Here is a 57226-nt window from a genome sequence, read left to right as displayed (position 1 = left end):
CGGCGGGACGATGGGCGGTGGCGCGCCGGGGGGCGGGCTGATGCAGCGTCTGGGAATCACCGGCGCGACCACACCCAAGCTTCTGGGCCTGCAATATGCGGCGCTGGCGCGCACGGCGTTCCTGCGCTTTGCGGTTTTCGTGGCCGCGGCGGTCCCCGCGATCACATTCTGGATCGACAGTTCGGGCCTGTTGCTGGCGGGCGGCTGGTTCCTGCTGGTCGTGCTGATCGCGGCGGCCATGCTGCGGATGGAGCGTGGCTTTATCGACGCCGAACGCCGCCAGCTGGCCGCAGAGGAACAGCGTACCCATCTGGCGGTGGTCAGCATTGCGGGCCTGTTGTGGGCGGGCCCCATGCTGGCATTTCCCGATGCGATGGCCAGCGGCAATGCCCCGCAATATGCGGTGATGGCGCTGTTGATCGGCGTCTTCGTGCTGGCGCTGTCCGCCGTGCCGACCGCGGCGATGGTCTTTATCGCGATTTTCGGCGTGGCCGGTGCGATTTCGATGGTGCTGGCGGGCGATTTTGCCGGCACGGTCGCGCAGATCGCCTTTGGCGTCGTCGTCGCGGCTGGGGCCATGGCCCTGTCGCGCCTCTACCTGCGGCTGCGCCTGACAGAGGCGAATCTGGCCGAAAAGCAGGAAACCGTGTCGCTGCTGCTGCACGAGTTCGAGGAAAACTCGGCCGACTGGCTGTGGCAGGTCGATGCATCGCGCCGCGTGCGCGGGGTATCGCCGCGTTTTGCCCATGCGCTGGGACTGGAACCGCGCGAGGCCGATGGCGAACCGCTGCTGCGCCTGATCGCGGGCGAGGGCTGGGATTCGGGCGCGCTGCCGTCATCGCTGCGCGATCTGGCCGAACGGCTGAAGCGGCGCGAGAGTTTTTCCAATATGATGGTGCGCGTGTCGATGAACGGCCGCACCCGCTGGTGGGAATTGTCGGGCACGCCCAAGCATGACGAACATGGCCAGTTCGCCGGTTTCCGCGGCGTGGGTTCCGATGTAACCGAACAGCGCGAAAGCGCCGAGAAAATCGCGCAGCTGGCCCGTTACGACCAGCTGACCGGCCTGCCCAACCGCATGATGCTGACCGAGGCACTGGGGACCGCGCTGCAACGGGCGGAACAATGGCGCACGCGCTGTGCGTTTCTGATGATCGACCTCGACCGGTTCAAGGCGGTCAACGATACTTTGGGCCACCAGATCGGCGACAAGCTGCTGGCACAGGTGTCGCGCCGCCTGCGGGTGCTGATGGGCCAGCATGACACTTGCGGCCGTCTGGGCGGCGACGAATTTGCCGTGGTGATGGCCGATGTGAACGACCGCGAGGCGGTGGACCGCATGTCGCACGCGATCATCGATGTGCTGTCCAAACCCTATGACGTCGATCACCACACGCTTTACGTCGGGGCGTCGGTGGGGTCCGCCGTGGGTCCGCGCGATGCGCGCACGGTGGAAACGCTGATGCGCAACGCCGATCTGGCGCTTTACCGGTCGAAGGACGAGGGCGGCGGCAGCCATTTCGCCTATGAACCGCAGATGCACGCCCATGCGGAAGAACGCCGCAAGCTGGAATTCGCGCTGCGCCACGCGCTGGAGCGGGACGAGCTTGAGCTGAATTTCCAGCCCGTGGTCGATGCGGTGACCGAGGAGATCCTGAGCTTCGAGGCGCTGATGCGCTGGAACAGCGTGGAATTCGGCCGCGTGTCGCCTGCCAAGTTCATCCCCATTGCCGAGGATACGCGCCTGATCGTGCCGATCGGCGAATGGGCCCTGCGCCGCGCCTGTGACGAGGCGGCGCATTGGCCCGGCCATGTGAAGGTGGCGGTAAACGTTTCGGCCGAACAGATGCTGGACGCCAATTTCGCCAGCACGGTCGTTTCGGCTCTTGCCGCAAGCGGGCTGGCGCCCGAACGGCTGGAACTGGAAGTGACCGAATCGATCTTCCTGCGTGACGGCGGCGCGGCGCAATCGACGCTGAACCAGATCCAGTCGCTGGGCTGCAAGGTGGCGCTCGACGATTTCGGCACCGGCTATTCGTCGCTGGGCTATCTGCGCAACAACCGGTTCAGCACGATCAAGATCGACCGCAGCTTCGTGCAGGGCGCGGCCAAGGACAGCCCCGAATCGCTGGCCATCATCCGCGCCGTGGTCGCCATGTGCGATGCACTGGGCATGGAAACGACGGCAGAAGGCGTCGAGAGCGAGCGCGAGCTGGAGCGTATCCGCCAGCTTGGCTGTTCGAAAATTCAGGGCTTTCTGTTCGGCCGCCCCATGGGCGCATTGGAAGCCAATGCGCTGCTGGATCAACGCGCCGAACGCCGCATCGCCTAAGGCACGCACGGGTTCAGCCCATGGCGGGCTGCAAATAGCGGCGGTCTCCGCTTCCGGTGCTCACGTACTGATAGTACGCTGCGCGCCGGTTCTCGAATGCCACCATTTTCGCTCCACCCTGAACTGAACCCGTACGCGCCTTGCAGTTTCTAGGTTTCAGGCAACACATCCGCGCCGAAACCGGCGGGGAGGAGTTGCGAGATCGTCATCTCCAGCACCTCTTCGCCTGTGGCACTGGCCGAGATGACGACGATATCGCGACCCGACAGCGACGCCGCCTCGGCAATGGCCTGACGGCAGCCGCCGCAGGGGGTGATAATGTCCTCCCCCGCTATGGTGCCATTCGAATTTGGTCCGCCGGCCACAGCGACATGGGTAATCCGGCCAAGCCCGAACGCGTGCTGCGCGGCAGTCAGCGCCGATTGTTCGGCGCACAGGCCCAGCCGGTAACAGGCGTTTTCCATGTTCGCGCCGGTCACGACCGAGCCGTCCTCGGCCATGACCGCGCAGCCAACGTGAAAGCGCGAATAGGGGGCGTGCGCCTTTGCCGCTGCCTCGCGCGCCAGTGCGATCAGCCGGTCGCGGGTTTTGTCGTCCATCGGGTCCTACTCTGCAGGTTTGGCAATCGGGACCGCTTCCTTGAACGTGTGGGTGACATAGGGGAAGGGGATTTCGATGCCCGCCGCATCCAGCGCCTTCTTGATCGAGCGGACGACATCGCTCTTCGTCTCGCGCCTGTCGCGCGGGCGCGCGTCGGACCACCACTGGACCAGAAAATCGACCGAGCTTGCGCCATAGGACCATGCAAAGACGCTGACCGGCTTGTCGGTGTCGATCGCCTCGATCCCGTCCATCGCGCCGCGGATCACGTCCATCGCATGGTCGAGATCGGTGTCATAGGAAACGCCGACGGTCAGCTCGTCCCGGCGGATATGCGCGTCGGTCAGGATCTGCACGGGGTTCTTGAACAGCGCCGCATTGGGCATGATCGTCAGCTCGTTCGAAAGCTGGCGGATGTGGGTTTCGCGCAGGCTGATATGCTCGACCTTGCCCAGCACGCCCTCAACCTCGATCACGTCGCCGATATTCATATTCTCGCGCAGCATGATCAGAACGCCGGCAAGGAAGTTTTCGAAAATATCCTGAAACGCAAAGCCGATGGCGACGGTGCCAAGGCCAAGGCCCGCGATCACGCCGCCGGGTTCAAGGCCGGGCAATACGACGGTGGCGGCGATCATCAGCCCCACGATCCACACGCCGACGCGGGTCACGGTGGCGATCAGATTGCGCAGGCTTTCGCGCAGGTTCGCGCGCTGCGACAGCTTGTTGGTGATGCGAACGGCGACCTTGGCGACAAGCCATGTCACCAGTATCAGCACCAGCCCGATGGCAAGGCTGGGCAGCGATGCCACCAGCCCCTGGGCCATCGACATCAGTTCTTTTTCGATCGTCGCTACATAATCCATGGGAATCCTGAAATTTGCCTGGCGGGAGAGATTGCTTGCCGAATGGGAGCGGCGGAGGGGCGGATCGGTTCCCGAAACGGGCCGGAATCCATCGTCCTGTCGCATAACAAGCGCATGGCGGGGGATGCAATGGTGGGTGTCCGTGGTCCGATCTCAGGGCAGACCCTTGCCTTCGGGCGCGGGTCGGGTCAGGGGCAGATCATTGCATCGAACCGGTTCACGCCTTCCGCACAGGAGCATTCACAGCATGATCGACCGCCGCACATTCCGCCGCAGCCTGTGCGCCATCGCCGCCATGGCGGGCGCGCTATGCGCCAGCCAGCCCGCGCTGGCATGGGGCGCGAACGGGCATCGCATCGTGGGCGATATCGCGCAGCGCTATCTCTCACCGCAGGCCCATGCCGCCATGCTGGAAATTCTGGGAACGGAAACCTTGGCAGAGGCAGGGCCCTGGCCCGATTTCATGCGGTCGGACCCCAGCGAATACTGGCAGAAGACGGCCAGCCCGTGGCATTATGTCACCGTTCCCGACGGCGAACATTACCACGAAGCGCCGCCGCAGGGCGATTCGGTCACCGCGCTGGCGGGCTTTGCCGAAACCCTGCGCGATCCCGATGCCAGCCTTGCCGACAAGCAGGCCGCGCTGCGCTTTATCGTGCATATCGTGGGCGATCTGCAGCAGCCGCTTCACGCGGGCAATGGCAACGATCGCGGCGGCAATGACGTGCAGGTGACATGGTTCGGCAAAGCGATGAACCTGCATGCCTTGTGGGATTATGCCCTGCTCGACAGTCAGGAATTGTCATACAGCGAATATGCCGAATGGCTGAACGGCAATCTGACGCCGCAGGAAATGCGCGACTGGGCCAGCCCCGATCCGCAGGTGTGGATCGCCGACAGCGCGGCGGTGCGGCCCGGCCTGTATCCCGCCGATCCCAAGCTGGGGTATGAATATAACTACAAGTTCAAAGGCTTGATGGAAGAGCGCCTGCAAAAGGGCGGCTTGCGACTGGCGGCCTATCTGAACAAGGTTTTCGCGCCGGAATGAAACTTGCCCCGGAGCAGCGCCTAACCGCGCTGCTCCATCCATTTCGCGAAGCGCACCAGCGCAGAGATAAGAAAAGGCACCAGTACAATAGATAGCACTACCTTCGAGAGCGCCTGGCCCACGATAAGATCGAACAGCGGACGCTGGCCAAAAAATCCGACAGTAATAAAAATCACCGTGTCGATCACTTGCGAAATGATCGAGGCGATGGCCCCGCGCACTGTCAGCGGGATCAACGTGAAACGTGCAAGACGAGAGAAGATGAGCACATTCAATGTCATGGAGATGCCATAGGCAAGTATACCGGCCAGCCAAAGTTGCCATGTCTGACCAAGTACGATCGGAAAGGCTTCTTTTGCCGGTTCCCACATATCTTCGTCGGTAGGAAGCGTCAGCACTACGGCCGTCAGTGCCATTGCACCAATCAGCGGCACGAAGCCGAAGCGCACCATCTGCGTCGCGGTCTTTTGCCCGTAAAGCTGTGCCACGCTGCTGGAGATCGAAACGAGCAGCAGGAAGGGGAAAATCCCCGCCTCTACCGCCAGCGGCCCCAGTGCCACCTGTTTTGCGCCCAACACGCCCGCGATGCAGGTCATCCCGCCATAGAACAGGGCGTAGAGGAACAGGGGTTTGGGATATTGGGGCGAAAGGTCGATTTCGCGGGTCGCGGTCTCTATCATGGCGGGACACTAGCGGAAAATGCGCCCGGGGGAAGCGGGCGGCAGTCGATAGCCCACAATCAACCGGTTCGCCCTATCATGGTTCTGGCAATCATGGTTCTGGCGGCGCGATCTGCTTGAGCATCGGCGCAGCTTGTAGCAATAGGGTCGGATAAACGCCTTTTTCCCGCTGCTGCCGGTATCTCTCCTTCATGCAAACACCTTTCGTGAGCCTTTTGGGCATCGCCCTTATCCTGCTGATCGCCTTTGGCCTGTCGAACAACCGGCGCGGAATCAGGTTGCGCATCGTCGGCGCGGCATTTGCATTGCAGACGGTGATGGCGTTGCTGGTGCTGCGCACGCCATGGGGCGCTGCCGTGATCGCGGCGATGGCGCGCGGCGTATCGAACCTGCTGGGCTATGCGGCAGAGGGGACGAATTTCATCTTCGGTCCGCTGGCCAGCCCCGAGATCGGCGGCAACAGCTTTGCCATTGCGGCGCTGACGGTGATCATCTTTTTCGCCAGCCTTGTTTCGGTCCTGTATTATCTGGGCGTGATGCAGCTGATCATCCGCTGGGTCGGCGGCGCGATCGGCTGGGTCACGGGGATCAGCCGGGTCGAATCGCTGGCGGCGGCGGCCAATATCTTCGTCGGCCAGTCGGAAAGCCCGCTGGTGGTGCGCCCCTATCTGGCGGGGCTGGCGCCGTCGCGACTGTTCACGCTGATGGCAGTGGGCATGGCGGGCGTGGCAGGGACGATCCTTGCCGCCTATGCCAGCCTGCTGGGCGAACAATATCTGCCCTATCTGCTGGCTGCCGCCTTTATGAGCGCGCCGGGCGGTATTCTGATGGCCAAGATCATCATGCCCGATCCCAAGGAGCCTTCGGCCTCCGCAGAGGGCGAGGTGGATTTGCCCGAAAGCCGCCGCAGCGGCGAGGGGCCGGCAGCGCTGTTGCCCGAAGGCGGGCGCGATTCGGCGGAAACCGCCGACGATATTCCCGACGCCCATGATGACGAGGAAAAGCCTGCCAATGTGATCATGGCTGCCGCGCAAGGCGCGCAGACAGGCGTGAAGCTGGCCGTGGCGGTGGGCGCGATGGTGCTATCCTTCGTGGCGCTGGTGGCATTGGCCAACGGGCTGTTGTCAGGCGCGGGCGAGCTGGTGGGCGTCGAAGGGCTGACCTTCCAGTCGGTGCTGGGCTGGATATTCTCGCCCGTCATGTTCCTGCTGGGCATCCCCTGGAACGAGGCGCAGGTGGCGGGCGGATTGTTCGGCACCAAGATCGTGCTGAACGAATTCGTCGCCTTTATCGAACTGGGCGGATACGGACCCGACGTGCTCAGCCCGCGCAGCCGCGCCATCGTCACCTTTTCGCTTTGCGGTTTCGCCAATGTGGCATCGATCGCCATCCAGATCGCGGTGATCGGCGGTCTTGCGCCCAACCAGCGGCCCGTGGTCGCGCGGCTGGGGCCCAAGGCGCTGGCAGCCGGTTCGCTGTCGAACCTGATGAGCGCGGCACTGGCGGGACTCATGTTGCCGATGTAAGGGCGCACCCATGACCGACACTATCGCACATGTTTCGCTGACCCAGCCGGTGGACACGCTGGCCGAAGAACTGGGCCGCAGCTTTTCCGAATTCGGCTTCGCCGTCATATCGGACCACGGCATCGATCAGGACCTGATCGCCCGGGCCGAACGGTTGAGCCGCGAATTCTTTGCCCTGTCCGAAGATACCAAGCGCGCCTATTTCATCGAAGGCGGCGGCGGCGCGCGGGGTTATACGCCCTATCGCACCGAAAAGGCGGTGGGTTACGATACCACCGATCTGAAAGAGTTCTGGCATGTCGGGCGCACTCTGCCCGATGGCGATCCGCTGGCCGAATTCATGCCCGCCAACGTCTGGCCCGCCGAGCTTCCCGAATTCCGCGAGGTGTACGAGGCGCTCTATGCCGAGTTCGACAAGGCGGGGCTGAAAATCCTGTCGGCCATCGCGATTCACCTGGGTCTGGCGCCCGACTGGTTCGATGCCACGGTGGATCAGGGCAATTCGGTGCTGCGCCTGTTGCATTATCCGCCGGTAGAAAACGCCGAAGGCGCGGTGCGCGCGGCTCCGCATGGCGATATCAATACGATCACCCTGCTGTTGGGCGCGGAAGAGGCGGGTCTGGAACTGCTGTCGCAGCAGGGCGAATGGATTCCCGTATCGCCCCCGCCGGGCGCGCTGGCAGTGAATATCGGCGATATGCTGTCGCGCCTGACGAACGACAGGCTCCGCTCGACCATCCACCGCGTCGTCAATCCCAAGGGTGAGGCATCGCGGCGCAGCCGGTTTTCGATGCCGTTCTTCCTGCATTTCCGGCCCGATTTCGTCATCGAGACGCTGCCGCAATGCGTCGATGCGGAACATCCGGACCAGTATGAACCCCTGTCGAGCCACGATTTCCTGATGCAGCGGCTGCGCGAGATCAATCTGACGAAATAGAGCCTGACCAAATAGAGCGCATCACTCCGTCAGGAATCGCGCCTTGGACAGGCATTCGCGCCATTCGTCCGCTCCGTCGCTGTCGGCCACTATGCCCGACCCGACTCCGAATGTCGCGCGCCCGTCCACGGTCAGCCGCAGGGTGCGGATCGCCACGTTGAAACAGGCGCCTTCGGCGTCCATCTGCCCGATCGCCCCGCAATAGGGGCCGCGCTGCCAGCCTCCGTCAGTCCCGCCTTCGACCGCATCGATAAGCTCCATCGCGCGCAGTTTGGGCGCGCCGGTGATCGATCCGCAAGGGAACATCGCCCCGAACAGAGCCGCCGCATCGAAACTGGCCGCCAGCGTGGCACGCACCGTGCTCGTCATCTGGAACACGGTGGGATAGGCCTCGATACGGAACGGCTGCTCGACGCGCACCGATCCCGGTACGGCAAGACGCGACAGATCGTTGCGCATCAGATCGGTGATCATCAGGTTTTCGGCGCGGTCCTTGCGGCTGGCGGCAAGATCACTGGCAAATGCGCGGTCTTGTTCCGCATCGGCGCTTCGCGGGCGAGTGCCCTTCATCGGGCGGGTTTCGATCTCTGTGCCGTGCGCGCGAAAGAACAATTCGGGCGAGAAGCTGAGCAGCCATTGCAGCCCGTCGAAAACCAGCGCGCCGAACCGCGCCGCGGCGCGCGGACGGATCGCGCGATAGATCGCCAGAGGATCGCCCTGCCATGTGCCCGCGAGCGCAATGGTCAGGTTCGCCTGATAGATGTCGCCCGCGCGGATCGCCTCGATGATGTTGTCGAACCGCGCGAGATAGGCGTCGCGGCCTATCACCGGCTGCATCGCGCCCAATGCGCCCCCGCCATCGCCGTGCCGTGCCAGCCAGCCATCGACATCGCTGACCGGCATGGCGGTCACGCGGTCGAACGCGCCCATCCACATCAGCGGCCCGGCGGACGGACGGCGCAGCGGTGCGAGCCGCGGGTCTAGCGCAAAGCCCGCGTCATAGCCGATCCAGCCCGCGATCCGCTCTCCCGCCTGACGCATGGATTCCAGCCTTTGCAACGCGGCCGGAATATCGCCGTGGTCGCAAGGGGCCAGCATGTCGCGCGCGCCTTCGAACAGGCGGGCGGTGCCGGTTTCCAGATCCTCTATCAGTGCAAAGGGAGAGGGCATGGCCGCGTTTAACCGAGCCGCCCGTTACGGGCAAAGGGGAAGATCATGCACCACCGGACCGTGCCCCTTGCGATGCCGATTGACGGTCCGGCGAAAATCTGCCAACCGCCTGCTCCGCTTTGAAGCTTGGCTTCGCGGGTGTAGCTCAATGGTAGAGCAGCAGCTTCCCAAGCTGACGACGAGGGTTCGATTCCCTTCACCCGCTCCAGCGCCGGCCCTTTGGCCCGCGCATGGCACGCGGGCCTTTCGCCGATCAGCGGATCGGGCAATCCGGGCTGAGCCGGAAATTCAGGTAATTATCGACCGAACGCATCAGATCGTCGAATTCATGTTCGAAGAAATGGTTGGCGCGCGGAATCTCGTCATGGTGGATCGTGATGTGTTTTTGCGTGCGCAGCTTGTCGACCAGCTTTTGCACCGCGTTCGGCGTCACCACCGTATCGGCCGCGCCCTGAATGATGATGCCGCTGGCAGGACAAGGCGCCAGGAACGAGAAATCATACATATTCGCGGGCGGCGCGATAGAGATGAAGCCGCGGATTTCCGGCCTGCGCATCAGCAATTGCATGCCGATCAGCGCACCGAACGATACGCCCGCCACCCAGGTGACCTGCGCTTCGGGGTGGATCGTCTGCACCCAGTCCAGCGCGGCGGCGGCGTCGGACAACTCGCCGATGCCATTGTCGAAACTGCCCTGGCTGCGCCCTACGCCGCGAAAATTGAAGCGTAGAACGGCAAAGCCGCGCGCGGCGAAATCCTTGTACAGCGCCTGCGTGATCCGCTCGTTCATCGTGCCGCCGCCTTGCGGGTGCGGGTGCAGAATCAGCGCCAGCGGAGCGCGCGGACGCGGCGCGGGGTGGTAGCGGCCTTCGAGGCGGCCTTCGGGTCCGGGAAAAATAACGGAAGGCATCGGTGGAATTGGCACCTGTTGCTGCCCTGTATCGGGCCGAACGGCCCACAGGGGTGTGATCTGAAATTTCAGCCTATATAGATAGGGATTGCAAGAGCGCAATCTTGCGCTTGCATGGCGTGCCGATCCGCTACGCCCTTTCTGATGACGAGGTTCCCGCTGAATTCCACCTATCTCGATCATGCCGCCAGCGCCCCGCTTTTGCCGCAAGCGCGCGAGGCGATGCTGGAAGGTCTGGCGCTGGACGCCAATCCGTCGAGCCCGCATCGCGCCGGCCGCGCGGCCAGGGCGGCGCTGGAAGATGCGCGGGCGCGGGTGAAAACGGCCCTGGGGTGGAGCGGCGAGGTGATCTTTACCAGCGGCGCGAGCGAGGCGCTGGAAATCGCGCTGACCCGCAGCCACGCGGCGCGGCGGATGATTTCGGCGGTGGAGCACGAAGCTGTTTCGCGCCATGTGCCGGGGGCGGCAATATTGCCGGTGGGGCCGGACGGTCTGGTTGATCCTGCGGCTATCGGTGATTGCACCGATACTCTGGTCGCGGTGCAGCAGGTGAACAACGAAACCGGCGTCATCCAGCCCATCGCCGCGATCTACGATGCGGTGCACGCGTCGGGCGGGTTGTTGCTGGCCGATTGTGCGCAAGGGGCAGGCAAGATCGCGCTGCCGCCCGCGGGACTGGCATGCGACATGGCGGTGATCAGCGCGCACAAGTTCGGCGGACCGATGGGCATCGGCGCGCTGTTGCTGCGCGATCTCGGCCTGATTGCGCCGACCGGCGGGCAGGAACGCGGCTATCGCGGCGGCACGGAAAATGTCGCGGGCGCGATGGCGATGGCGGCCGCGCTGGAAGCGGGCGATGACTGGATGGCAGGGGCCGCGCGGCTGCGCGCACGGCTTGAAGATGCGATGATCGATGCGGGCGGTGAAGTGATCGCCGCTGCCTCGCCCCGGATCGCGACAATCGGCTCCTATCGCCTGCCGGGGCTGGCAAGCATGGTGCAACTGATCCGGCTGGACGGTGCGGGCATTGCGGTTTCGGCAGGCAGCGCCTGTTCGTCGGGATCGCTGAAGCCCAGCCGCGTGCTGATGGCACTGGGCCTTGACGAAAAGGCGGCGGGCGAAGTGATCCGCGTGTCGATCGGGCGCGAGACGGGTGAAGCGGACATCGATGCTTTTCTGGCCGTCTGGCGCGATCTGGCGGCACAGGCCGGTTCGGGCACATGATCTACCTCGATTATCAGGCGACGACTCCGCTTGCGCCCGAAGCGCGCGAGGCGATGCTGCGCTGGCTGGACGGGCCGGGCGGCACGGGTTTCGGCAATCCGCACAGCCCGCACCGTTATGGCAGGCAGGCCGAAGCGGCGGTCGAGCTGGCGCGCGAGCGCGTGGCCGCGCTGTTTCCGGCGGGCGGGCGCGTGATCTTTACCGGCACCGCGACCGAGGCGCTGAACATGGCGCTGCTGGGCAATGCACAGGCGCGCGCGGGCAAGGCTGCTGCCGTCAGCGCGATCGAGCATAGCGCGGTGTACGAAACAGCCGAAAGGCTGGCGGGGGGCATGCATGTGCTGCAGGTCGGGCAGGACGGATTGCTGACCCGCATCAACGCGCTGCCCGAGGGGACGGGCGTCGTTGCCGTGATGCAGGTGAATAATGAAATCGGCACGATCCAGCCTATGACCGAGGTGGCAGAGCTGGCCAGACGGGCAAATGCCTTTCTGGTCTGCGATGCGGTGCAGGCGGCGGGCAGGCTCCCCATTGCCATGGCCGATGCCATCGCGATCAGCGCGCACAAGCTGCACGGTCCCAAGGGCATCGGCGCGCTGTGGCTGGGTGAAGGGGTGGAGATCGATCCGCTGGTCACCGGCGGCGGGCAGGAATATGGTCTGCGTTCGGGCACGCTCAGCCCCGCGCTGATCGCGGGGTTTGGCGCGGCTGCGAAACTGGCGATGGAGCGGATGGAGGAAGACGCCGCCCATGTCGAAGCCCTGTGGCACCGCGCGCGCGATTTGTTTGACGGCTGGACGCTGAACGGCCGCGCCGATGCGCGCTGGCGCGGCAATCTGAGCCTGCGGAAGGACGGTCTGGATGTCGCCCGATTGATGAGCGAGGCACGCAATGTGGCTTTTTCGGCGGGGTCGGCCTGCGCATCGGGGTCGGGTAAGCCCAGCCGGGTCTTGCAGGCGATCGGTTTGCCTGCCAATCTGGCAAAAAACACGATACGGCTGGGATTTGGCCGATATTCTACCGGAGAGGAGCTGGAGGAAGCCGCGGCTGCAATCAATGCGGCTGCGCAAGCGCAAGGTGCTTGATTCAGATGGTCCGCGTCACATTCGTCAGCCCCAAGGGTGAAAAGATCGAAGCCGAGGGTGCGGCGGGATCGACCCTGCTGGAAATCGGGCAGGCGGCGGGCATGCCGCTTGAGGGCACTTGCGAAGGCCAGATGGCCTGTTCCACCTGCCATGTGATCGTGGCCAGCGAATGGTTCGGCAAGCTGCCCGTCGCCAGCGACGATGAAGAGGATATGCTGGACCTTGCCGCCAATGCCGGGCCGACCAGCCGCCTGTCGTGCCAGATCATCGTGAATCAGGATCTGGACGGAGTCGTCGTGCGCGTGCCCGACACCGCGCATGACATGATGCGCCGTTAACGAAGGGCAGGATTTAACCCTTTTGCGCAATGCTGTCCGGGCGCGGCGTTAAGCTTTCCGCCCAAGATGAAACCTGCGCGTTTCTCGCCGGTTTTCTGCCATTTCCGATGCCATCATGGCGTTGGATGGTGTCGATGCAGGGCCAATCTCCCAACGGTTCGTCGCATTCCGTTAAGTAAAGTTCCAAAGGCTTTCTTGAAGCCTTGCGGGTCATGGTCTGGCCCATGGTCAGACCCACGCCTTTGCGCTTGTGCCGCCGGATCGCGCCTGCCTTGGGGGCCGCCATTGCTGCGGCCGTGATGCCGGTGTCCGCCGCGCAGGCCGCGCCGTGGAACACCGCGGCCTTTACCGCATGGCAGTTTGCCGATGCCGCCAAAGAATATGCAGGCAAGAATTGCGGGCCTGCCGTCGCACGGGCAGAGCGCGAGCAGCAGCCCGTGTCGGCGCTGGACCGTATTCGCATGCAGCAGGCGGGCCTTGCCGATGGCAATGTGGCGGTGTCGCATCGCCGTCCGGCCTATATGCCTGCCGTCGCCATGCGTGCGCCGCCTGTGACGATGGAGCCGGCGGCCGCGGGTATCGGCTGCGCGCCACTGGCACCCGCTGCGCGCTGGATGGCGCCGGTTGCGCCCAAGCGCACAGCAGGAAGGCAGTTGCAGGACTTTGGGGGTCAGGACTTTCTGGCCAGCACCATCGTTCCGATCCGCCGCACTGCCTTTGATGCGCAATGGGCCCGCGTCAGCGCGCGGGGGGCGGGGCAGGCCAATGTGCGCGCCGCGATGATGAGCGCGGGCGAGGGTGCAAGCCGCCGCGAGCAGGTCGCCGCTGTCAATCGCTGGGTCAATGGCCGCGTTCGCTTTACCGAGGATACGGTCAATTACGGCCAGCGCGATTACTGGGCCGATGCCGCCGAGACTTTGCGCCGCGGCGCGGGCGATTGCGAGGATTACGCCATTGCCAAAATGCAGATCCTAGCCGCCATCGGCATCGCGCGCGAGGATATGTTCCTGACTCTGGCGCGTGACAATATCCGCCGCGCCGATCATGCGGTGCTGGTGGTAAAGCTGGACGGGCAGCCGCTGGTGCTCGACAATGGCAGCGATGCGCTGCTCGATGGATCGGTCGCGAATGATTTCCGCCCGGTCTACAGCTTCAGCGGCGACCGCCGCTACCTGCACGGTTTCTGACCGGAACCTATTGCTCGGTCAGCGCGGTCGATAGCCCGCGGGTGAACGGCGTCAGCAGATAGCCCAGCACGCTTTTGCGCCCCGTGATGATTTCGACATCGCAGATCATCCCCGGCATGATCGCCAGTCTTTGCCCGCCACGCTCCATGAACGCGCGGCTCGTCTCTACCTGGACAAGGTAATAGCTCTCGCGCTCGTTCTCGTCATAGACGCTGTCGGCGCTGATCTGGCGGACCGTGCCTGCCAGCCCGCCATAGATCGAGAAATCATAGGCAGTGACCTTCACATTGGCGCGGTCGCCCACCTTGATGAAGGCAATGTCGGACGGGCGGATGCGCGCCTCTACCAACAGGCGTTCGCCGGTGGGGACGATCTGCATGATCGTTTCGCCCGGCGAGACAAAGCCGCCGACCGTGGTGATTTGCAGATCGTTGACGATGCCGTCGACCGGCGCGCGCAATTCGTTGCGTTCGACGCGGGCTTCGGCGCCGCGGATTGATTGTTGGTTCACGGCGATACGGGTGGCGAGTTCGCTGCGTTCGTTCAGGGCCTGCTGCTGGAAGTCCAGCCGAGCGCTCGACAATTCCGCCTGCGCCTCGCGCACCGCGGCGCTGGCGCGTTGCACGCCCTGCCGCGCGCCGCTCAGCCGCCCGCGCAAATCGGCCAGATCGCGCTGCGCGGTCAGCAGTTCGGTTTGCGGCATGATATTCTTGGCAGCCAGCGGTGCCAGCATGTTCACCTGTTCCTGCGCCAGCCGCGTGCTTTCCTCCAACGACGTGACCGTCGCCTCCCCCTCGCGCAGGTCGCGGCGGCGTTGTTCGACGGCGGCTGCCAAAGCGGCTTCGCGGCTGCGGTTGGCAGCGGCGCGCACGTTTTGCAGGCGCGCTTCCTCGGCACAGACGCTGCCCGGTTCGCAACCGGCGCTCGTCCCGCTGGCTTCGCGGTTCAGGCGGTCGGCACGGGCGGACAGGCGCTCGGTCTCGGTCTCCAGCTGGCCCAGCTGGCTGGCGCTTTCGCTGTCGTTCAGGCGCACCAGCAATTCGCCGCGCTTCACTTGCTGCCCGTTCTGGATCAGGATTTCCTCGACCGTCGCGGGGTCGGCGGCCTGCACCACTTGCACCTTGCTTGACGGGATGACGCGGCCCTGACCCCGCGTGATATCGTCCAGCGGCGCAAAGCTGGCCCAGACTAGCAGCAGCAACACGCCAACGGCCGACACCACGATCAGGCGGCGCGCGGAATCGAGCCGTTCCCAGCCCTTTTGCATTCTGGCCATCATCGAAGCGATCATTGCGCGGATGCCCCGGCCAGTTGCACCTCGGCGGGCTGGTCGTTCAATTGTCCCGCGACCAGCTGGCGGTAGTGGCCTTGCGAGGGGGCGGGCAGTTCCAGCTTCCACGCCTTCGTCGTGTCCAGCCGTCCGCCAATATCGGCAGGCGCATGCCGGTCCGCGCTGCTGGGGGCGACGGTCAGCCCGTTTTCGAAACGGCCGGTTACCGGATCGGCACCGCCCGCCAGTTGTATTTCGGGCTGGCGACGGATTTCGGGGATGCGTTCGGCGCCTGCGTAAAGCTGGGTAAAGGCGCGCGCGCGCCCCGCACTGCCGTTGAAGCGATAGAAAATATGCGTACCGATCTGCCGCACCTTGCCTAGAGTATAGGCCCAGCGGGGCACGACATAGTCGGCATGGTAATGGGTTGCCGAACCGACGCTTTTTTCGACATGGCCTGCCAGTGCGTCACGCGCCACATCCTGCGCTTCGGCCCATGCGCGGGCCGAGGGGCGGCGCGACAGCGAACCGTCGCAGGTAAAGCTGAACTGGCACACGGGATCGTTCACGCCCTGATAGACGACGCCGCAGACCGAATTGGGATAGGCGGGATGGCGCACGCGGTTGAGCACGACCTGCGCCACCGCGCGCCTGCCGCTTTCGGGTTCGTAGCCGGCTTCGTAATAGATCGCCTGTGCAAGACAGCGCTGCGCGGTCGCATCGCGCGCGGTAAAGGCGCGCATCGTTTCGGCCGGGGCATGGCTGGCGGCGATACCGGCATTGCGGGCCTTTGCACTGTCGCCCTCTGCCAGTAATTCGGCGCGATCGCCCCCGGTCAGGGCGATAATGGCGCGTTGCTGCTGCGCCGACATTTGAACGGGAGCGGGGATAGGCTGGCGCGGAGCGGGCAGGGGCACAGGCGCCGACAGCGCGAAACCCGCACCCAGCGCGGCGACTGCCCCAATGGCGCGGGTGACGAAACTAGCCATCGGACCGCATTCCCACGCTTCTGATCACCTCTTCCTTCGGACCGTCGGCAGCGATACGCCCGCCGTCGATCACGATAACCCTCTCGCAAAGCTGGAATAATGCAGGACGGTGGGTAGAGACAATCAGCGTCTGGTCCGCTGTCAGATTCTGTGACAGGCACTGGATGAACAGTTTTTCGGTCTGCGCGTCCATCGCGCCGGTCGGCTCGTCAAGGAACAGAAGTTTCGACGGTGCGACAAAGGCGCGCGCAAGGGCGAGGAAATTGCGCTGCCCGCCCGACAATTGCCGCCCGCCTTCGCCGACGGAGCGGTCGAACCCGCCCGCATCGCGCGACAGATAGCGGTCCGCGCCCACTTTGCGCAGTGCGTCGATCAGCTCTTCCTCGCTCGCGCGGGAGGATGCGAGCGAGAGATTATCCTTGATCGTGCCCGAAAACAGGTTCGAATCCTGCGCGACAAAGCGGAATTCGCGGCGCAAATCATGCGGCCGGTATTGCAGGCTGTCGATCCCGTCGACCAGCATCGCACCTTCGCTGGGTGCGAACAGCCCGGCGATAATGCGGCCCAGCGTGGATTTGCCCGCGGCGACCCGGCCGACGATCGCGATACGCTCGCCCGGCCGGATTTTCAGATTGATGCCCGACAATGACGCGGTGTTCGCACCCGGATAGGCAAAGCTGACATTGCGCAATTCCACGCTGGCGCTGCGCACTTGCGGAGGCAGCGAGGTGGAGCCCATGCGCCGCTCGTCCGGCTGGTCCCACAGGCGCTCGATCGAATCCATCGTCTCTTTCGTCTGCCGCCAGCGTGTCAGCAGATAGGCAAGCTGCCCTGCGGGAGAGAGCGCGCGGCTGGACAGCATCACGATGGCAATGATCGCGCCCATGGTGATGAAGCCCGCGTCGAACAGGTAATATCCGCCGATCACTAGTGCGATCGTGCTGAACTGCTGGAACGTCGCCGCCGCGCCGATGGCGGTCGAATTCACCTCGCGCAGGCGCTTTTGCGAGCGGCTGGCCATGTCGGACAGGCGGCGCCAGCGGCCCAGCATCTCGCCCTCTCCCGCGATGCTCTTCAGCGTTTCGAGGCCCGCGATGCTTTCCACCAGCTGCGTCTGTTGCAGACCGTAATCGGCCTGCGCATCGCGTGCGGCATCGGTCACCTTGCGCTGTAGATAGAGGCCGAGCAGCGCCATGCCGGTAATCGCAAGGATCGGCACCAGGGCCAGCGGACCCGCGATAATCGCGATAAAGGCCACGAAAATGACCAGAAAAGCGACATCGACGACCAGAACCACCGTGGTGGAAGCAAAGAAGTCGCGCAGCACGGCATATTCGCTGACCCGTGCGACCAGATTGCCGGTATGGCCCGATTTCTCGGCCAAAGGCGTTGCCATCACGCGCGCATAGATCTTTTGCGACAGCGATATGTCCAGATCGCGGCTGATCCCATCGAGCACATCGGTGCGCGCACGGCGCAATGCAAATTCCAGCGCAAAGGCGATCAGCACGCCGACCGCCAGTACCCACAGGCTGGCATCGGCGCGGTTGGGGATCACGCGGTCATAGACATTCATGGTGAAGATCGGCAGCGACACCGCCAGCAGGTTGATCACTACCGAACCCAGCAACACCGGCCAGAACTGGCGGCGGCGCTTGGTAATTTCGGACCAGAACCAGTGCTGGCGTGCCTTTTTATGCCACGGCTGGCCCGCGTGGCGCATGGTGGTGGGATCACCCTCCACCGACAGCAGGGTCAGTCCGTCTTTGGCGGCATAGCCATCGGCAGGCTCCCAACGCTCTTCGCCAGAGGCAGGGTGCCATGCCAGCACGTCGCTGTCGTTCCGGTCGAGCAGCAATGCCAGCACGCCATCGGGCCTGCGCACGATCATCGGGAACAGCGAAGCATCGAGCGGCAGTTTCTTCGCCGCCCGCTCTTCATGGTTCAGGCCCAGCAGTTCCAGCGCAGGGCCGGTCTGGTGCCATGGCAATTGTCCGTCGGCACCCATCGCCAGCGCGCTGTGCAGCATGGCGGGCGCGAAGGGCGTGTCGAAATGGCGCGCAACCCGCGCAAGGCAGGCGATCAGCGGATCGCTTGCACTGGCATCGGCGGCGGCGCTGCGGGCCATATCCATGGGCATATGCCTGTCGTTCATCCGTCCGGCCTAGCCGGTACCGTGCTTACTTGGGGTAAACGCGACCCTGGCGTTCCGCCGCAACCGGCGGGCCATAATCGAAACGCTCGCGCTCGGCCTCGCCCGCACCGTAATGCGGTTCTACCGACAGTGCCGTCAAAAAGCGGTTGGTCGCCGCCAGCACCTGATATTGCGCAAAAATCTCGGAAAAACGGGCGCTTTCGAGGCGGACCTGCACATTATAGCGCGTGTTCTGCGCATCCAGCACGTCGAGCAGCGAGCGGCGGCCGATGTTGAACTGTTCCTGATAGCTGTTGATCAGCCCGTCGGTCACCGTGCTTTGCGTCGCCAGTTCCTGCACCACGCGCTTTTGCGTTTGCAGCCCGTTCCATGCGGTGCGCACGTCTTCCTCGGCATCGCGCTGCTGCGCGTGCATGGCGAAACGCGCCTCGCTCGAACGGCGGACCATTTCCTGATATTTCGCCTTGTTGATGCCGCTGTCGAACAATTCCCAGCGGATATAGGCGCGGGCCAGCACATCGGTGGTTTCGCCCTGGAAACCGTCGATATCGTCGCCGGCGCGGGCATAGGCCTCGACCCCGACGGTCGGATAAAGGTCGCCCTTGGCGCTTTTTGCCAGTGCATTGGCGGCATCCACATCGGCCTGCGCTTCGCGCACCAGCGGGTTATGTGTGCGGGCAAGGCCGATGGCTTCGGCCTCGCTGACCGGCAGCGAAGCGGCCAGATCGGGCGGCAGCATCACGGTCTGGATCGGCAGGCCCGTCAGGCTTTGCAGGCGGATACGCGCGTTTTGCAGCGTTTCGCTTGCTTCGGCCTCGCGCACCAGCGCGGCCTGAAGCCGTTCTTCGGCCTGCTGGCGGTCAGCGATAGAGATCGAGCCCTGTTCCACGCCTTCGGTCAGATTGCCGACCAGCGTGCGGTGGAACGCGGTATTATCCATGCTGGCGGCGACGACGCGTTCCTGCAGCAGTACATCAAGATACTGGCGCGCGATCTGCAGGCCGATGAATTCGCTGCGTTCCAGAACGCGCAGCGACGCGCCATCGACGCGGGCGGCCTGACGCAGCAATTCGCCGCGACGGCGGCCGAAATCGAACACGGTCCAGTCGGCGCGAACCTGCGCGTCCAACGGGTTCAGCCAGTCGTCCGAAATGCCCAGCGAGCTGCGCGTCGGATTATCCAGCCGCCGCGCGCCGACACCGGCCTCGACCTCCACGCGCGGACCATACAGGCCCTGCGCCTGCTTGCGCTCGAACTGGATGGCTTCCTTGTTCATCTGCGCCTGGCTGATCTGCGGGTGCGAATCCACGCCGATGGCCACGGCCTCTGCCATGGAAATCGCGCCCGACTGTTCCTGGGCGGTGGCCATCCGGCTGATCGCCACGGTCGAAACGCTGGCGACCAGAACGCTGGCGATGACGGTGATCTTGCGAAGGTTCTTCATTGTTCCTGCCCTTTAGCGAACCGTGATGACCACGCGGCGGTTCTGGGGATTGCGTTCCCCGTCCACCGTCTGCACCGCCAGATCGTGTTCGCCCCGTCCGGTGACGGTAATCATCTCCTGCGGGATACCCTGTGCGACCATCACATCGGCAACGGCCTGCGCGCGCGAGATCGAGAGCGCATCGTTATAGGCATCGCTGCCCGAACGGTCGGTATGGCCGACCACGTCGAAACCCGTCCAGCCGCAGGTCTGCGTGTTCGAACGCAGGAATTGCGCCGTGGTCGCCGCGGTTTCGGGCGCCATGCGGGAATCGAAATCGAAGAAGACCGTGCTGACCGATTGGTCGCAGATCGGCGGGCGCACCGGCGCGGGCGGCGGCGGCGGCAGCGGCAGTGCCGGCGGCGGCGCCATAAAGCGGCCATAGGCGGCATCGCATTTGCGGATCGAATCCTCGTCACGCAGGTCGTTCTTGGTAAAGCCGACCGCGATGGCGCATTGCACCTTCGCCTCTGACGCCCAGTGATAGCGCGCGTCGGTCGCGTTTACGATCGCGGGGTCCTGGGTCGCGGCCAGCGATGCATCGTACCGCATTTCCAGCGCGTCCCTGAGATCGCGGTCGGACAGGCCCATCAGATCCTCACCCGACTGCGCGAATGCCGGCGCTGCCAGCAGCGAGGCGGTGAGCGATCCTGCCGCGAACGTGCGGAGAGTGCGAAAAACCATCTTCAATTGCCCCCGTGTTCCGGTTGGGGCCCTTTCGCGAGGGCCCCTCTTATCATTATCCATCCGATGCCGCGTTTAATGCGCGGCCGCGGCCAGCATGGCCGCATCGTCGCCGTGGTCCATCGGCGCGGTTGCACCGTGGCCTGCGCCCGCGACCTGCCCGTTCAGCAAGGCCGCCAGATCGCCGGCACCCCAATCATGCACAGCCTGTCCCCCCGGATTCGACGGCGCCTGATCATGGGTCAAAGCGCCCTGTGCGTCGGCGGCCGCAGAGTCAATGATTTGGTTCACCAGATGGGAAACCGCATCATTTCCGGTCACTTCCGACAAGGCCTCGCGCACTGCGCCCAGCGAAGAACCATCCTGCTGACCGTGGCCTTGCGTTCCCTCGGCCACCGGCTGCGCCGACAACTGGAGCAGCGCCATCATCTGCGCAGAACCGGCATCATTGGCGGGCGCGCCATGGTCGGCCGCGAAATCGACAGCCGCCTGCGTCGATGCGCCCAGACCGGCAATCTCATGCGCGGCGGGGGCAGGCTGAACCGCAAGACCTGCGTCACTGCCAAGGTCGTTCGCCGCCATTGCATGCGCTTGCGGCGCGCCTGCGACACTTGCTGCGACGGGCGTACCCAGAGAGACCTGTGCGAAGCCCTGAACGTCGGTTTCGGGCTGGAAGCGGCCATTATCCTGCGCGAACAGATGGTCGCGGCCCGTTTCCTCGAAATTAACCATCCGGTTGGCAAGAAAATACGGCTCTGCCTGTGCGGCGCTCGACGCCATCAGCGCGGCGGCGCTGGCAGCGATGGTCGCCATTTCCTGCGAACGCTGATCCCCGGAACTTGCGGCGGGCGTCTTGCTGCCAAGCTGATAGCGGAAGGCCGCATCGACCAGCGAGCCTGTGCCGCCGTTAAAGCTGCCCGTGCCCACGATGCGCACTTCGCCATCGATCGCCGTGCCGGCATTGCCGTCGCTGACCAGCGAGATATCGGTAATCCCCGCCTCGGCCAAAGTCATGAATTCGCCCGACTGGAAGATGCCGTCGCCATTGTCCATCCAGATGCCGAACTGGCCGAAATCGGCATCACTGGCATCCAGCACATCGCCATACAGTGCGTGCAGCGTCTGAAGATCGGTCAGCCCGTCCTCGTGGAAGATGAATTCGCTGGCGTCGTCGACGATGCCGTTCCCGTTCGCATCGCGCACCAGGATCGCATCGCCCGCTGCGATCCACGCGGTCTGGTCCAGCACGCCGTCGCCGTTGATGTCATACATCACGCCATTGTCGAGCGACTGGAAGTGGAACCCGTCGCCGTTCATGTCGAGCACGATCGGGTCGCCGAACGGGTTGATGAAGATATTGGTGAAATCCTGATCGCCGTCAGCATCGGTGACAGTGACCTTCAGATCGAGCGACACGGCCTGTTCGTCGATGACAGAGCGGATCAGGCCGATATCGCTGATCTTCACCACGTCATTGTCGTCCGTGTCGCTGCCGAATGCGGTGGTGCCGGTGCTGGCACCCGCATCGCCGGTAGCGCGGTTCAGGTCGATGCCGCTGCCCGAAAGCCCGCTGGACGATGACATCAGCTGCGCGCCGACGATCACATAGGCCTCGCCGCCCTGCAGATAGTCGTTCGCCTCGATAATGACGAAGCCGTCGTTGTTATCGAGCACCGGCGCGTCGAACCCGTCGGGGATCGTGTCGCTGTTGCGGTAAATATCGTCCGCCCCGACGATTACGGCGCGGGTTTCCAGAATCGTGCCCGGATCGTTCGGATCGGCCAGTTTCAGAATGACGATGAAATCCTCGCCCCCGTTCACTCCGTCAAGCGTGAAGGTCAGGCCCGAGACGAAGGAGGTGGCGGGGAAATCATATTGATACGGGTCGAGCGAGTGGAACTTCATATCCAGCACTTCGCCCTTCTGGATCGTGTCGCCCGCCACGCCGAAAGCGGCATTGCTGGTCGAGATCCAGGTTTGCGTGCCGGTCACGGATTCGCCCGACGACAGCACATTGTCGCCGCCCGCGTTCAGCCCGCCCGCAAAGCCGGTGAATTGCACGAAGATCGGATCGTCGGTGCCGTTGTCCAGCTCGTTGACAAGGATCTCGCTCTGCCCGTTCGACACGCCGTCGACTTCGTAGGTGGTGCTGTTGACCGCCCCCGCGACCGATACGACCGAGGTGAATTCGAAGCTGTCGGCAAGGGTCAGCTGGAAGTTCGATCCGTCATAGCTGATCTCGCCGCTGTTGCTGCCGGTCTGGCCGTTGCTGTCGATATAGTCGAACGAGAATTTCCACACACCGTCGACCGCATCGTAAACCGGCTGGTCGATGTGGGTCAGCGTAACGCCATCGACGCTGCTGCTGTTCAGAATTTCGAACACGACCGATGTGCCGAGCGAGCCGCCCAGCATGCCGTCGGTGCCGAATTTGAAGTTCAGATTGCCATGCGCGATCAGCGCATAATCATCGGTGCCCGACAATTCGAAGGCGGTATATTTGGTCGACGGATCGACGCTGGGGCCATCGTCCTCGATCGTGAAAACCTTGTTGCCCAGATCGATCGAGGCGCTGTCGCTGTCGCCATCGGAATCGGTGATCGTCGCCGTCAGCTTCAGCACATCGGCAGGCAGTTCGATCGAGGCGCCGTCGTCCTTCAACTCGAACAATCCGGCCTGCGGGTGCCAGATATTTTCCGATCGGGTGAAGGTCACCTCGCCCGTCGCTTCGTCCAGCGAGATACGGAAATATTCGACGCCATTGGCCATGCCGACCACATCGCCGCCGTCCATCGACAGCAGGATGGGATCGCCCTGACCGATGCCGTCGCCATCGCCCGCCGTAACGTCGCTGCCATCCAGCGCGAAAAGGCCGCTTGCGGTGCCGTCTGCGGCCAGTTCGAGCGCATAGCTGGCAGCGTTGGGTGCATCCGCGCTGTTCGTGAAGGTGAATTGCGACGAAAAATCCGTCGTGACCGACCAGATGCCATCTCCGGCAGGGGCGACCAGCGATTCGTCGAGGAGGACCGTGGGCACATCGCCATCGGCAATGACCGTGGGGGCATCGTCGCCGAATGCCAGATTTCCGCCCAGATCGACGCTGGCCTGATCGGTGATGCTGTCACCGTCGCCGTCAGTGATGGTCACGGTGTAACCCGCGCCGATCAGCCCGTCGGCCAGTGTTGCCACATCGCTGCCGGGCGCATGGTCGATCGTCTGCATCTGGCTGAGCGTAACCGTTCCATCCGCGCCAAGCGTCACGGTGAAGACGATATTGCCGTCATCGACCGCGCCTTCGCTGCCGGCGGTGGAGCCGGTAACCGTCAGGCCATCGTCGCTGATGAACAGGTTGATGGCTGTGCCGCCACTGGTCAGCCCGCTGGCGCTGCCTTCGGCCACCAGCAGGGTGAGGGCGAAGCTTTCGGAAATGCTGCCCGCGCCATCCGCGCCGTAATCCGCGCCGGTATAGCCGAACAGTGCCCCAAGGTTCAGGCTGCCCGCATCGCTGCCGGGAAGTGCCGCATCGCTGGTTTGTACGGCCGTGCCATCGTCATTCGCGGTTGCGGTAATCGCGGGGCCGTCGTCTTCGAACAGCAGCGTCTGGCCGATATTCAGCGTGGCGCTGGCGCTGTCTCCATCGCCGTCGGTGATCGACGCGGTCAGCGTGACCAGACCTGCGGACGCCAAACTCTCGGCCGCGTCGGGTGCAGCCTCCACCGGATCGGACGGATCGCCGTGGGCAATCGCGCGCTGTTGGTCCAGCGTGACGGTGCCATTGGCATCGACACTGACGGTAAAGGCGATATCGCCCGCCTCTCCGCCGACGCGGCCCACGACCACACCGCCCTCGAGATAGAGCAGGATCGCATCGCCGGTCGCCGTATCGGTCAGCCCGCTATCGGCGCCGGTCGCCGCAATACCCAGCGTGTAAGTGACATCGGCCGCGCCATCGGCACCCGCGACCAGATCGAACGCGCCCGAGAAATCGGCGCTGGCGTCCGTTCCAAGCGTACTGTCGTCCACCACCAGAACCGGCGCGGCGCTCCCCGATGCTGCGGCCGAGGGTACATCGTCGGTGATCGTCGCGCTAAAGCTGCCCGAAGCCTGCGTGCCGTCGCTGTCGGTGACGGTAAATCCGATGCCGGGGATCGTGACGGCATCCTCGCTGCCGCCGACAGGATGGTCGACCGGCTGCAACAGCGTGACGCTATAGCCATAGGTGACCGAGCCATCGACCGGTGCGGATACGTCGGTCAGCGCGATGGTGATGACGGTCGTTGCCCCGCCGTCGATGGTGCCGACGATATTGCCCGACGCATCGAGCGCGAAATCCACCGGCTGTCCGCCCGAGCTGATCGATCCGTCAAGCGCGTCGACATTGGTAAAGGCAAAGGCGGCGTGCGGATCGGCGGGGACGTCGCTGTCGTAATCGACCACGATGGTGCCCGTCGTCACGGCCTGACCGGTCGAGGACGTTTCCGACGGGTCGGTCTGGCCGCTGTCGGCATTGGCGGCGGGAAGGCCGTCTTCGTCCACTGTCGCATCATCGGCGCTGGTGATGACCGGCGCGGTGTCGATGTCGATGGTCAGCGTGACCGTCGCGGTCGATGTGTCGCCATCGGCATCGGTGATCGTATAGGTAAAGCTGTCCGCACCCGATGCGCCCGGATTGGCGGTATAGGTGAAGGTGCCGTCGCCATTATAGGTTACGCTGCCCTTAGCGGGGCCGGTCGTCAGTTCGACGCCGGTGGCAAGGTCCACGCCGTCGGTGCCCGCGCTGTCGTTTGCGAACACATCGATATCAAGCGAGGGGGTGGTGACGGTAAAGCCGGTGTCGTCCGCCGCGACCGGACCATCGTCCTGAATGACGAAGATGCCGTTGCCCAGATCGACGAGAGCCGTAACCGTATCGCCATCGCCATCGGTCGCGCTGGCGACCAGAGCGAAAATGCCGTCGGCCAGTTGCAGCACCGCGCCATCGTCGGCATCGCTGCCGTCGGGGTGACGGATATTTGCGTAATCGGCCGTGAAGGCAAAGGTGACGCGGCCGCTCACGGGATCGAGCGTGATGGTGAAATAGTCGGTGCCGCCTGCCGAACCGGTGACGACATTGCCCACAAGGTTGAGCACGATCTCCGTGCCGTCGAGCGCGTAGAGCCCCGAGCCCACATCGCTGCCATTGAGCGACAGGGTAAAGCTGGCCGAATCCAGCCCGTCGTTCCCCGCGCTGACCGCGAACTTGCTGCCGAAATCGACCGTCACGCTGGCGATACCATCCGCGGCAAGCGGCGATTCGTCGAGCACGGCGCGAACCGCATCCTGCCCGACCACGATCACCGGTGCGTCGTCGGCAAAGGCGATATTGCCGCCAAGGTCGATGGTGGCGGTGCTGCTGGCGCTGTCGCCATCGGCATCGGTGATGGTGGCGCCATAGGTCGCCTGCACCAGCCCGTTCGCCAGCACGGCCAGATCGCTGCCCATGGCATGATCGATGGCCGCCGACTGGGTAAGGGTGAGGAGGCCCGTTTCGGGATCGACCGCGATGGTGAACACCGCGCCATCGGCAGTCGCGCCGGTCACCACATTGCCGTCGATCGACAGGGTAATCGGCAGACCGCCGCTGGTCAGCCCGCTGTCGGTTCCGGTCAGGGCCAGCCCATAGCTCTCGATCACGGTGCCAGCACCGTCGGTGCCATGATCCGCGCTGTTCGAGAAGATGGCCGACAGGTCGATCGTATCGCTGTCGGTGATCGCCGCATCGCTGGTCAATGCGATGGCGTCAGCCTCGCCATTGGCGGATGCCGTGATGGTCGGGCCATCGTCGCCGATCACGAAAATGCCGGTGCCAAGATCGATCGACGCGCTGGCGGTATCGCCATCGGCATCGCTGGCCGTAACGGTCAGCGTGATCGCGCCTGCATCGGCAATCAGCGCGACCAGATCGTCACTATTGCCGGTGTCGCCATGGGTGACATTGGCGTAGTCGGCGGTGAAGGCGAAGGTCACCTCTCCCGCGGCATTGACGCTGATCGTGAAATAATCGGTTCCGTCGGCCGATCCGGTGATCACGCCATCGGCGATGTTCAGAACGATTTCGGTGCCGTCCAGCGTGAACAGGCCCGAACCCACGTCGCTGCCCGACAGGTTCAGCGCATAGGAAACGCTACCCATGCCGTCGGCGCCAAAGCCGATGTCAAAGCTGCCCGCAAAGGCGATGGTCGCGCTATGGATGCCATCCGCCGAAAGCGGAGATTCGTCCAGCAGGGCAACGCCCGCTTCCACGCCGGTCAGCGCGATCGCGGGGCTGTCGTCATTGATGGTCAGCGCGATATTGCCGGTAACGCTGTCGCCGTCGCCATCGGTCACGGTGACCTGAACCGACAGCACGGCATCGTCCTCACCCGCGCCGGTTTGGGCGACGGGGGCAAGCAGGATGAATTCATACGCGCCGGTCGCGACATCGGTAATGGTCAGGGTAAAGATCGCCTCGCCCGTGACCGCGTCCTGACCCGTCAACGTATGGGTGGCTGCGTCCCACACGGTTTCCACCGGATTGCCTGCCAGCGTAACAAGACCCGTATCGGCCGAGGGGGCAAGCGCGATATCGCCCATGCCGTCGGGACCGAAATCCAGACCTGCCAGAGTGCCTGTGGCCGTGGTGGCATTGCCGTCGCTGTCGCCTTCGCCGCCCGCGATGCCGCCGGGCAGCCCGTCTTCGTCCACCGCGATGCTGGCCGCGCCGACCGCCAGAGAAGGGCCACCCTCGGTCAGGGTAACGGTGAATTCCGCCGTGTTGGAAACGCTGCCGTCGCCATCGGTAATCGTATAGGTGAAGCGTTCCACCACCGTCTCGCCCGGCGCGACATCGACTGCGGGTGTATAGACCAGATTGCCGTCGACGATGGTGATGGTTCCGCCGTGATCGCCCGTGCCGATGGTGATGGCCGGATTGCCCACGCCATCCGCGCCATAGTCGTCGTTCGAAACCAGACCGTCGACCGTGCCCACGACCACGCCCGACGCCTCGTCAGGCAGAGTGGCGAGATTGCCATCGTCAACCGCGATCGGAACATCGTCGATGATGGTGATGACGACATTGCCGGTATCGCTGTCGCCCTGCGGGTCGACGACCGTGACGTCGAAATCGACCGTATTGCCGTCGCCGCTGGTATTGTCGGTCAGCGTATATTCGTACGTGATGGTCCCGTTGTTCAGGTCCACGCCCACGATCACCAGCGTGCCGGGGCCGATGGGCGTCGGCGGGAAGATGATGACCGGCTGGCCGTCCACGATTTCAAAAACCGGAATACCGTCGATCAGGATCTGGTCCACGCCGTCGGGCGAGGTGAAATGGATCGTGCCGGTGGTCGTTTCCCCGTCACCCTCGTCCAGCGTACCGGCAGGTTCGGGGCCCTGATCGCCGTCGCGCGCAGGAAGGCCGTCTTCGTCGACAACGGTGCCTGCATCGCTTTCCGCAACATTCGGAATGCCGGTAATCACCGGCTCTTCATTAGGCTGGTTCTGATAGATGCCGACTTCGACATCGTCCTGCGTCGGGAACTGCAGCTCGGTATAAGGAAGCAGATTGCCGATATCGAATGCATCGTCGATGGGAAGCACCGGATCGGCAAAATTGCCGCCCGAACTGCGCGCCGTGCCTGCTTCGGGTTCGAACCGGTCGTCGATTCCCAGAAAATCCTTCCAGTTTTCGTCGGGTATGCGCGTTCCCTGAACGACAAGATCGACATCATAGATCGCCGCGTCGACGATCACCATCTGCGTGCCGTCGGGCAGGGTAACGATCAGGTTCTGGCCGTCGATTACCAGATCGGACAGGGTGGCCCCTTCGGGAAGCACGACCGTCGTGCGTTCGTCGGGATTGGCGATGGCGCGGCGACCGGTGCCGGCGAATGCGGCTGCGGAGCCATCCTGTGCCAGCTGTGCCCTCTCGGCTCCGTGGGTGGTCGGGGAATTTTCGTCCGACCCGCCCCTGAATGCCCCGCCAAACTTGTCGTTTGCGCCAAAATCCATCGTCAACGCCTCAATCTGTCGGGCCTTTACCGGTCGGATTTGCACCGGTTCCGGCCCTGGGGCAGATCAGCGCGCCGGCTGCGTCCGCCCGTCCTGTTTTTGCGACGGACCCGTCGGGCCCGTCATCCCCTGTTCGAGCATATGTTCCGCAACGAAAACGCGGCGTCGGCATCCATCCCCGGTCCGGTCCTGCGCCTTGCCATCGCGGCAGGTCCGAATTTTCAGCCTATGCTCAATACCTTAATGTCGAGCCTTAACGGGTTCGGCACAACGGGCGTGTCCGACCTGAGCCAAAATGGGATAGGCTGGACGTAGTCAGGGCTAATCAAAGCTGGATATCCCTGATTCTCAACGAATTTACGAAGATACGAGAGTGTGGGCAAGCGCTCTGTAGGTGACAATTGTCGTTAACGGTGAAGGTTAACGACAAGCCTTTCTAAACCCTTGCTTTTGCGACTCGGGAAAGCGGTCGACAAATGGAATGGCCCTGCCATCACCGTTTGGAGAAGGCAGGGCCAGAAGGCAGAAGAATACTCAGGCGACCGGTTCGGCTACATTCTGCAAAGCCGTTTGGACGGCCTTGGCAAAGGCGGGGATATCATCGGGATTGCGGCTGGTGATGATATTGCCGTCGACGGCGACGTCCTGATCGACGACATTTGCGCCTGCATTGGCCAGATCGGTGCGAACCGAGGGCCAGCTGGTCACTGTCTTGCCCGATACCAGCCCGGCATCGATCAACAGCCACGGTGCATGGCAAATTGCCGCGACCGGCTTGCCCGACTGGCCAAACTCGCGGACCAGCGATACGGCCTTATCGTTCAGGCGCAGCACATCGGGGTTGATCTGGCCGCCCGGCAGGACAAGGGCGTCGAAATCGCTGACCGATATCTCGTCCAGCGTCAGATCGACATCGACCGCCTGTCCCCAGTCCTTCTGGTCCCAGCCCTTGATCGTACCGCTTTCGGGGCTGGCAACGATAACTTCGAAACCGCCGTTACGAAGCCGGTCGCGCGGGCCGGTCAGTTCGCTCTGTTCGAAACCGTCGGTGGCGATGATCAGGATACGTTGAGTCTTGGTCTGGCTTGTCATGTTTGGCTCCATTTTCCGTGTTTGCCTTTGCAATCGTAATGGATCGGCGTGCCGCATGTTCCAAAGCGCCTGCACGGCTCGTCGTATCTGCAACCGTGTTCGTGCATTCTACGCGACGGGGGATTGCCCGTGCCCGCTGCTTTGCGGCGCACCCCCCGCTTGCTAATCCGTATCCATGGCCGACGAGATTCCCGATACGCTTGAACCCGATCCCTTCGACCGGCTGGTCGACGCGCCCTTCGATGCGGCGCTGTCCGAACGCTATCTCGTCTATGCGCTGTCCACGATCACCGCCCGTTCGTTGCCCGATCTGCGCGACGGATTGAAACCCGTGCACCGCCGCCTGCTGTGGGCGATGCGCCAGCTGAAATTGAACCCGACCGACGCGTTCAAGAAATCGGCCCGCGTGGTGGGTGACGTGATCGGCAAATACCACCCGCACGGCGATGCCAGCGTTTACGACGCCATGGTCCGGCTCGCGCAGGATTTCGCGCTGCGCTATCCGCTGGTGGAGGGGCAGGGCAACTTCGGCAATATCGACGGCGATAATGCCGCCGCATATCGTTATACCGAGGCGCGGCTGACCCGCACCGCCATGCTGTTGATGCAGGGTCTGGACGAAGGCACTGTCGACTTCATCCCGACCTATAACGGTGAAGAGTCGGAGCCCGACATCTTCCCCGGCATCTTTCCGAACCTGCTGGCCAATGGCGCCAGCGGGATCGCGGTGGGCATGGCGACCAATATCCCCAGCCATAACGTGGCCGAAATCGTCGATGCCACACTGAAACTGATCGACAATCCGCGCGCCGAACATGCCGAGCTAATGGAGGTCTTCCACGGTCCCGATTTCGCCACCGGCGGGCTGGTGGTGGACAGCGCCGATGTAATTTCGGCGGCCTATGAAACGGGGCGCGGATCGTTTCGCATGCGCGGGCGGTTCTACGCCGCAGAAGCCGCCAGCGAGGATGACCGCGACGCCGGGATCGAACGGCTGGGCGGCGGGCAATGGCAGCTGGTCATCAGCGAGATACCCTATCAGGTGCAAAAGGGCCGGCTGATCGAACAGATCGCCCAACTGATCGCCGACAGAAAACTGCCCATCCTTGAAGACGTGCGCGACGAAAGCGACGAGCAGATCCGCATCGTGCTGGTCCCGCGCAGCCGCAATGTCGATCCGGACTTGCTGAAGGAAAGCCTGTACAAGCTGACCGATCTGGAAAGCCGTTTCGGCCTGAACCTCAACGTGCTGGATGCGACACGCACGCCGCAGGTCATGGGGCTGGGCGAGGTTTTGCAGCACTGGATCGCATCGCAGATCGATATTCTGCTGCGCCGTTCGCATCACCGGCTGGAACAGATCGCGCGGCGGCTGGAACTGCTCGAAGGCTATATCATCGCCTTCCTCAACCTTGACCGCGTGATCGAGATTATCCGGACCGAGGACGAGCCCAAACAGGTCATGATGGCCGAGTTCGAGCTGACCGACCGGCAGGCCGAAGCGATCCTCAACATGCGCCTGCGGTCCCTTCGCAAGCTGGAGGAGATGGAGCTTCGCAAGGAGCACGACGCCCTATTGGCCGAGCGGGACGAATTGCAGAAGCTGATCGACAGCCCTGCGCGCCAGCGTACGCGGCTGAAGCGCGATCTGACCGCGCTGCGCAAGGAATATGGCGAGGATACGAAGCTGGGCCGTCGCCGCACCACGGTGGCCGAGGCGGCACCCGCGGTCGAATTCAGCATGGACGCCATGATCGAGAAGGAGCCGGTCACCGTCATCATCTCGGCACGCGGCTGGGTGCGCGGTATGAAGGGTCATGTCGACCTTGGCGCCGACGGCATTGGGGGGGAATTCAAGTTCAAGGAAGGCGACGGTCCGGCCTTTGCGCTGCATGCGCAGACGACCGACAAGCTGCTGATCGCCAGCGGCGACGGGCGTTTCTATACGCTCGGCTGCGACAAGCTGCCGGGCGGGCGCGGCTTCGGAGAGCCGCTGCGCACCACGCTCGACATCGATTCAGGATCGCCGGTCATCGCCGTGCTGGTCTATCGCAAGGGCGGGCAGATATTGCTGGCCAATAGCGCGGGTCGCGGTTTCGCGGCGGAAATGGACGAGCTGCTGGCCGAAACGCGCAAGGGCCGTCAGGTGGTGAATCTGAAGGACACAATCACGCTGAAAGTGGTGCGCGAAATCGCGGAGGCCGACGATCATGTCGCCGTGGTCGGCGACAATCGCAAGCTGGTGATCTTCAGCCTTGAGGAACTGCCGGTGATGGCACGCGGGCAAGGCGTTCAGCTGCAACGTTACCGTGACGGCGGGCTGTCCGACGCGATCACGCTGAAACTCGATGATGGCCTTTCGTGGAAGATGGGCGGCGACAGCGGGCGGGTGCGGACCGAAAGCGACATGTGGCAATGGAAGGTCGCCCGCGGCGCGGCAGGCCGCCTGCCGCCGACAGGCTTCCCAAGAGACAATCGCTTCGGCTGAGCATCGCTGCGCGCATGTCCGGTTGACGTGCGTTCAGGGTGACAAAGGTGACACCTTGTCACAGGCTGTCACCCTGCTGAAACCCGCAGAAACACTGGCGTTCAGCCCCTTTGGGTGACACCGGCGGGAATCGGGAGAATTCGACATTGGGAAAGAGCCGCGAAGACTGGCGCTAGCGCGGATGCGGCGTGTAGGACAGCGCGAAGGCAGCCGCCCGTGAATTAGGGCGAGTATTGCCCAGCAAGCGGAGCGCTAATTCGCCTGAGGCGGCGCCCCGGCTGACGGACGCAAGGGCGGCCAGGCCCGCAGCGATCCGTTCAACGACACAGCCGCGGCTTTGCCGTGGCTGAGGCAGCTGTCCGGCGCTCAGGTTTTACGCGCTAACGACTGGAACGGGGTGGGAAGCGGACATTAATCGGCTAGTTCATTTTTCCAGCCACTCTCAGTCATATCCTTCTGAAGGCCCGCAAACTCGTCGGCAAAATCTTCTTCCCATGGGAACCTGCCTTCACGGTCAGGCCAGACGATTTGCAAGCACGGAAACACGTCGCCTCCGTAAAACCATCTGCTCCATCCCAGCAGGTCGCGGTAGTGCTCCTTTGCGATCCGAAATGCATAGGCGGGAGCATTACCAAATACGGCTTCTGTCCGCCTGCCAACCGGCAACGACCGGCCATCTTTCGCATCTCTATAAAGATCCCAGAAAACGTCATGCGCGATCCGGTCTTTCATACTGAAAATAAGCAACTCGGGCTGACCGGTGTTAACGAACAAGCCAGTTGTAAACGAAAAGCCTGGACCGTCATCGTCGCCTAGAACGCCAGTTCTGAACCAACCATGCTCCCTGATCTTTGCGACAAAGGATTGTTCATCTTCGTCGAGGGTATTTGGTGGAGCATTTAGGGCAGTGCGCATCGCCAAAATTCTAGCCCGCAAATCTCAACGTCCGCAATCGGTCGTTTCCTGTTAGTCCGCGTTTTGTCGAAAACTTAGCTAAGCAGCCAATCGACTCCAGTGCAAATGGCGGCAATGGTGACGAAAAATCGACACTGGAAGCTGGCCATCCTGCGTCACAATCAAGCATGGAGCTTTGCTGATGGGAGAGGCACTCGACCTCTTGAAGTCGCGCTACCCCGGTGCCGAGAGTTTCACGCTCGGCGACACGGCGGAAATGAGTGCCAGGTTGCTTGCTCTCGTCGCTGGCGGCGCGAAACGGGCAACAACCGGCGCGCTTCGCGATTTCACCCGCCGGTCAGCGCGCTTACATCGTTGCCCTGTGCCTTCAGCCCCGCGACCACATTGGCCTGCGTGCGCGAAAGGTCCTGTTGCGCGGCTTCGGTCAGCAGGGCGTCCAGCGCCGCGCGATCATACAGGCGGCCCGCCGCGACGACCAGCGCGGGGCGGCGCAGCGTGGCAAAGCCTTGCAGCGGGTCCGCCCCGGTCAGCACCAGATCGGCGGCCATGCCTTGCGCCACGGTGCCGCGCGCGTCTTCCTCGCCCAGAACCTGCGCGGGGTTCAGCGTGGCCATGCGCAGCGCCTCGGCGGGGGAGAGGCCCGCTTCGGCCAGCAGTTCCAGCTCGTCGATCAGCGATCCGCCGGGGATATTGGTGAAAATGCCCGCATCGCTGCCCGCCACCATCAGCACGCCCGCATCGGCCATCATCTTCGTCATCTGCTTATAGAATTCGAACGCGGCACGGTTGGGTTCGACCGCCTCGTTCGTCCAGCGGTCGTAAACCGGCTGTTCGGTCGCCACCAGCATCGGGTTCATCCATTCGCTGCCGGGGCGGCGCAGATAGGCGCCCTTCGTTTCGGCCACGTGGAGCAGGTTGCGGAACGCGACCAGCGTGGGATCGACCGGCGTGCCCGACGCCGCGATCCGCTGTGCCAATGCGCGGGCGGCGGCGGAATCGTGGCGGTTGCGCAGCCCGTGCCAGACGATGCTTTCGACATGTTCGATCGTCACGAAATCCGCGTCGAGGAACTGGTCGAAGCCCATGTCGAACGGATGGTCCACCGGCACGCCGCTGGCGCGCACCCCTTCGGGAGTGTGGCCCATGACCGTCATGCCCAGCGTCGCCGCCTCTGCCCTGATGCCTGCCCAAGCCTCACGCGTGAGGTTGGAATAGACCTTGATATGGCGAAAGCCCGCCGCATGCTGCCAGCGCACGGCGGCGCGGGCTTCTTCTTCGGTGGCGACGAACTGGTGGTTCAACTGCTCGTTCGCGCCATGGCTGTTGAGGATGGGGCCGGTGGTCAGCAGGCGCGGCCCTGCCAGCGTGCCCGCATCGATCTTGGCCGCCAGATCGAGGTGGAAGGGCATGCCCGACGCATTGCGCACCGTCGTCACCCCATGCGCCAGATAGGCGCCCAGCGCCGCGCGGTCCCACACATGCACATGCATATCGGTCAGGCCCGGAAGCAGATAGCCGCCCTTGCCGTCGATCACCTTGGTGTCGTCAGGGGCAGTTATGTCGGGGCCGATGGCGGCGATGCGGTCGCTGGTCACCAGAACCGATTGCGGCGCGCTCCATCGCGGGGTTTCGGCGGTAAGGTCGATCAGCCGGACATTGCGGATCAACAGATCATCGGCCCGCGCGGTGGCGGTTAGGCAGGCCAGCACCATGGCGGCCATGGCAAGCAATCGGGCAATCATGGTCTGCGTTTCCCCCGTTCGGACCCGACGACAGGGTAACAGGCGGGGGCGGGATGGGAAGGGGACGTTGGTAGTTCTTGGCGACAAACCCTATTATCCTCAAGCATAAGAAGCGCACACCAAGTCCGTAAGCGACCGGCTATGAAGGACCCCGAAACATTGATGGATCATTTCATTGGGACCAGATCAAGGCACAGATTAACGGAAATGCATTAAAGTCAGTAGGGGGTGAGCTTGATGATGCGAGGGCAGGTTAGGTTGAGAACTAAACGAAAGCTGGGACGCAGTTGTGGCAAATTGACTCTGATGGCCGCGATCCTTTTTACATCATCAGCCTGCACCGGTATTTCCGAGACGCCCTCGCTCGAAGAATATTTCTCATATGAAGATTGTTGGGAGTTCAAGAGCGATGCAGGGGGCGGGAAACGCTCAATAGCTGCGTATGTGGTCCTATACGACCTCGGTTCCGTGGGGATCGTTCCGGATTTTGTATCGACTCGGTGCAAATTGTCTTCGTCTTCCGAAATGTCGCAAAGAAGGTTTTTGGTAGATTTTCTTCCCTGCCAAGAAGGTGAAGATGATTTGCTGGATGGATTTCAGCTTGGCAGTAATCGGGTGATGCCCACTCCGTCGATGTCTGCTGCCTTTGGGGTCTACAAGATTACCGCCAGATCAATATATAGTGTGAAGCGGCCAGGCGGACTTTTGACTCTGTCATGTTTAGAAATCGATGAATTTGAGACTGTCGATGTATCTCCCAAAAAATTCGTGGCAGATCATCAATGGTAATTTGGACATCAGTCCTCTTTCCAACCCTTGAAAGGCCTTGTCTCACATACAACGAAAAAGGGCGGGAAAGCGCATCGCTCTCCCGCCCTCTTGCGTGTGTGTTGATCAGCGCGCCCGCACTGCGCCCTTGTGCGCGCCGACGCCGTTCGCGCCCTTGGGGCGGAAGCGGCGTTTGCGGCCCATGTCGTCGCGGGGCTGGCCGTCGCCGCGGTTTTCGGCGTTCTTGCGCTGCTGGCGCTGTTCGTAATTCTTCGAACCGCCGCCACCGCCATCGCGCTTCTGGCCGCCCTGACCACCACGCCCGCGGCCGCGACCGCCGCCGCGCCCGCCCTTGGCATTGGGATCGCGCTCGGCGCCTGCCGGTGCGCGGGTGGGCTTGGGCAGTTTTTCCGCGTTCGCCACGAAATTCTCGGGGATGGGAAGCTGCACGGGGCGCACCTTCGTCAGCCGTTCGATGTCGCGCATATAGGGCTTTTCGTCCGGCGCGACGAAGCTGATCGCCACGCCATCCGCGCCCGCGCGGGCGGTGCGGCCGATGCGGTGGACATATTGTTCGGGCACGTTCGGGATTTCAAAGTTGAACACGTGCGAAACGCCCGAAACGTCGATGCCTCGCGCCGCGATATCGGTGGCGACCAGCACCGGCACCTTGCCGTCGCGAAAGCCGTCGAGGGCGCGGATACGCTGCGCCTGCGTCTTGTTGCCGTGGATCGCGGCGGCATTGATGCCCGCGGCGGCCAGATGGCGCACCACGCGGTCCGCGCCATGCTTGGTGCGGGTAAAGACGAGGCAGCGGTCGATCTCTCCGCTTTCGATGCCCTTCAGCAGCGAGAGGGTGAGGAGCGACTGCTTTTCCTTCTGGTCGATATGGATCGCATATTGCTCGACCCGCTCGGCGGTTGTCGACTGCGGCGCGACCTCGACCTTCACGGGGTTTTTGATGAAACGCTTGCCCAGCTGCGCGATGCTTTCGGGCATGGTGGCCGAGAAGAACAGGCTCTGCCGGTCCTGCGGCAGCAGCGCGGCCACGCGGGTCAGCGGCTTGATAAAGCCCAGGTCCATCATCTGGTCGGCTTCGTCGAGGACGAAGATTTCAACGTCGCGCAGGGTCAGCGCGCGCTGGTCGATCAGGTCGAGCAGGCGGCCGGGGGTGGCGACCAGAATATCGGTGCCCGCGACCAGCTTCTTCGCCTGCTTGCCGGCGGGCACGCCGCCGAAGATGCATTGCACCTGCAGCCGCGTGTTCTTGGCGTAAAAGCGCATGTTGTCGGCGATCTGCGCCGCCAGTTCGCGCGTGGGCGACAGCACCAGCATCCGACACGATGCGGGCTGCGGGCGCACATCCTCACGAATAAGGCGGTCGATCGAGGGGAGCGAGAAGGCAGCGGTCTTGCCGGTGCCGGTCTGGGCGATACCCAGAATGTCGCGCCCTTCCATCAGGGCGGGGATCGCCTGACGCTGGATCGGGGTCGGCTCTTCATAGCCTTTCGAGGCGAGAGCGCGGGTAATGGGTTCGGCGAGGCCGAGATCCGAGAAATAGGACAAATTATATACTCACATAGGCACGGCTCCGCATGAATGGCGGATGCGTGCGGGGCCTTTACGGCGACCCTAGCGTGATCGGGAAGCAGTGGTGTGAACGCATGGGCAAACCCATGTTCGCATGCGGGGCCAAACTCGCCATTTCTGTCGGCGCGGCTCACGCGGGCATGCGAATGCGCCAGTTCATCCGGCGCTGTCACGGGCGGCTACATAGGGATGATTTGCGAAATGCGCAATGAAATTCGCGGATGCGGAAATCTTGGGTGTGTGCGATTTCAGTTCAGGGTGGAGCGAGAATGGTGGTGTTCGAGAACTGGCGCGCAGCGTACTTCCATTACGTGAGCACCGGAAGCGCAGAACGCCGCCTTTCGTAGCCCGCCGTGGGCTGAAAGCGCGCTCACCCTACACCGGCTGCGGGTTGTGCGGGACGAGGATCAACGTCCCGTCCTCTACCCGCCAGCTTTGCAGGCGCGACAGGAAATTCATGCCCAGCACATTGATGCCGTTCAGCCCCGGCGCGATCACCACGTCGAGGTCGCGGGCTAGGATATTGCCCGCGCGCAATTCGCCCATGGTGGCGACCCGCCCGGGCGAGGAACCGTTGGCAGTTTGCAGCGCGATGGTGCCGCGCATCGGGTTCGCCTCTATCTGCCCGCGCTGGGCCGTATCGGGCGAAATCGCGGTCAGCGAAGCGCCGGTGTCGATCAGGAAGCGTTCGGGATGGCCGTTGACCGTCCCTTCCAGCCAGTAATGCCCGTCGCGCGACAAAGGCACCTGCGTCTCGCCCCCTTCGACCACTTGTTCGGGCATGCCCAGTTCGGCCACCGAAAGGCTGCGCGCGAAATCGCTGCCGCCCGACAGGCGCGCGACATCGATGATGGTCAGCACCAGCACCACGGCCAGCCCGAAACTGCCCAGTCCGCGCATCAGCGAACCGGTACGCGGCATGGTGCGGATGATCGTGCCGCCCACGATCGAGATGCCCAGCGCGATGACAGCCGCCATCAGCAGCGGGTTGCTGGCGAAAAGCTCTCCGTAAGGAAGCTGGGACAGGCGTTCGAAATCCATATTTCGCCTTCTTAGCACGGCAAGGCTTGCGCCCGCATGACCGGCCTGATGAGGGGAGGGGACGCGCTACATGCGCGCCTTGCCTACTTCCTCTACCAATATGGCGCGGGTGCGTTCCGCGTCGGGGAACCCTTCCGCGATCCAGCGCCCTTCGACCGCGTGCAGCGTGCGGGCGACCAGCGGCCCCTTGCCGATGCCCGCCGCGACGATATCGCCGCCCGAAACCGGCAATTGCGGCACATCCCATCCCGTGACGGGCGCAGTGCTTTCGCCCAGCAGCAGCAAGCGGTCCACCGCTGCCTCCACCCCAAGGCGATAGGCGAGCGAGCGGGGATTTTGCGCATCATGCGCATCGCGCGCGGCGGCAAGGGCGATGCGCTTTTTCTGCGCATTGGAAAGCCGCAGGCGCGAGGCGACCTGCCGGGCAGTCTCGGCATCGGGCGGCAGCAGGGCGGCAAGGCGGCGGACCGGATCGGCGGCAATATTCCCGCGCTTTTCGGCGTGCTGTAACGCAGCAAGGGCGGCGATGCCTTCGTCATCGACTTCGGGCAGGATCACCTGCAGCACGCCCAGTTCTGCCATGCGTTCGAAGCTGGAGGCGGGATCGGGCAGGGCAAGGATCGACAGCAATTCCATCGCCACACGCTCGCGCGAGAGGCCCTTCAGCGTCGAGGCAAGGTCGCGGATGGCGGCCTCGGCCTTGTCATCCACCTTCGATCCGAAGCGCGCCTGAAAGCGGAAATAGCGCAGGATGCGCAGATGATCCTCGCGGATGCGCGTTTCGGCATCGCCGATGAACCGTACGATGCGCGCATCCAGATCGGCCAGCCCGCCGAAATAGTCCGAAATGCGGAAATGTTCGGGATGGGCGTATAGCGCGTTGATGGTGAAATCGCGCCGCGCCGCATCGTCGAACCATTCGCTGGCAAAAGCGACCGTGGCGCGGCGTCCGTCGGTGTCGACATCCTTGCGCAATGTGGTGATTTCCACCGGACCGTGCGGCAGGATCGCGGTGATCGTGCCGTGTTCGATGCCGGTCGGCACGCTGCGGATGCCTGCCTGTTTCAGCAATTGCTGCGTGCGTTCGGGCACATGGCGCGTGGCGATATCGACATCGGCAGCCTCTATCCCCAGCAGCGCATCGCGTACGCAGCCGCCGACGAAACGGCAATCGTCCGCCCCCAATGCGGCGACCACCGCGGGCAGGTCGTCGCGCGCGGCCCATTGCGCCATGGGCATGGTGATATCGGTCACAATTTCGGCCCCCGCAGCAGGCGGCGGCGCAGATTATACAGGATCGCCGCCGTCACGCCCCAGATCCGGTAATCCCTTCCCGAACCGTCGGAATATTGCATCTCCAGATATTTACGCTTCATCCCGTTCAACTCGCCCGTCCCTTCGCGGATATTTTCGGTATCGAGCAGGAAGGACAGCGGCGCCTCGAACCAGCTGTCCACTTCGGCGGGATTGGGTTTCAGCGGCAGGTCGGGCGGCACGATGGCCAGCACGGGGGAAATGTCGAAACCGCTGCCGGTGCGGAAACGGTCGCTTTCCCCGATGACGCACACGCGTGACGGGGGCAGGGCGATCTCTTCCTCCGCCTCTCTCACAGCGGCCTGTATCGGGGTTTCGCCGGGGTCCATCCCGCCGCCCGGAAAGGCGACCTGCCCCGCGTGGCGGCGCATGCGGGTGGGGCGCTGGATGAACAATATGCCGGGGCCTGCGCTGGCCGGATCGTCAGAAGGAAGGGGGCGGTCGGTAATCGCGACCAGCACCGCGGCGCGGCGGGGGCGTTCGCCCGCGGGCAGCCATTCGCCATCGTCGCGCAGGCCCGTGACCGTGCGCCGGTGGCCCGCGCGATAGAGCGAGGTCAGCCGGTCGTGCAGGCTGGTCATGCCGGATCGGTCTTTGCGGCGGGTATCAGCGGAAACACCGCCCCGCCCGATTCGACTGCCAGCGCATCGGCATCGCGGGCGATCGCGATCTCGGCCAGTTGCGCATAGGTCGACCGGTCCAGCCGCGCCTCCAGCCCTCCGCGCACCAGAACATAAAGCGCGGGCGTATCGGCATCGCCGCGCGCGATGACGGGATGGTCGGGGCCCGCAGTGACGAATTCGTCGGTGTTGAGCCGGAAGACAAGGACCGGCACGCCATCGGCGCTGTCCAGCTTTACGTCCACCGCGACGAAGGGCGCGTCCTCGACCGCGATGCTTTGTTTCTGATAGGGCAGGACCAGCCAGAAACCGCCGTTTTCCGCATCGTCATCCCTACGCAGCAGCGATGAAAAGGCGCGCACCATGGCGGGGCGGGTGATTTCGCTGCCGTCGTGGAACCAGCGTCCGTCGGCGCGGATTTCCATGCCGCTGTCGGCCGTCGCCTCGGGCTGCCATGTGTCGACAGGGGGCAGGCGGCGCGCGGCGACCGCTTCGGCTATTTCCGCCAGCGACAGGCCGGCAAGATCGGGTGGACTATCATAGGGCATCGCAGTTGAAGGCGATGCCAGATCGCACTAGCCGCGCCAAGGGCCGTTTACCCCAGCCATGGCCCCAGCGCGCCCATTTGCGGCAATATGGACGGGTTTTCGGTCCGCACCAGCAGTCGGGCGGGGTCATAGGGGCCGGGCAGGGTCCAGCCCTGCGTCGGCTGTGCGACGAAACCGAAGAAACGGCCGTAATACTCCGCATCCCCGATCAGCACTTGCGGCAGCGGCACCGCGCCGCCTGCCTGCAGCGCGGCAATGCTGGCCAGCATCAGCGCCTTGCCATAGCCCGCGTTCTGCAATTCGGGGACGACGGCGACGGGGCCGACCATGATCATCGGATGCGGACGCCCCTGCGGATCGGTCAGCGCGACGGGCCAGCACTGGATCGTGCCCGCCAGCAGATCGTCGTCATCCAGCGCGGCAAAGGACAATGCGCCCAGTGCCTCGGTCCCCTCGCGCACGGTATAGGCCGTGCGGCCATGGCGGTCGGGTCCGAAGGCGCGGTCGAGCAATTGCTCGACCATAGCGGGTTCGACCTGATCGATGGGGATGATGGTGGGCATGGGCGCGATGCGAACTCTGACGGCGGTAAAAGCGCCGCGCGGATAGGGGCTGCGCGCGGCGCTGTCGACCGTAATTCTGCTTTGCCGTCGGGTAGCGGGGTTTGGTTCAGCCCTGCGGCGTAAGGCGCCAGACATGCGCGTCCGGCCCGTCTTCGGCCACCCAGACCGATCCGTCCGCCGCCTCTGCCACCGCGCGGATACGGGCGCCCAGATCGTAACGCGCGCTTTCGCTGGCGGTCTTGCCGTCCATCTTCACCACGACCAGCCCCTGGCTGCCCAGCCCCGCGATCAGCGCATTGCCCTGCCAGTCGGGGAACAGCGCACCCGAATAAAAGATCATGCCGCCCGGCGCGATCACCGGATCCCACCATTCGACCGGCGCGACATAGCCGTCGCCGGGGGCATGGTCGGGGATCGGCTTGCCGTCGTAATGGATGCCGTTCGACACGTTCGGCCAGCCGTAATTCATGCCGCGCGCGACAAGGTTCAACTCGTCCCCGCCTTGCGGCCCGTGTTCCAGATCCCACAATTGCCCCCGCGCATCGAAGGCAAGGCCAAGGATGTTGCGGTGGCCGTACGACCAGATCTCGTCATTGGCATTGGCCTCGCCGGTAAACGGATTGCCGGGGGCGGGGCTGCCGTCGGGCAGCAGGCGGACGATGGTGCCCAGATTGTTCGACAAATCCTGCGCGGGCTGCATTTTTTGCCGGTCGCCCGATGCGATGAACAGAAAGTCGCCGTCGGGCGAAAAGGCGATGCGGTGCGAATAATGGCCGCGTCCGGTGACCTTTTCGTCCTGCCGCCAGATCACGCGCGGATCGCGCAGCGCGCATGCCTCTGCCTGATCGCATTGCAACGTCGCGCGCATCACTGCCGCGCCGCGGGTGTCGCCGCTGCCAGCTTCGGCATAGCTGATGTAAACCGCGTGGCTGCTGGCGTAATCGGGGGCGAACACGATATCGCCCAGACCGCCCTGGCCGCCGTAATCCACATCGGGCACGCCACTGACATCGCCGGTGGTGCCGTCGGCCTTGCGGAACCTGATCGCGCCCGATTTCTCGGTCACGAACAAGGTGCCGGTGCCCGGTTCGAAGGCGATAGCCCATGGCTCGTCGAAAGTGCCCATGTCCTGTTTGGCAAAGCTGACCTGCATGGCGGCATTGCCGGCTTCTCCACCGGTGGCGGGGGTCGGGGTTTCCTGACAGCTTGCCAGCGAGGACGCGGCAAGCGATGCAAGGGCGATGCTGGCGAAACGCAGTGATTGGGATTTCATGACTAACTCTACTCCCGTGCGGCGCATCCTGTTCCGGCGGATGGCGCACAAGTGATTATCGGCGTGGACGAAGCGGGGCGCGGGCCCCTTGCCGGGCCGGTTGTGGCCGCTGCGGTGCTGCTGTGCAAGCCGCGACCGGCGGGGCTGGGCGATTCAAAGGTTCTGACAAGGGCAAAGCGCGCCGGGCTGGAAGAGGCGATCAAGCGCCGCTGCGCATGGGGCGTGGGCGTTGTGGAGGTCGAGGAGATCGACCGGCTGAACATCTTTGGCGCGACCATGCTGGCCATGACCATCGCGGTCGAGGCGGTGTGCGCGAAAATCGGCTGCGATCCGGCCGAAGTGCTGGTGGACGGCAATCTGACCCCTGCCGGACGCCGCCCCGAATGGCGCTGGCCTGCGCGTGCCATCGTCAAGGGCGACGCGAAGGAGCCGTGCATTTCGGCCGCGTCGATCATCGCCAAGGAACACCGCGACCGCATGATGCGCGATGCGGCGGCGATCCATCCGCAATACGGGTGGGAGCGTAACGCGGGCTATGGCACGGCGGAACATATGGAAGCGCTGCGCCGTTACGGACCGACCCCGCTGCACCGCCGTAGCTTTGCCCCCGTCGCCCAGCTGGAGTTGAATGTGTGAGTGATTTTACCGGTGCAGATCTGACCGGCCAGTCGGGCAGATGTTTCGTGGTGACGGGCGCGAATGCGGGCATCGGTTTCGCCATTGCCCATGCGCTGGCCGCACAGGACGCGCGTGTCGTGCTGGCTTGCCGCAACGAAGATCGCGCTCGGGCGGCCATGGCGCGGATCGTGGCGGATCATCCCGCTGCCGATCTGGACTTTCTGCCGCTGGATCAGGGCGATCTTGCATCGGTGCGCGCCGCCGCCGCGCTGGCCGCGAAAGAGCCGCGGATCGACGCGCTGATCAATAATGCGGGCGTGATGGTCCCGCCGCTGTCCTTTACCAGGGACGGGTTCGAAATGCAGTTCGGGGTCAATCATCTGGGCACATTCGCCCTGACCGCGCTGATGCTGCCGCTGCTGGAACAGACGGCGACCACTTATGGAGAGGCACGGGTGGTGGTGACCGCCAGCATCGCGCACAAGAAGGGCCGGATCGCTTTCGACAATCTGGACGGATCGCAGGGATATGCCCGCATGCCGTTTTACCAGCAATCGAAACTGGCCAATCTGCTGTTCGCGACCGAGCTGGACCGGCGGCTGCGCGCCGCTGCCAGCAGGGTCAAGGCGATCGCCTGCCATCCCGGCGTCGCGCAAAGCGAGCTGACGCGCCATATCCCGCTGCGCCGCATGTTCACGCCCTTGCTGGGCATGGTGCTCAATACCGCCGAAGAGGGCGCGTGGCCCGCCTTGCAGGCGGCATGCGATCCGGCGCTGTCGGGCGGCGAATATGTCGGATCGCGCGGCATTTTCGAGGCGCGCGGCCCGTCGGGTCCGGCGTTCCGCAGCATCGCCGCACGCGATCCGGAACTGGCGAAGCGCCTGTGGGATGTGTCGGTCGACATGACGGGGATCGATCCCGGCCTGTCGCCTGCCCCCGGCCAGCCACCCGCCTAGGCAAAATCCCCTTTAGGCAAAGGCCTTTTCGCGCATCGTGTCGATATAACTGCGGCCCCATGCCTCCAGCTCGACCGGATCGGCAGGCAATCCGCCAGTCTCGTCGCTGGCGCTGCCCAGCTCGTCCCGGCTGTTCACGCGGGGGAAGGGGCAATCGGGCACGGGCACGCCCAGAAAGGCGCATAGCGGTTCCCAGCCCTCTTTGGGATGAAACACCAGCAGGCGTTCGGGCGGCAGCGCGGCGATCACCGCTTCGTTGCGCCGGACGTACCAGCCGGTCATGAACGCGCGGTCCTGCATCGAACCGCCCTTGAACGCATCATAGATCGCGCCCTGCATCATCTTTTCGGCTGGCGTTCCCACCAGCGTTGCCTGCATGCGCGGAGCGAAGATCGTTTCGCTGACCGAATCGAACCAGCTGTCGGGGTCGCGCGTGGTCAGCACGAATTTCGCCCGCGGGTAATGCGCTGCCAGTTCGCGCCAATAGGTGCAGGCGGGATAGTCGGTGACCGACCGGAAACCGTCGAACACCGCGTCCCAGTCCGGCCTGCCGTCGACGACATCCAGCCACAGGGGCAGGCGGCGGCGCACGTCGGCGAACAGTTCGGCCATGTGGAAACACGGACCGAAACCCAGCCGTTCCAGCGCGAATTTCATCGTGAAGGTCGCATTGCGGCCCAGCCCCGCGCCGATCACATCCAGCGTCATGGCGTTCTCTCCCCCGAACAGAGCGCGACCCTGTCGGGGCCGGAGCATGACGGGCATCGCGGGTGGCTGCAACGATAAACCCGAACCAGCGAGTCCGGAAAGACACAGTCGCAAGATGATGAGTCCGCCCGTGCCGCACGGACTCTATATCTTGGGGCGGGCGCGAAACCGGCGGCGACATCGCGGCCCCGCCACCGGGCGCGGAACGGATTCGCCGCGACGATCGGCGCTTGACGGCGAGTCCCCGCGGATTCACAAGGGGAGTTATCCCCAGGGGACGGACCTTGAAAAAGGTCGCGTAAAGGACGGCATGGCCACGATTTTAAAGACCCGCGCCAAGGCGCGAACCGGCGAGACAGTCGCGCGATCGCGCCAGATGAGCGTTGAATTGCCGCTGGGCCGGATATTGGACGGCGACTGCGTCGAAGCGATGCGCAGCATACCTTCGGGCACCATCGACATGGTGTTCGCGGACCCGCCCTATAATCTGCAACTGGGCGGCGATCTCGACCGTCCGGACGGCAGCCGCGTCGATGCGGTGGACGACGACTGGGACAAGTTCGCCAGCTTTGCCAGCTATGACGAATTTACCCATCAATGGCTGGCCGAGGCGAAGCGCATTCTGAAGCCCAACGGCTCGATCTGGGTGATCGGCAGCTATCACAATATCTTCCGCGTCGGCACGGCGATGCAGGATGCGGGATTCTGGATCCTGAACGATATCGTGTGGCGCAAATCGAACCCGATGCCCAATTTCAAGGGCACGCGGTTCACCAATGCGCATGAAACGCTGATCTGGGCGTCGATGGGCGAAAAGTCGAAATATACGTTCAACTATCGCGCGATGAAGACGCTGAACGACGAGCTGCAGATGCGCAGCGACTGGGTTCTGCCGATCTGTTCGGGGCAGGAACGGTTGAAGAAGGGCGGGACCAAGGTTCACCCGACGCAAAAGCCGGAATCGCTGCTGTATCGCGTGATGCTGGCGACGACCAATCCGGGCGATGTCGTTCTGGACCCGTTCTTCGGCACCGGCACCACCGGCGCGGTCGCCAAGCGACTGGGCCGCCAGTGGATCGGCTGCGAGCGCGAGGGCACCTATCGCGAAGCCGCGCTGGAACGCATCGAGAGCGCGCTGCCGCTGGACGAAAGCGCGCTGAAAGTGATGCAGTCCAAGCGTCAGGCCCCGCGCGTGGCATTCGGCGCATTGGTCGAGGCGGGCTATGTCCCCGCGGGCACCACCGTGACCGACAAGAAGCGCCGGTTCAGCGCCATCGTGCGCGCCGACGGTTCGCTGATGGCGGGCAGGGAAAGCGGGTCGATCCACGGGCTTGGCGCATCGCTGCAAGGCGCGCCGTCCTGCAATGGCTGGACCTTCTGGCACATGGAGAGCGAAAAGGGCCTGCAACCGCTGGACAATGCGCGGCAGCTTTACCTGTTGGCCACCGAGGATTGATCCGTTAGCCAGCGGCGCATGAGCAAGCTCTATCTTTTGCCGCTGGGCTTTGCGCCTTCTCCGCAGGCTTATGATGAAGGGGGCGATCCGCCCGATGTGATCCGGCTGGCGGGCACGATGTGCTATGTCGGCCAGATCGCGCTGATCGTGCGGGAAGGCGCGCGGGTTACGCGGCGGCAAATCCTGCGCCCGTCGGACATCGCGCCGGTGCTGGCCAGCCTGCCCGACGAGCTGGCCGCCGATGGCGAGGAGCAATATGCCAATCTGCGCATGGCGCACCCGCCGCTCCGGCTGGGCGAGCGGACGATAAGGCTGGACCATCCGCAGGTGATGGGCATCCTGAACGTCACGCCCGACAGCTTTTCCGACGGCGGCGCGCATGACACGACCCAAGCGGCGGTCGGCCACGGCGTCGACATGCTGGAGGCGGGCGCGGCGATCATCGATGTGGGCGGCGAAAGCACGCGCCCCGGCGCCCCCGCCGTATGGGAAGGGGACGAGATTGCCCGCGTGCTGCCCGTGGTCGAACGGCTGGCGCGCGGCGGGGCGGCGGTTTCGGTCGATACGCGCAACGGCACCACCATGGCCGAGGTGCTGGCGGCTGGCGCGACAATGATCAATGACGTATCCGCCCTGCGCCACGATCCGCGCAGTGCCGAAATCGTGGCCCGTGCGGGCGCGGCGGTGGTGTTGATGCATGCACCGGGAAAAGGGTCTGACCTGCATGCAGATGCGACCTATGACCATGTGGTGTTCGACGTGTTCGATCATCTGCGCGCGCGGCGCGATGCGGCCATGGCGGCGGGCATCGCGCGGGAAAAAATCGTGCTCGACCCCGGTATCGGCTTCGGCAAGAGCGTGGCCGAAAACCTCGCGCTGATAGAGGCTCTGCCCCTGTTTCACGCTTTGGGACAGCCGTTGCTGTTCGCGGCCAGCCGCAAAAGGTTCATCGGCGCCCTGTCGAACGAGGCGCCTGCGGATAAACGGCTGGGCGGATCGCTGGCGGCGGCGATGCGGGCGATGGATGCGGGCGCGCATATGATCCGCGTGCACGATGCGGCGGAAACGGTGCAGGCGATGCATGTGTGGCGCGGCATGCGCGATGCGGCGCTGACGGATTTCTCGCAACTGCCGCAATGACCGGCGAAAGCATGACGGCGCGGGATGCCGTGCGGCGCATTGCCGCCTGGGCCGACGCGGCGGGGCTGGATTTCCGCCACGACGAAGGCACCGGCCACGGCGCGGTGTTCAGCCATTGCGGGCGCTATCGCTATTTACTGTGGCGCGATGCCGGGCCGCAGCGCGCGATGATGGCGATTGCGATGCTGAATCCGTCGAAAGCCGATCATCTGGCGAACGATCCGACCATCGCGCGCTGTCATTCCCGCGCGCTGCAAGCGGGCCATTCGCTGCTGGTATGGAACCTGTTCGCCCTGCGTGAGACCGATCCCTTGCGGCTGAAAAAACGGCGCGGGCCGGTGGGCAAGCATAATGACGATGCGATCCGGCTGGCGCTGGAACTGGCGGCGCAGACCATCGCCGCATGGGGCGTCCATGGCGCGCATCGCGCGCGGGACCGCGCGGTGCTGGCCCTGTGCGGCGCGCTTGATTGCTATGGCACGACCAAGGCGGGGCTGCCGCGTCATCCGCTTTACCTCAGGAAGGATGTGGTCGCTGTTCCCTACAGCGTATAGCCGCCGTCGCTGGCCAGCACCGCGCCGGTGATCGTGGCGGCCATGTCGGACAGCAGAAATCCGATCTGCCCCGCGATTTCCTGCGCGCTGGCATAGCGGCCCAGCGGCGTTGCCATTTTGCCCATCGCCGCGATCGCGGCTTCGCGGCTGCCCGCGTCCTTTGCCATGCCGGCAAAAAATTCCATCCCGTCCCAGATCGGCGTATCGACACCGCCCGGCGCGATGGCATTGACCCGCACGCCAGCGGGCGCGACCTCTTTGGCGGCGACCCTGGCCAGTTGCACCAGCGCGGCTTTCGACGCGGCATAGGCGGCAGTGGTCGCCTCGGGCTTGGTCGCCGCGGCAGAGGCGGTGACGACAACGCTGCCCTTGCCGGCGCGCTGCATCGCGCCCAGCACGGCGGACAGGGTCAGGAACGCCCCGTCGAGATTGACCGCCATCAACCGCCGCCAGCGCGCGAAATCGGCACCGGCAATCGGAAAGGCATCCGAAATCCCCGCGTTCACCAGCACATGATCGAATGCGGGCCTGTCCGCGAAACCGGCCCAGAAGGCGGGATCGGAAACATCGCCGGCCACGCGCTCGACCTTGCAGTCCAGCGACAGGGCGGCCAGGCCGTCGGCATCCAGATCGACCGCCACCAGATGCGCGATGCCGCGCGCGTCCAGCCAATGCGCCATGGCCGCGCCAATGCCCGAAGCCGCGCCGGTGATCAGCGCGCTGCGGCCGGAAAAATCGAAATCGGCTGACGGGAGAGTATCGGGCATGCGGGCCGGTGTGGCCCGATCAGGCCGCGTTGTCGATGCCCAGATCGGAAAGCTTGCGATACAGGGTCGATCGTCCGATGCCGAGGCGGCGGGCCACCTCGCTCATCCGCCCGCGATAATGGCCGATGGCAAGGCGGATCACATCCGCCTCGATCTCTTCCAGCGAGCGCAGATGCCCGTCCGGTCCGAACAGGGTTACCCCGCCCGCATTGGCCGTGGCGCGCGGGCCGATATCGCCCACGATATTGGCCAGCTGCGGAAAATCCCCTTCGGTCAGCGCGTCGCGGTCGCAAAAGACGACCGCGCGGAACAGCACCGCCTGAAGCTGGCGCAGGTTCCCCGGCCATGCATAACCTTCGAGCAAGGCAAGCGCGTCATCGGTAATGCCCAGATGGCGAAGCCCCGGCTGTTCGCCGATCAGTTTCAGGAAATGGCGTGTCAGCGGCGCGATATCGCATTGCCGCTCGCTCAGCGGGGGCAGCACGATGGAATTGCCGTTGAACGCCTCTGCCAGAACGGGTTCCAGCACGCCCTGCTGCATCAGCGTCTGTGCGTCATTGCCCGCCGTCGCCAGAATGCGCACATCGACGCGGAAACTGTGCGCCGCGCCCAGGGGCTTGGCGATGCCGGTGATGATCGTGTCGGCCAGACGGTGCTGCAATGCGGGGGGCAGCCGTTCCAGATCGTCGATCATCAGCGATCCGCCATCGGCATTCTGCAACGCGCCGGTGCGCTGTTCGAAGGCGCCGGGAAACGCGCCGCGTTCATGGCCGTACAGCGCCGATTCGATGGCGGCGGGCGCCATGCCCGTGGTGTGCAGGATGATCAGCGGGCCGCGTGCACGCGGGCTGGCCGAATGGATCGCGCGGGTCAGCAATTCCTTGCCCGTGCCCGGTTCGCCCGCGACCAGCAGCGGCGCATGGCCGCGCGCCGCCTTGGCCGCGCGGGCCAGCGTGGTGCGGAAATTGGGCGAGGACCCGATCATCAGGTCGAAATCGAGCGGTGCCTCGATCTTTTCGGTCAGCGGGGCCAGCTCGTCGGTGGCGAGCGCGTGCTGGACGCTGCTTTCCAGTGCATAGATAAGCCGTTCCGACGCGATCGGCTTGATCAGATAGTCGGTCGCGCCCGCGCGCATCGCCTCTACCGCCAGCAGCGGAGAGGCGCTTCCCGTCAGGAACAGCAGCGGCAATTCGGGCGCGGCGGCACGGAACCGCCCGATCAGCCGGCACGATTCGTCGCCCGCGATCCAGCTGTCCAGCATCAGCGCCTGCGGCTTTTCGGCCGAGCTGTCGTCCAGCATGCGCAGCGCCGTTTCCCCGTCGGGAACGGTCCGCATGCGCCAGCCTGCGCGGCCGGCCAAGCTATTGATCTGCCTGATCTGGCCGGCGTCATCGGCGACCAAAAGCATCAGGCGCGGTTCATCATCCACCATACTTGCCCCGTTGCGGTGGCGGAAAATCCCGTAACCGCCCCCTGACGGCTTCTAACGGGATATCGTGAACAAGTGATTTATCCTGTTTACCGGCGCGCCGCCAGCAATGGTTTAAAAGGTAAATGCCATCGTCATGTTTGAACGGCGCGCCGATGACACGGGACCGGACGCCGGACCCGACACCTGACCCGACATCGGGCCGGAGTACCGGGTAGAAAGCAAGTGACTTGTCTGGAAAGGCCGCTCGCACTAGAGGCAGGGCAAGCAGGCGTCCCGCCGCGACAAAGGGTGGCGGGCGCGATCCACGGGCGAATCTAGTTAAGGGAATGAACAGGGCCATGGAAAAGCCGGATACGATCGAAAAGGCGCAGTCGACCTATGCCAGCTTTGTGAACTGGTTCAAATGGGGCACGATCGTTGTCGCCATCCTGACTGCCATCGTGGTGATGATCATCGCCTGATGCCGGTTTCCGCTCTCCGCGGGCAAAGGCGGGGCTTCAGCGGAAATTAACCGTTCATAGCGATCAATGGGCCCACGCAAGCCGGTTGGCATGCGGGGCCTTTTTGCGTAGGCAATAGGACGGACGAGCAGATTTGAGGGACCACAGCCTTTTGCGAAAACTGGGCCTGATCGGGGGCATGAGCTGGGTTTCGACCCGAGCCTATTACGAAGACATCAACCAGATCGTGCAGCGCCGCGTCGGCCCCACGGCCAGCGCCCCGTTGCTGATCGAAAGCATCGATTTCTCGCGCCTGTATCGCACCATCGGCGCGGACCAGTGGGACCATGCCGCCGAAGTGCTGATCAAATCGGCAAGGCGGCTGGAAAGCGCGGGCGCGGGCGCATTGGTGATCGCCGCCAATTCGATGCATGCGGTGTACGACCGCGTTCAGGCCGAAGTGTCGATCCCCGTCATCCACATCGCCGATTGCGTCGCCCGCAAGATGACCGAGCGCGAGATCAGGCGCGCGGGGCTGCTGGGCACGCGCAATGTGATGATGGAGGATTTCTATCGCGAGCGTCTGGTGGTCGAGGATATCGAACTGCTGCCACCCAATATGGACGTGGTCGAAACGCTGGACACGATCATTTACGACGAGCTGATGCACGGCAAGGTCCGCCGCGACAGCGAGCGTGAATTGCGCACCATGATCACCAATCTGGAAAAGGCCGGTGCCGAGGCCGTGGTGATGGCCTGTACCGAACTGGACCTGCTGATCGACACGGGCGCCAATGTGCTGCCGATTTTCGATTCCGGCCATATCCATGCCGCCGCCGCGGCCGACTGGATCATCGGCGACGACACCCCGACCGAAAGCGTGATCGACGCGTAATCGGCGATTTTTCCGCCATTTCCGCGCGCGTTCCGTTTTTGATCCGGTTTGCCTGCGCGCCGCGATCTGCCATCGGGTTTGACGATGGACGATGTTCTTGCACCGGCTGAACCCGCGAATATGACCGTGGCGGGCATGCGCGCCCGCTATGCCGCCGATCCGGCGCAGACCCGCGGGCGCGAGTTCGGAGAGGTCGAGGGCGGGGTGCGAGGGCCGCGCAGCGCATACCAGCGCGACCGCGACCGCATCATCCATTCGATCGCGTTCCGCCGGTTGAAGCACAAGGCGCAGGTGTTCGTCGCCCCCTATGGCGACCATTACCGCACCCGCCTGACCCATAGTCTGGAGGTCGCGCAGGTCGGCCGCGTGATCGCCCGCGCGCTGGGTCTGGACGAGGATCTGACCGAGGCTTTGTGCCTTGCCCACGATATCGGCCACGGTCCGTTCGGCCATGCGGGAGAGCGGGCGTTGCAACGTGCGCTGAGCCAGCAGGGCGGGTTCGACCACAATGCCCATACCCTGCGCGTGCTGATGCGGCTGGAAAGCCCCTATTGCACGCATGAGGGCTTGAACCTGTCGTGGGAAACGCTGGAGGGGCTTGCCAAGCATAACGGGCCGGTGTCAGCCGCGAACCCGCTGCCATGGGCGCTGCGCGAACTGGACGATGCTTTCCCGCTCGACCTTGGCCGCTGGTCCAGCCTTGAGGCGCAGGTCGCGGCGCTGGCCGACGATATCGCCTATGACAATCACGACATAGAGGACGGCCTTCGCGCCGGTTTCCTCTCGCTCGACCAATTGCTTTCGATGCCCTTTATCGCGGACCAGTGGGACGCCATCGGGCGCAAGTTTCCCGGCGTGGCGCAGGACCGGCTGCAGCGCGAACTGATCCGCTCGCAAATCGGCTGGATGGTCACCGATGTGATCGAGGAGACGAAGGGCCGCATCGCGCAGGCCGGTGTCGAAACCGCGCAGGACGTGCGCAATGCGGGCATGCAGCTGGCGGGCTTCTCGATCGGCGTGGCCGAGGCGGAGCGAAAGCTGAAGAGCTTTATGTATGAAAAGCTCTATTACCATCCCGCGCAAAAGCGCACGGCCGAACTGGCCGACAATCTGATCGCGGGGCTGTTCGCGGCCTATGCCGGCGATCCCGCGCTATTGCCCGAAGACTGGCGCAGGGCCCTGCCGGATGCGGAACCGCAGCGCAGCCGCCATATCGCGGATTTCATCGCGGGGATGACCGACCGCTATGCCATCCGCTGCCATGCAGAGATTTTCGGCCACGCCCCCGAAGAGCTGAGCAATGTCTGAATCGGGGTCTGAAGCGGGCGGGCTGCATATGGTGCTGGTCGGCGCGACGGGCCTGATCGGGCGCGAGATCATGGCCCGCAGCGGCGACCATCCCGACATCCGCCTGACGGCCATCGCCCGCCGCGAAGTGCCCCTGCCGCAAGGGGCGCGGATGGAAATGATCATTGCCGATCCCAAGAACTGGCGTCAGGTGATCGCGCAGCTTGCGCCCGACGTGCTGGTATCGGCGCTGGGCACGACATGGAAAAAGGCGAACCGCGACGAGGCTGCGTTCCAGGCGGTCGACCTCGATCTGGTGGTCCAGTGCGCCGAGGGGGCATCCGATGCGCGGGTGCGGCAGTTCATCGGCATATCGTCGGTGGGCGCGGACCGCTTTTCCAAGAACCTCTATCTGCGCACCAAGGGCGAGATGGAGCAGGCAGTGAAAAAGCTGGCCTTTGCCCGTGTCGACATGCTGCGACCCGGCCTGCTGAAGGGCAAGCGCGAGGACGATCCGCGCGGCAAGGAGCGGCTGGCCGCCGTGCTGTCGCCGCTGACCGATCTGTTCATGAACGGATCTTTGCGGCAATATCGTTCGATGCCCGCAGGTGTGGTGGCCGATGCGATCTATGCGATGACGCAGATGCGCGCCGACGGGCGTTTCGTGCACGACAACGATGCCATCCACGCCGCGCTGACGCGCCGCACATTGCGCAGACCCGCGCTGGCGGGTGAGTAAACCCCGCTGCAACATGAACCCTGTGCGCAACATGGCGCGGCAGGGCCTTATTTCGCTCCGCGCCGATTGACTTTGCACGCGCAGCATAGGACTTTGCGGCCACATCGCTGACCCGTGTGGGAGAGAGCTTGCGATTCGCCTGTTTGGGCGGGGACAAGCCGCCGAAGGAGCAACCGCCCCGGAAACTCTCAGGCAACAGGGACCATGTGGGTCGATAGCGATGCTCTGGAAAGTGCTGCGGCGGAAACGGCCAAGGCCACCGAAGGGGTATTCCGGACCGTCTTGGATCGTATTCAAGGCATCCGGCGAAGCTCTCAGGTTTCCGCGACAGAGGGGGCCTTGCGCGTATCCGATGCCGGACGCGCAGGCCTGACCTATTCACGGAGCCGAATTTTGACCGAGAGCATTTCCGAAGACCAGCTGGACGAAGTTGCGGGCCCCGAAACCCTGCCTCTCGACGCATGGCACCGCGCCAATGGCGCGCGCATGGTGCCCTTCGCGGGCTATCTGATGCCGATCCAGTATGAGGGCATCATCGCCGAGCACGAATGGACGCGAACCAATGCGGGCCTGTTCGATGTCAGCCACATGGGCCAGCTGATCGTATCGGGAGCCGGCGCCGCCGAAGCGCTGGAAGCCTTGCTGCCGGGCGATATTTCGGCGCTGAAGCCGGGGCGCATCCGCTATTCGCTGCTGCTGAACGAGGATGGCGGCATTCTCGACGATCTGATGGTGACGAATGTCACCGTGGATGGCGGCGAACCGGCCTATTACCTTGTCGTCAATGGCGCGACCAAATGGGACGATATCGGCCATTTGCGCGAATTCCTGCCTGACGAAATCGCGCTCAACCATCTGGATGACCGCGCGCTGCTGGCGCTGCAGGGGCCGCGCGCGGCAGAAGCACTGGAGCAGGTGATGCCGGGCGTCGCCGATGCGCTGAGCTTCATGCAGGGCACCAGCGCAAGCTGGAACGGTGTTGACATCGGCATCAGCCGATCGGGCTATACCGGCGAGGACGGGTTCGAACTGTCGGTGCCCGCCGATGATGTCGAGGCTTTGGCCAAGGCGCTTTGCGCGCTCGACATCGTAAAGCCCATCGGCCTTGGCGCGCGCGACAGTCTGCGGCTGGAAGCGGGGCTGCCGCTGTATGGCCACGACCTTGACGAAAAGACCGATCCCGTAACCGCCGATCTGGCCTTTGCCCTGTCGAAAAAACGGCGCGAGACGGGCGGGTTTCCGGGTGCGGAGAAAATCCTGTCGCTGCTGGCCCATGGGCCCAGCGCCAAACGTGTCGGCCTGTTGATCACCGGCCGCATGGCCGTGCGCGAGGGCGCGCCGATCTATGCGGGCAATGCGCAGGTCGGCACCGTCACCAGCGGCGGTTTCGCGCCCAGCGTCGGCCAGCCCGTCGCGATGGGCTATGTCGAGGCGGGGCATGCGCTGTCGGGCACGACGCTGACCATCGAGATGCGCGGCAAGCAGATCGAGGCGACCGTCACCGACATGCCCTTCGTGCCGCACCGCTATTTCCGCAAGAAATCCTGATTTCCCTGACGATTTCCCTTTCAAAGGACCACCACGCCATGAGCCTTTATTTCACCGAAGACCACGAATGGATTGCCGTTGAAGGCAAGACCGGCACCGTCGGCATTACCGACCATGCGCAGGAACAGCTGGGCGACATCACCTTTATCGAACTGCCCGAAACCGGCAGCGATTTCGGCAAGGGCGACAGTGTTGCCGTGGTCGATTCGGTCAAGGCCGCCAGCGACGTCTATACCCCCGTGTCGGGCGCGATCACCGAAGTGAACGGCGCGCTGGAGGACGAGCCGGAACTGGTCAACAACGACGCCGAAGGCGACGGCTGGCTTTTCAAGCTGACCCTGTCCGACCCGTCCGAGCTGGAGGGGCTGATGGACGAGGACGCGTACAAGAAATTCGTAGAGAGCCTTTGATGCGTTATCTTCCGCTGACCGAGGGTGACCGGTCCGCCATGCTGGCGACGATCGGTGCCGATCATGTCGATGCCCTGTTCGCCGATGTTCCGGCAGAGGCGCTGCTGAAAGACCCCGTTTCGGGCCTGCCGATGCATGCCAGCGAAATGGCGGTCGAACGGCATATGAAAAAGCTGGCCGCGCAGAACCTGTCGGCAGCGGATGCGCCGTTCTTTCTGGGGGCGGGGGCCTATCGCCATCATATCCCCGCCACGGTCGACCATCTGATCCAGCGGGGCGAGTTTCTGACCGCCTATACCCCCTATCAGCCGGAAATCGCGCAGGGCACGCTGCAGGTCCTGTTCGAATTCCAGACGCAGGTCGCGCGGCTGTTCGGCACCGATATCGCCAATGCATCGATGTATGACGGGTCGACCGCATGCTGGGAAGCGATCGCCATGGCGGGCCGCATCACGCGCAAATCGCGCAGCGTGCTGGGGCCGATCCATCCGCATTACCTGTCGTCGGCCGAAACCATGGTGCGTTTCACCGGCGATACGCTGGTCAGCGTGGGGCCGCAGCTGTCCGCCGATGCGGGCGAGGATGCGGTCATTGCCGAAATCGACGACAAGACTGCCGCTGTCGTCGTGCAATATCCCGACATCCTTGGCCGCGTGCCCGATCTGGCGCGGATCGCCGATGCCGCCCATGCGCGGGGCGCGCTGCTGATCGCCGTGGTGACCGAGCCTGTGGCGCTGGGCCTGCTTGAAAGCCCGGGATCGCTGGGCGCCGATATCGTGGTGGGCGAGGGGCAGTCGCTGGGCGTCGGCCTGAATTTCGGCGGACCCTATCTGGGCCTGTTCGGCGCGCGCGAGAAATTCACGCGGCAAATGCCGGGCCGCCTGTGCGGCGAAACAGTGGATGCCGATGGCAAGCGCGGTTTCGTGCTGACCCTGTCGACGCGCGAACAGCATATCCGCCGCGAAAAGGCGACCAGCAATATCTGCACCAATTCGGGCCTGTGCGCGCTGGCGTTTTCGATCCACATGACGCTGCTGGGCGGAGAGGGGCTGGGCAGTCTGGCCCGCATCAACCATGCCCGCGCGCTGGAAGTGGCCGAACGGCTGGGCGCGATTCCGGGTGTCGAGATCGTCAACGAAGGCAATTTCTTCAACGAGTTTACCCTGCGCCTTGTCGGCAAGGATGCCCGCGAAGTCGCCTATGCGCTGACCAAGCGCGAAATTCTGGGCGGCGTGTCGATGGGCCGCCTGTTCCCCGACCGCGCCGACATGGCCGAAGGGTTGCTGCTGGCGGTCACCGAAACGGTCAGCGACGAGGATATCGATTATCTGGCCGGCGCACTGCAGGAGATTCTGGCATGAGCACCATCAATCGCAGCGGCTGGAAGCCCGAAATGGGCGCGGTGGACGTCCACGCCCCCGAAACATCGCCCACGGCCAGCGGGGACCGCGCGCTCAACCTGGAAGAGCCGCTGATCTTCGAATTGCATTCGAAGGGCAAATGCGGCGTCGATTTCGACACGGTGCCCGCAACGGTCTCGCCCGCGCTGGCGAAATTCACCCGCAAGCAGCCGGTCGACCTGCCCGCGCTGGCAGAACCCGAAACGGTGCGCCATTACACGCGCCTGTCGCGGCAGAACTATGCCATCGATCTTGGCCCGTTCCCGCTGGGATCGTGCACGATGAAGCACAATCCGCGCCTGAACGAGGCGGTGGCGCGCATGCCGGGCTTTGCCGACATTCACCCTCTGCAGCCGATGGACACGGTGCAGGGCGCCTATGCAGTGATCGAGCAGCTGGCCGACTGG

At 64.1% G+C, this 57226-nt stretch carries 48 protein-coding genes, 1 tRNA gene and 2 riboswitches (2 of these 51 running past the window's edge); of the genes, 24 read left to right on the top strand and 25 right to left on the bottom strand.

Annotated elements, in window-relative coordinates:
• Positions 1-2332: the 3' portion of a bifunctional diguanylate cyclase/phosphodiesterase gene (locus LOZ74_RS14845; protein ID WP_230291809.1), read on the top strand. It extends 98 nt beyond the left edge of the window; 2332 of the gene's 2430 nt are visible here — the last part of the coding sequence; its start codon lies beyond the left edge, outside the window; it ends in the stop codon at positions 2330-2332.
• A gap of 149 nt (positions 2333-2481) precedes the next feature.
• On the opposite strand, the gene LOZ74_RS14840 is transcribed toward LOZ74_RS14845, so the two are convergent.
• Both LOZ74_RS14840 and LOZ74_RS14835 read right to left on the bottom strand, forming a co-directional pair.
• Entirely contained in the window at positions 2482-2931 is a 450-nt protein-coding gene (locus tag LOZ74_RS14840; RefSeq protein WP_230291808.1) for a cytidine deaminase, read from the bottom strand.
• Between the two features lie 6 nt (positions 2932-2937).
• Positions 2938-3798 (bottom strand): mechanosensitive ion channel family protein, encoded by an 861-nt coding sequence (locus LOZ74_RS14835; protein WP_230291807.1) that lies wholly within the window; start codon positions 3796-3798, stop codon positions 2938-2940.
• Between the two features lie 247 nt (positions 3799-4045).
• Here LOZ74_RS14835 and LOZ74_RS14830 point away from each other — a divergent pair, with 247 nt between their 5' ends.
• Positions 4046-4846 carry a S1/P1 nuclease gene (locus tag LOZ74_RS14830; RefSeq protein ID WP_230291806.1) on the top strand — a complete coding sequence of 267 codons (801 nt, stop codon included), beginning with the start codon at positions 4046-4048 and terminating at the stop codon, positions 4844-4846.
• A 20-nt stretch (positions 4847-4866) separates the two neighbouring features.
• Here the strand turns inward: LOZ74_RS14830 and LOZ74_RS14825 are convergent, their stop codons facing one another.
• Positions 4867-5526 (bottom strand): queuosine precursor transporter, encoded by a 660-nt coding sequence (locus LOZ74_RS14825; RefSeq protein WP_230291805.1) that lies wholly within the window; start codon positions 5524-5526, stop codon positions 4867-4869.
• A 191-nt stretch (positions 5527-5717) separates the two neighbouring features.
• Here LOZ74_RS14825 and LOZ74_RS14820 point away from each other — a divergent pair, with 191 nt between their 5' ends.
• Both LOZ74_RS14820 and LOZ74_RS14815 read left to right on the top strand, forming a co-directional pair.
• Positions 5718-7052, top strand: a complete 1335-nt coding sequence (locus LOZ74_RS14820; RefSeq protein ID WP_230291804.1) for a NupC/NupG family nucleoside CNT transporter — start codon at positions 5718-5720, stop codon at positions 7050-7052.
• Between the two features lie 10 nt (positions 7053-7062).
• A complete protein-coding gene (locus tag LOZ74_RS14815) occupies positions 7063-7989 on the top strand; it encodes an isopenicillin N synthase family oxygenase (RefSeq protein WP_230291803.1) in 927 nt (308 codons plus the stop codon).
• A gap of 21 nt (positions 7990-8010) precedes the next feature.
• Here the strand turns inward: LOZ74_RS14815 and pabB are convergent, their stop codons facing one another.
• Positions 8011-9159, bottom strand: coding sequence for an aminodeoxychorismate synthase component I (pabB, locus tag LOZ74_RS14810; RefSeq protein ID WP_230291802.1), 1149 nt, complete (start codon positions 9157-9159; stop codon positions 8011-8013).
• Between the two features lie 134 nt (positions 9160-9293).
• Here pabB and LOZ74_RS14805 point away from each other — a divergent pair.
• Positions 9294-9367: transfer RNA gene (locus LOZ74_RS14805), tRNA-Gly, on the top strand.
• Positions 9368-9412: 45 nt separating this feature from the next.
• Here the strand turns inward: LOZ74_RS14805 and LOZ74_RS14800 are convergent.
• Positions 9413-10069 carry an alpha/beta hydrolase gene (locus LOZ74_RS14800; RefSeq protein ID WP_230280095.1) on the bottom strand — a complete coding sequence of 219 codons (657 nt, stop codon included), beginning with the start codon at positions 10067-10069 and terminating at the stop codon, positions 9413-9415.
• A gap of 144 nt (positions 10070-10213) precedes the next feature.
• On the opposite strand from LOZ74_RS14800, the gene LOZ74_RS14795 reads away from it, so the two are divergent.
• Genes LOZ74_RS14795 through LOZ74_RS14785 form a run of 3 tightly spaced genes read left to right on the top strand, consistent with a single transcriptional unit; the run spans position 10214 to position 12716 of the window.
• Positions 10214-11293, top strand: a complete 1080-nt coding sequence (locus LOZ74_RS14795; protein ID WP_230291801.1) for a cysteine desulfurase family protein — start codon at positions 10214-10216, stop codon at positions 11291-11293.
• Positions 11290-12378, top strand: a complete 1089-nt coding sequence (locus tag LOZ74_RS14790; protein WP_230291800.1) for a cysteine desulfurase family protein — start codon at positions 11290-11292, stop codon at positions 12376-12378. The genes LOZ74_RS14795 and LOZ74_RS14790 overlap by 4 nt, the downstream gene beginning before the upstream one ends.
• A gap of 5 nt (positions 12379-12383) precedes the next feature.
• Positions 12384-12716, top strand: a complete 333-nt coding sequence (locus LOZ74_RS14785) for a 2Fe-2S iron-sulfur cluster-binding protein (RefSeq protein WP_230280098.1) — start codon at positions 12384-12386, stop codon at positions 12714-12716.
• 13 nt (positions 12717-12729) lie between these two features.
• Here the strand turns inward: LOZ74_RS14785 and LOZ74_RS14780 are convergent, their stop codons facing one another.
• Complete coding sequence (locus tag LOZ74_RS14780) at positions 12730-12930, bottom strand: hypothetical protein (RefSeq protein ID WP_230291799.1); 201 nt, start codon at positions 12928-12930, stop codon at positions 12730-12732.
• Positions 12931-12940: 10 nt separating this feature from the next.
• On the opposite strand from LOZ74_RS14780, the gene LOZ74_RS14775 reads away from it, so the two are divergent.
• Positions 12941-13903 carry a transglutaminase-like cysteine peptidase gene (locus LOZ74_RS14775; protein WP_230291798.1) on the top strand — a complete coding sequence of 321 codons (963 nt, stop codon included), beginning with the start codon at positions 12941-12943 and terminating at the stop codon, positions 13901-13903.
• A gap of 7 nt (positions 13904-13910) precedes the next feature.
• On the opposite strand, the gene LOZ74_RS14770 is transcribed toward LOZ74_RS14775, so the two are convergent.
• From LOZ74_RS14770 to LOZ74_RS14740, 7 genes are all read right to left on the bottom strand, one after another.
• The gene (locus tag LOZ74_RS14770) at positions 13911-15182 is read right to left on the bottom strand and encodes an HlyD family type I secretion periplasmic adaptor subunit (protein WP_230291797.1); all 1272 of its coding nucleotides are present in this window, start codon (positions 15180-15182) and stop codon (positions 13911-13913) included.
• A gap of 8 nt (positions 15183-15190) precedes the next feature.
• Positions 15191-16162, bottom strand: coding sequence for a cell wall hydrolase (locus tag LOZ74_RS14765; protein ID WP_230291796.1), 972 nt, complete (start codon positions 16160-16162; stop codon positions 15191-15193).
• Positions 16155-18317: an ATP-binding cassette domain-containing protein gene (locus LOZ74_RS14760; RefSeq protein WP_230291795.1), complete on the bottom strand. Its 2163-nt coding sequence runs from the start codon at positions 18315-18317 to the stop codon at positions 16155-16157. The genes LOZ74_RS14765 and LOZ74_RS14760 overlap by 8 nt, the downstream gene beginning before the upstream one ends.
• 25 nt (positions 18318-18342) lie before the next feature.
• Complete coding sequence (locus tag LOZ74_RS14755; RefSeq protein WP_230291794.1) at positions 18343-19761, bottom strand: TolC family protein; 1419 nt, start codon at positions 19759-19761, stop codon at positions 18343-18345.
• Between the two features lie 12 nt (positions 19762-19773).
• Positions 19774-20484: an OmpA family protein gene (locus LOZ74_RS14750; protein ID WP_230291793.1), complete on the bottom strand. Its 711-nt coding sequence runs from the start codon at positions 20482-20484 to the stop codon at positions 19774-19776.
• A gap of 75 nt (positions 20485-20559) precedes the next feature.
• The gene (locus tag LOZ74_RS14745; protein ID WP_230291792.1) at positions 20560-28515 is read right to left on the bottom strand and encodes a DUF5801 repeats-in-toxin domain-containing protein; all 7956 of its coding nucleotides are present in this window, start codon (positions 28513-28515) and stop codon (positions 20560-20562) included.
• Between the two features lie 534 nt (positions 28516-29049).
• The gene (locus LOZ74_RS14740) at positions 29050-29607 is read right to left on the bottom strand and encodes a type 1 glutamine amidotransferase domain-containing protein (RefSeq protein ID WP_230291791.1); all 558 of its coding nucleotides are present in this window, start codon (positions 29605-29607) and stop codon (positions 29050-29052) included.
• 175 nt (positions 29608-29782) lie between these two features.
• Between LOZ74_RS14740 and parC the strand changes: the two genes are divergently transcribed.
• Complete coding sequence (parC, locus tag LOZ74_RS14735; protein WP_230291790.1) at positions 29783-32095, top strand: DNA topoisomerase IV subunit A; 2313 nt, start codon at positions 29783-29785, stop codon at positions 32093-32095.
• 411 nt (positions 32096-32506) lie between these two features.
• Here the strand turns inward: parC and LOZ74_RS14730 are convergent, their stop codons facing one another.
• Positions 32507-33010 (bottom strand): DUF4262 domain-containing protein, encoded by a 504-nt coding sequence (locus LOZ74_RS14730; protein WP_230293912.1) that lies wholly within the window; start codon positions 33008-33010, stop codon positions 32507-32509.
• A gap of 326 nt (positions 33011-33336) precedes the next feature.
• Complete coding sequence (locus LOZ74_RS14725; protein ID WP_230291789.1) at positions 33337-34752, bottom strand: amidohydrolase family protein; 1416 nt, start codon at positions 34750-34752, stop codon at positions 33337-33339.
• 306 nt (positions 34753-35058) lie between these two features.
• Here LOZ74_RS14725 and LOZ74_RS14720 point away from each other — a divergent pair, with 306 nt between their 5' ends.
• Positions 35059-35541, top strand: a complete 483-nt coding sequence (locus LOZ74_RS14720; protein WP_230291788.1) for a hypothetical protein — start codon at positions 35059-35061, stop codon at positions 35539-35541.
• 105 nt (positions 35542-35646) lie between these two features.
• Here the strand turns inward: LOZ74_RS14720 and LOZ74_RS14715 are convergent, their stop codons facing one another.
• The 7 genes from LOZ74_RS14715 to LOZ74_RS14685 all read right to left on the bottom strand — a co-directional run bounded on the left by LOZ74_RS14715 (position 35647) and on the right by LOZ74_RS14685 (position 42469).
• On the bottom strand, positions 35647-37086 hold the full coding sequence (locus LOZ74_RS14715; protein WP_230291787.1) for a DEAD/DEAH box helicase: 1440 nt from the start codon (positions 37084-37086) through the stop codon (positions 35647-35649).
• A gap of 399 nt (positions 37087-37485) precedes the next feature.
• A complete protein-coding gene (locus LOZ74_RS14710; protein ID WP_230291786.1) occupies positions 37486-38151 on the bottom strand; it encodes a TIGR02281 family clan AA aspartic protease in 666 nt (221 codons plus the stop codon).
• Between the two features lie 66 nt (positions 38152-38217).
• A complete protein-coding gene (locus LOZ74_RS14705) occupies positions 38218-39390 on the bottom strand; it encodes a CCA tRNA nucleotidyltransferase (RefSeq protein WP_230293911.1) in 1173 nt (390 codons plus the stop codon).
• Positions 39391-39401: 11 nt separating this feature from the next.
• Positions 39402-40046, bottom strand: coding sequence for a CoA pyrophosphatase (locus LOZ74_RS14700; protein ID WP_230291785.1), 645 nt, complete (start codon positions 40044-40046; stop codon positions 39402-39404).
• Positions 40043-40633, bottom strand: coding sequence for a DUF1285 domain-containing protein (locus LOZ74_RS14695; RefSeq protein WP_230291784.1), 591 nt, complete (start codon positions 40631-40633; stop codon positions 40043-40045). The genes LOZ74_RS14700 and LOZ74_RS14695 overlap by 4 nt, the downstream gene beginning before the upstream one ends.
• A 47-nt stretch (positions 40634-40680) precedes the next feature.
• On the bottom strand, positions 40681-41196 hold the full coding sequence (locus tag LOZ74_RS14690) for a GNAT family N-acetyltransferase (protein WP_230291783.1): 516 nt from the start codon (positions 41194-41196) through the stop codon (positions 40681-40683).
• Positions 41197-41302: 106 nt separating this feature from the next.
• A complete protein-coding gene (locus LOZ74_RS14685) occupies positions 41303-42469 on the bottom strand; it encodes a PQQ-dependent sugar dehydrogenase (protein ID WP_230291782.1) in 1167 nt (388 codons plus the stop codon).
• Between the two features lie 51 nt (positions 42470-42520).
• Here LOZ74_RS14685 and LOZ74_RS14680 point away from each other — a divergent pair, with 51 nt between their 5' ends.
• Complete coding sequence (locus tag LOZ74_RS14680; RefSeq protein WP_230291781.1) at positions 42521-43105, top strand: ribonuclease HII; 585 nt, start codon at positions 42521-42523, stop codon at positions 43103-43105.
• Positions 43102-44043: an oxidoreductase gene (locus tag LOZ74_RS14675; protein ID WP_230291780.1), complete on the top strand. Its 942-nt coding sequence runs from the start codon at positions 43102-43104 to the stop codon at positions 44041-44043. The genes LOZ74_RS14680 and LOZ74_RS14675 overlap by 4 nt, the downstream gene beginning before the upstream one ends.
• Positions 44044-44055: 12 nt before the next feature.
• On the opposite strand, the gene LOZ74_RS14670 is transcribed toward LOZ74_RS14675, so the two are convergent.
• Positions 44056-44751 (bottom strand): sulfotransferase family protein, encoded by a 696-nt coding sequence (locus LOZ74_RS14670; protein ID WP_230291779.1) that lies wholly within the window; start codon positions 44749-44751, stop codon positions 44056-44058.
• Between the two features lie 376 nt (positions 44752-45127).
• On the opposite strand from LOZ74_RS14670, the gene LOZ74_RS14665 reads away from it, so the two are divergent.
• From LOZ74_RS14665 to LOZ74_RS14655, 3 genes are read left to right on the top strand one after another with little or no spacing between them, the layout of a single operon-like run.
• On the top strand, positions 45128-46207 hold the full coding sequence (locus tag LOZ74_RS14665; protein WP_230281921.1) for a site-specific DNA-methyltransferase: 1080 nt from the start codon (positions 45128-45130) through the stop codon (positions 46205-46207).
• Positions 46208-46225: 18 nt separating this feature from the next.
• Complete coding sequence (folP, locus tag LOZ74_RS14660; RefSeq protein WP_230291778.1) at positions 46226-47347, top strand: dihydropteroate synthase; 1122 nt, start codon at positions 46226-46228, stop codon at positions 47345-47347.
• Positions 47344-47901, top strand: coding sequence for a DUF1643 domain-containing protein (locus LOZ74_RS14655; RefSeq protein ID WP_230291777.1), 558 nt, complete (start codon positions 47344-47346; stop codon positions 47899-47901). Before folP ends, LOZ74_RS14655 begins: the two co-directional genes overlap by 4 nt.
• Here the strand turns inward: LOZ74_RS14655 and LOZ74_RS14650 are convergent.
• Together LOZ74_RS14650 and LOZ74_RS14645 are read right to left on the bottom strand one after the other, a co-directional pair.
• Positions 47889-48668, bottom strand: coding sequence for an SDR family NAD(P)-dependent oxidoreductase (locus tag LOZ74_RS14650; RefSeq protein WP_230291776.1), 780 nt, complete (start codon positions 48666-48668; stop codon positions 47889-47891). The two genes, LOZ74_RS14655 and LOZ74_RS14650, sit on opposite strands and share 13 nt — an antisense overlap.
• 19 nt (positions 48669-48687) lie before the next feature.
• Positions 48688-50100 (bottom strand): sigma-54 dependent transcriptional regulator, encoded by a 1413-nt coding sequence (locus LOZ74_RS14645; RefSeq protein ID WP_230291775.1) that lies wholly within the window; start codon positions 50098-50100, stop codon positions 48688-48690.
• Positions 50101-50438: 338 nt separating this feature from the next.
• Here LOZ74_RS14645 and LOZ74_RS14640 point away from each other — a divergent pair, with 338 nt between their 5' ends.
• The 8 genes from LOZ74_RS14640 to gcvPB all read left to right on the top strand — a co-directional run.
• Positions 50439-50561 (top strand): aa3-type cytochrome c oxidase subunit IV, encoded by a 123-nt coding sequence (locus tag LOZ74_RS14640; protein WP_230291774.1) that lies wholly within the window; start codon positions 50439-50441, stop codon positions 50559-50561.
• Between the two features lie 178 nt (positions 50562-50739).
• The gene (locus LOZ74_RS14635) at positions 50740-51435 is read left to right on the top strand and encodes an aspartate/glutamate racemase family protein (protein ID WP_230291773.1); all 696 of its coding nucleotides are present in this window, start codon (positions 50740-50742) and stop codon (positions 51433-51435) included.
• Positions 51436-51519: 84 nt separating this feature from the next.
• The gene (locus LOZ74_RS14630) at positions 51520-52743 is read left to right on the top strand and encodes a deoxyguanosinetriphosphate triphosphohydrolase (protein WP_230291772.1); all 1224 of its coding nucleotides are present in this window, start codon (positions 51520-51522) and stop codon (positions 52741-52743) included.
• Positions 52736-53461, top strand: coding sequence for an NAD(P)H-binding protein (locus tag LOZ74_RS14625; protein WP_230291771.1), 726 nt, complete (start codon positions 52736-52738; stop codon positions 53459-53461). The genes LOZ74_RS14630 and LOZ74_RS14625 overlap by 8 nt, the downstream gene beginning before the upstream one ends.
• Positions 53462-53568: 107 nt before the next feature.
• A riboswitch (glycine riboswitch) is annotated at positions 53569-53676 on the top strand.
• Positions 53677-53802: riboswitch (glycine riboswitch) on the top strand.
• Positions 53803-53854: 52 nt separating this feature from the next.
• Positions 53855-55009, top strand: a complete 1155-nt coding sequence (gene gcvT, locus LOZ74_RS14620; RefSeq protein ID WP_230291770.1) for a glycine cleavage system aminomethyltransferase GcvT — start codon at positions 53855-53857, stop codon at positions 55007-55009.
• A gap of 38 nt (positions 55010-55047) precedes the next feature.
• Positions 55048-55419 carry a glycine cleavage system protein GcvH gene (gene gcvH / locus LOZ74_RS14615; RefSeq protein ID WP_230280130.1) on the top strand — a complete coding sequence of 124 codons (372 nt, stop codon included), beginning with the start codon at positions 55048-55050 and terminating at the stop codon, positions 55417-55419.
• Complete coding sequence (gene gcvPA / locus LOZ74_RS14610) at positions 55419-56780, top strand: aminomethyl-transferring glycine dehydrogenase subunit GcvPA (RefSeq protein WP_230291769.1); 1362 nt, start codon at positions 55419-55421, stop codon at positions 56778-56780. Before gcvH ends, gcvPA begins: the two co-directional genes overlap by 1 nt.
• Positions 56777-57226, top strand: the 5' end (the start) of a protein-coding gene (gcvPB, locus tag LOZ74_RS14605) for an aminomethyl-transferring glycine dehydrogenase subunit GcvPB (RefSeq protein WP_230291768.1). Its footprint extends 1158 nt past the window's final position; 450 of the gene's 1608 nt are visible here — the first part of the coding sequence; it begins with the start codon at positions 56777-56779; the stop codon falls past the right edge of the window. Before gcvPA ends, gcvPB begins: the two co-directional genes overlap by 4 nt.

The sequence above is a fragment of the Croceicoccus sp. Ery5 genome, from assembly GCF_020985325.1.
In the GTDB taxonomy this organism is placed as follows: domain Bacteria; phylum Pseudomonadota; class Alphaproteobacteria; order Sphingomonadales; family Sphingomonadaceae; genus Croceicoccus.
Note: the sequence above shows the minus strand (reverse complement) of the source record. Positions and strands in the feature narration are given on the sequence as shown.

Bases quoted from the DNA above. Each gene is read 5' to 3' on its own strand.
- LOZ74_RS14625 (WP_230291771.1), top strand. From the start codon at position 52,736: ATGTCTGAATCGGGGTCTGAAGCGGGCGGGCTGCATATGGTGCTGGTC.
- folP (WP_230291778.1), top strand. From the start codon at position 46,226: ATGAGCAAGCTCTATCTTTTGCCGCTGGGCTTTGCGCCTTCTCCGCAG.
- LOZ74_RS14655 (WP_230291777.1), top strand. From the start codon at position 47,344: ATGACCGGCGAAAGCATGACGGCGCGGGATGCCGTGCGGCGCATTGCC.
- LOZ74_RS14825 (WP_230291805.1), bottom strand. From the start codon at position 5,526: ATGATAGAGACCGCGACCCGCGAAATCGACCTTTCGCCCCAATATCCC.
- LOZ74_RS14800 (WP_230280095.1), bottom strand. From the start codon at position 10,069: ATGCCTTCCGTTATTTTTCCCGGACCCGAAGGCCGCCTCGAAGGCCGC.
- LOZ74_RS14780 (WP_230291799.1), bottom strand. From the start codon at position 12,930: ATGACCCGCAAGGCTTCAAGAAAGCCTTTGGAACTTTACTTAACGGAA.
- LOZ74_RS14645 (WP_230291775.1), bottom strand. From the start codon at position 50,100: ATGGTGGATGATGAACCGCGCCTGATGCTTTTGGTCGCCGATGACGCC.
- LOZ74_RS14820 (WP_230291804.1), top strand. From the start codon at position 5,718: ATGCAAACACCTTTCGTGAGCCTTTTGGGCATCGCCCTTATCCTGCTG.
- gcvPA (WP_230291769.1), top strand. From the start codon at position 55,419: ATGCGTTATCTTCCGCTGACCGAGGGTGACCGGTCCGCCATGCTGGCG.
- LOZ74_RS14775 (WP_230291798.1), top strand. From the start codon at position 12,941: ATGGTCAGACCCACGCCTTTGCGCTTGTGCCGCCGGATCGCGCCTGCC.
- LOZ74_RS14725 (WP_230291789.1), bottom strand. From the start codon at position 34,752: ATGATTGCCCGATTGCTTGCCATGGCCGCCATGGTGCTGGCCTGCCTA.
- LOZ74_RS14760 (WP_230291795.1), bottom strand. From the start codon at position 18,317: ATGAACGACAGGCATATGCCCATGGATATGGCCCGCAGCGCCGCCGCC.
- pabB (WP_230291802.1), bottom strand. From the start codon at position 9,159: ATGCCCTCTCCCTTTGCACTGATAGAGGATCTGGAAACCGGCACCGCC.
- LOZ74_RS14695 (WP_230291784.1), bottom strand. From the start codon at position 40,633: ATGCCCTATGATAGTCCACCCGATCTTGCCGGCCTGTCGCTGGCGGAA.
- LOZ74_RS14710 (WP_230291786.1), bottom strand. From the start codon at position 38,151: ATGGATTTCGAACGCCTGTCCCAGCTTCCTTACGGAGAGCTTTTCGCC.
- parC (WP_230291790.1), top strand. From the start codon at position 29,783: ATGGCCGACGAGATTCCCGATACGCTTGAACCCGATCCCTTCGACCGG.
- LOZ74_RS14815 (WP_230291803.1), top strand. From the start codon at position 7,063: ATGACCGACACTATCGCACATGTTTCGCTGACCCAGCCGGTGGACACG.
- LOZ74_RS14835 (WP_230291807.1), bottom strand. From the start codon at position 3,798: ATGGATTATGTAGCGACGATCGAAAAAGAACTGATGTCGATGGCCCAG.
- LOZ74_RS14830 (WP_230291806.1), top strand. From the start codon at position 4,046: ATGATCGACCGCCGCACATTCCGCCGCAGCCTGTGCGCCATCGCCGCC.
- LOZ74_RS14640 (WP_230291774.1), top strand. From the start codon at position 50,439: ATGGAAAAGCCGGATACGATCGAAAAGGCGCAGTCGACCTATGCCAGC.
- LOZ74_RS14745 (WP_230291792.1), bottom strand. From the start codon at position 28,515: ATGGATTTTGGCGCAAACGACAAGTTTGGCGGGGCATTCAGGGGCGGG.
- LOZ74_RS14665 (WP_230281921.1), top strand. From the start codon at position 45,128: ATGAGCGTTGAATTGCCGCTGGGCCGGATATTGGACGGCGACTGCGTC.
- LOZ74_RS14635 (WP_230291773.1), top strand. From the start codon at position 50,740: ATGAGCTGGGTTTCGACCCGAGCCTATTACGAAGACATCAACCAGATC.
- LOZ74_RS14700 (WP_230291785.1), bottom strand. From the start codon at position 40,046: ATGACCAGCCTGCACGACCGGCTGACCTCGCTCTATCGCGCGGGCCAC.
- gcvH (WP_230280130.1), top strand. From the start codon at position 55,048: ATGAGCCTTTATTTCACCGAAGACCACGAATGGATTGCCGTTGAAGGC.
- LOZ74_RS14670 (WP_230291779.1), bottom strand. From the start codon at position 44,751: ATGACGCTGGATGTGATCGGCGCGGGGCTGGGCCGCAATGCGACCTTC.
- LOZ74_RS14770 (WP_230291797.1), bottom strand. From the start codon at position 15,182: ATGATGGCCAGAATGCAAAAGGGCTGGGAACGGCTCGATTCCGCGCGC.
- LOZ74_RS14630 (WP_230291772.1), top strand. From the start codon at position 51,520: ATGGACGATGTTCTTGCACCGGCTGAACCCGCGAATATGACCGTGGCG.
- LOZ74_RS14740 (WP_230291791.1), bottom strand. From the start codon at position 29,607: ATGACAAGCCAGACCAAGACTCAACGTATCCTGATCATCGCCACCGAC.
- LOZ74_RS14755 (WP_230291794.1), bottom strand. From the start codon at position 19,761: ATGAAGAACCTTCGCAAGATCACCGTCATCGCCAGCGTTCTGGTCGCC.
- LOZ74_RS14690 (WP_230291783.1), bottom strand. From the start codon at position 41,196: ATGCCCACCATCATCCCCATCGATCAGGTCGAACCCGCTATGGTCGAG.
- LOZ74_RS14705 (WP_230293911.1), bottom strand. From the start codon at position 39,390: ATGCCCATGGCGCAATGGGCCGCGCGCGACGACCTGCCCGCGGTGGTC.
- LOZ74_RS14795 (WP_230291801.1), top strand. From the start codon at position 10,214: ATGACGAGGTTCCCGCTGAATTCCACCTATCTCGATCATGCCGCCAGC.
- LOZ74_RS14785 (WP_230280098.1), top strand. From the start codon at position 12,384: ATGGTCCGCGTCACATTCGTCAGCCCCAAGGGTGAAAAGATCGAAGCC.
- LOZ74_RS14720 (WP_230291788.1), top strand. From the start codon at position 35,059: ATGGCCGCGATCCTTTTTACATCATCAGCCTGCACCGGTATTTCCGAG.
- LOZ74_RS14790 (WP_230291800.1), top strand. From the start codon at position 11,290: ATGATCTACCTCGATTATCAGGCGACGACTCCGCTTGCGCCCGAAGCG.
- LOZ74_RS14840 (WP_230291808.1), bottom strand. From the start codon at position 2,931: ATGGACGACAAAACCCGCGACCGGCTGATCGCACTGGCGCGCGAGGCA.
- LOZ74_RS14685 (WP_230291782.1), bottom strand. From the start codon at position 42,469: ATGAAATCCCAATCACTGCGTTTCGCCAGCATCGCCCTTGCATCGCTT.
- LOZ74_RS14750 (WP_230291793.1), bottom strand. From the start codon at position 20,484: ATGGTTTTTCGCACTCTCCGCACGTTCGCGGCAGGATCGCTCACCGCC.
- LOZ74_RS14650 (WP_230291776.1), bottom strand. From the start codon at position 48,668: ATGCCCGATACTCTCCCGTCAGCCGATTTCGATTTTTCCGGCCGCAGC.
- LOZ74_RS14765 (WP_230291796.1), bottom strand. From the start codon at position 16,162: ATGGCTAGTTTCGTCACCCGCGCCATTGGGGCAGTCGCCGCGCTGGGT.
- LOZ74_RS14730 (WP_230293912.1), bottom strand. From the start codon at position 33,010: ATGCGCACTGCCCTAAATGCTCCACCAAATACCCTCGACGAAGATGAA.